Source organism: Streptomyces sp. BK340 (genome assembly GCF_007827595.1).
Classification (GTDB): Bacteria; Actinomycetota; Actinomycetes; order Streptomycetales; family Streptomycetaceae; genus Streptomyces.
This window is the reverse complement of the sequence record NZ_VISR01000034.1, coordinates 55,891-108,639: the sequence shown is the minus strand read 5'-3', so window position 1 is coordinate 108,639 and position 52,749 is coordinate 55,891. Positions and strand designations below refer to the sequence as shown.

Here is a 52,749-nt window from a genome sequence, read left to right as displayed (position 1 = left end):
TCCGTGTGGTGCGTTCCTAGACAGCTCCACCACACCGGAGGTCTTCGCCATGATCAAGACCCAGTGTCAACAACGCTCGTGATCAATACACCTAGTCCTCGCTCGGCGCCGCCGGGAGCTTGTTCTGGATGAGGTCCATGACCGAGGAGTCGGTCAGCGTGGTGACGTCACCCAGCTGGCGGTTCTCGGCCACGTCCCGCAGGAGCCGGCGCATGATCTTGCCGGAGCGGGTCTTCGGCAGCTCGACCACCGGCAGGATCCGCTTCGGCTTGGCGATCGGACCGAGGGTGGCGCCGACGTGGTCGCGCAGATCACCGATCAGCTTGTCGTCCTCGGACGCCGTACCGCGCAGGATGACGAAGGCCACGATGGCCTGGCCGGTGGTCTCGTCGACGGCACCGACGACGGCCGCCTCGGCGACCGACGGGTGCGAGACGAGTGCCGACTCCACCTCGGTGGTGGAGATGTTGTGCCCGGACACCAGCATGACGTCGTCCACCCGGCCCAGCAGCCAGATGTCGCCGTCGTCGTCCTTCTTCGCGCCGTCACCGGCGAAGTACTTGCCCTCGAAGCGCGACCAGTAGGTGTCGATGAACCGCTGGTCGTCGCCCCAGATGGTGCGCAGCATCGACGGCCACGGCTCGGTGAGGACCAGGTAGCCACCGCCGCCGTTGGGCACCTCGTTCGCCTCGTCGTCGACGACGGTCGCGGAGATGCCGGGCAGCGGGCGCTGCGCCGAACCGGGCTTGGTCTCGGTCACGCCGGGCAGCGGCGAGATCATCATCGCGCCGGTCTCGGTCTGCCACCAGGTGTCCACGACCGGCGTCCTGTCGGCGCCGATGTGCTTGCGGTACCAGACCCACGCCTCGGGGTTGATCGGCTCGCCCACGGAGCCGAGGACCCGCAGGGACGACAGGTCGAACTGGGCGGGGATGTCGTCGCCCCACTTCATGAACGTCCGGATCGCGGTCGGCGCGGTGTAGAGGATCGTGACCCGGTACTTCTCCACGATCTCCCAGAACCGGCCCTGGTGCGGGGTGTCCGGGGTGCCCTCGTACATGACCTGCGTCGCACCGTTGGCCAGCGGCCCGTAAACGATGTACGAGTGCCCGGTGACCCAGCCGACGTCCGCCGTGCACCAGAAGACGTCCGTCTCCGGCTTGAGGTCGAACACCGCGTGGTGCGTGTACGCCACCTGCGTCAGGTAGCCGCCGGAGGTGTGCAGGATGCCCTTCGGCTTCCCCGTCGTGCCGGAGGTGTACAGGATGAACAGCGGGTGCTCCGCCTCGAACGCCTCCGGTGCGTGCTCGGCGGACTGCCGCTCCACCAGCTCGTGCCACCAGACGTCCCGCTCGGCGTTCCAGGCGACGTCCTGACCGGTGCGGCGGACGACGAGCACGTGCTCCACGTTGTCCACCCGGTCGATCGCGTCGTCGACCGCCGGCTTGAGCGCGGACGGCTTGCCGCGCCGGTAGCCGCCGTCGGCGGTGATGACGACCTTGGCGTCCGCGTCCTGGATCCGGGTGGCGAGCGCGTCCGCCGAGAAGCCGCCGAAGACGACCGAGTGCGCGGCGCCGATGCGGGCGCAGGCCAGCATCGCGATCGCGGTCTCGGGGATCATCGGCATGTAGATCGCGACCCGGTCGCCCTTTCGGACGCCGAGTTCCAGCAGCGCGTTGGCGGCCTTGGAGACCTCGTCCTTCAGCTCCGCGTAGGTGATCGCGCGGCTGTCGCCGGGCTCGCCCTCGAAGTGGATGGCGACGCGGTCCCCGTGCCCGGCCTCGACGTGCCGGTCCACGCAGTTGTACGCGACGTTCAGCTCGCCGTCCTTGAACCACTTCGCGAACGGCGGGTTCGACCAGTCCAGCGTCTCCGACGGTACCTTGGCCCAGGTCAGCCTGCGGGCCTGCTCGGCCCAGAAGCCGAGCCTGTCAGCCTTGGCCTGCTCGTACGCCTCTGCCGTGACGTTGGCGTGCGCGGCCAGGTCAGCCGGCGGCGCGAAGCGTCGCTCCTCCTTCAAGAGGTTGGCCAGGCTTTCGTTGCTCACGACATCTCCCTTTCCCAGGGTGTCCGTTGTGTCCCAGACCACAGCTCATCAGACGCGGGGGTCCGATGACAAGGGTCGACGGCCAAATTGGTTTAGACCTGTCTGGGCCGCCGGTCACACCGGACTGCGCAGCTCCGCCGCCGCGCTCCCGTCGTCTTTCACGTCCTCGAACACCTTGCCGGTTCTGCCGAGCAGATACGCCTGCGCCTCGCCCACGTGGAAGTACATCCCGTGCAGCTCCAGCGCACCGCCCGCCAGGGCTCGCGCGACCGAGTCGTGCGCCCGCAGATGATCCAGTTGCTGGACCACATTGGTCAGGCACAGCTGCTCCACCGTGTCGGCGGGCGCCCGCCCGGCCAGCCGGGGCCCGGCGCGGCGGTCGCCGGCCAGCCGCGCCAGGCTCGGCAGCCCGTGTCTGAGCCACCGCTTCAGCGGGGTCTGCGGCCCACCGGGCTCGGCGGTCAGCAGCGCCTGCATCGCTCCGCACCCGGAGTGCCCGCACACCGTGATCGACCGGACCCCGAGCACCTCCACCGCGTACTCGATCGCGGCGGCCACCGAGTCGTCCCCGTGCTCCTCGCCCGGCGGTGGCACCAGGTTGCCCACGTTGCGGACGACGAACAGGTCGCCGGGACCACTGGAGGTGATCATCGACGTGACGAGCCGGGAGTCGGCGCAGGTGAGAAAGAGCTGCGCGGGCCGCTGCCCCTCCCGTGCCAGCCGTGCCAGCTCCGCCCGCACCAGCGGGGCGGTGTTGCGCTGGAACGAGCTGATGCCGCGGGCCAGTTCACGGGCTGCCGGGGCGGCGGGGGCCGAGGGAGGCCCGGCGAAGCAGTCCCGGTGGTTGCGCCAGGGTGTCCAGGGCCGGCACCGGCACAGGGCGGGCGGGGCCGGGTCGGCGGTCGTCACTCCGCTGCGCCGGCCCGCCAGCTCGGCGGAACCGCCTCGCGCGGTGTGGGCGCTCCGCCAGTCCTGCAGTGACTCGTACGCCGCGTGGTCCATGAACGACCCGTCCAACTCCACGACGGCGTAGGCGCCTTGGGGTACGAGGTGCAGGGCTCTGCTGAGCCGGGGCACCGCGAGGAACGTCAGCTGGCCTCGTACATGTAGGTGATGGACTCCTTCCTTCTCCTCATACGTGATTCGGGTGTGGGTGAGGCGGTGCAGGGCGAGGGCGACCGCCACGGCGACCCCGAGGGCCACGCCCTCCAGGACACCCAGGAACACCACGCCGAGTGTGGTGGCGGCGTACACCGGCACTTCGCGGTGCCGGGTCACCGTGCGGATGTGGTGCAGGGACACCATCTGGATGCCGACGGCCATCACCAGGGCGGCGAGCGAGGCGAGCGGGATCTGCTCCAGGAGCGGGACCATCAGCAGCGCGGCGACTACTACGAAAACGCCGTGCAGCATCGTGGAGTTCCGGCTCACGGCACCTGATCTCACATTCGCCGAACTGCGTACGGCCACCCCCGCGACAGGCAGTCCGCCGAGCGCCCCGGAGACGATGTTGGCGGCGCCCTGGCCGAGGAGCTCGCGGTCGAGGTCCGAGCGCCCGACACGGGTCCGGGCCCCGGACCGGGCGGCGACCAGCTTGTCCACGGCGACCGCGCCGAGCAGTGACTGCACGCTGCACACCAGGGTGGTGGTGAGTACGGCGGCGGCGATGCCGAGCACCGGGCCCTCGGGCAGCCCGGCCAGGGCGTGGCTGCTCCAGGACGGCAGGTCGACCCGGGGCAGGGTCAGCCCGGTCAGCGTGGCGGTGGCGGTGGCCCCGGCGACGGCGACCAGGGCGGCCGGGACCCTGCGCAGCAGACGGCCGGCGCGGCCCGGGACGCGCGGCCAGGCCAGCAGCAGGGTCAGGGTCAGCACGCTCATCGACACGGCGGCCGGATGCAGGCCGGCCAACTGGGCAGGCAGGTCACGCAGGTTGGCGAGGACGGAACTGTCGGGGCTGCCGCCCAGGACGATGTGCAGCTGGGCCACGGCGATGGTGACGCCGATGCCGGCGAGCATGCCGTGCACCACGGCGGGGCTCACGGCGAGTGCCCCGCGGGCCACGCGCAGGCAGCCGAGGCCCAGTTGGGCGAGCCCGGCCAGGACGGTGATGCCGCAGGTGGCTTGCCAGCCGTAGCGGTGGATCAGGTCGGCGGTGACCACCGTGAGCCCGGCGGCGGGCCCGCTGACCTGCAACGGGCTGCCGCCGAGCCGGCCGGCGACGAGTCCGCCGACGGCGGCGGCGACCAGGCCGGCCTGGAGCGGGGCGCCGGTGGCGAGGGCGATACCGAGAGACAGGGGAAGGGCGATCAGGAACACCGCGACAGACGCGGACAGATCGGTGCCTTCGACGAGGAAGCGGCGGCGCGGGGCCGGCGGGGGGCTGTGCGGCGGGTGGGGGTGGTGAGTGCGATGGGGTGCGCTGGCTGGCATGGTCCCGTCTCCTCCGGGCGGCGCGGCCGCGGACTGGGGGTGCCCGCGGGGTCGGGGCAGGGTCGCGGCCATGGGGTCACGGCGTGCAGCGGCGGGATGAATTCAGTGCTTGGTAAATGAACCGTAATGCGAAGTAAAGGACTTGCATAACTTTTCGGAGCAAATGGCGCATCGCTTCACTCCAGCGAGTGAAGCGAGCATTTCATCGGCTTGTCGTACTAATTCCTTCTCGGCCTCGTGCGACCTTGGCGGCGCTGTCGGCATAAACCGACACATCACCACAAAACGCCCTCGCCAGCGTTTGCCTGAGAGAAGGAAGAAGGTGGGCGGAACATGGCCGCCAACCAGAGGATCGCCGCCGGCGCCATGGTCGCCGCGGCGTGCGCCGCCTCGCTCGCCGGTTGCGCGAGTTCCAGCGGCTCGAAGGAAGGGTCGTCCGGCCCGCAGAAAGGAGTGCCGGCGCCCAACAGCGTGCTGCGTCTGATCGGCGACGGGTCGACCGCGTTCACCGGTGCGCAACCGCACCTGCCCAGCCCCGAGCGGCTGAAGCCCGGTGAAAAGCCCCCGCAGTTCGTGGTGTTCTCCTGGGACGGAGCGGGGGAGGACAGCCAGAAGCTGTTCTCCCACTTCCGCAAGGTCGCCAAGGAGAACCACGCGACGATGACGTACTTCCTCAGCGGTGTGTACATGCTTCCGGAGGAGAAGCGCGACCTCTACCGGCCGCCCCAGCACTCGCCGGGCAGCTCGGAGATCGGCTTCAACGACGAGCAGGGCATCGCCGACACCCTCAAGCAGGTGCGGCTGGCCTGGCTGGAGGGCAACGAGATCGGAACCCACTTCAACGGCCACTTCTGCGGCCCCGACGGCGGGGTCGGCGAGTGGTCGGTGAAGGAGTGGAAGAGTGAGATCGCCCAGGCCAAGGAGTTCGTGAAGAACTGGAAGACCAACACCGCGATGAAGAACGCGGCCCCGCTTCCCTTCGACTACGAAAAGGAGCTGATCGGCGCTCGAACCCCCTGCCTGGAGGGGCAGAAGAACTTCACGAAGGCGGCCCGCCAGCTGGGCTTCCGCTACGACTCCAGCGGAGTCAACGACCAGGTCTGGCCCAAGAAGAAGCAGGGCCTGTGGGACGTGTCGATGCAGCTGGTCCCCTTCCCGGGGCACAGCTATGAGCAACTGACCATGGACTACAACTTCATGGTCAACCAGTCCGGCACACAGACCCAGGGCGACCCCGACATGTACGACTACTGGGGCGACCAGATGCGCGACGGCCTGCTCAAGGGCTTCTACCGGGCCTACGACGGCAACCGCGCGCCCCTGATCATCGGCAACCACTTCGAGTCCTGGAACGGCGGCACCTACATGCGGGCCGTCGACGAGGTCGTGAAGGAGGTGTGCAACAAGTCCGAGGTGCGCTGCGTCTCCTTCCACCAGCTCGTCGACTGGCTGGACGCCCAGGATCCGCAGACGCTGGCGAAGCTGCGCACCCTGGAGGTGGGCCAGGCGCCCCGGCAGGGCTGGGCGTCCTTCCTCTCCGGTCACCAGGCTCCGGCGCCGAAGGGAGTCCCCGGGGCGCCGGCGGTCAAGCAGTAGGCGTCAGACAGGAGTTGCCACGCCCTCGCCGAGCACGAACCCGGGGTCGACCTGCGCCGCCAGGTCGACCCCGGTGCGCTCGTTGCCCCACGACTCGGCGTTCCTCAGGTGGAAGTGCACCATCTGGCGCGTGTAGCGCTCCCAGTCGCGCAGCTCGTACGTGGCGTCGGCGGCTGTCCGGAGGGTCTGCAGGGCGCGGGAGTTGGCCTCCTCCAGCAGGTCGAACCGGGGCGGGCGGCCCTTCTCCATGGCGCGCACCCAGTCGGAGTGTCCGACCGTCACGAGCAGGTCGTCCCCGACCTCCGCACGCAGGAAGTCGACGTCGTCCGGTGCCTGGATCTTGTTGCCCACGACCTTCAGGGCGACGCCGAAGTCACGGGCGTACTCCTTGTACTGACGGTAGACGGAGACCCCCTTCCGGGTCGGCTCGGCGACGAGGAACGTCATGTCGAAGCGGGTGAACATGCCGGACGCGAAGGAGTCCGAGCCGGCGGTCATGTCGACCACGACGTACTCGTCGGGGCCGTCGACGAGGTGGTTCAGGAACAGCTCCACCGCTCCCGTCTTGGAGTGGTAGCAGGCGACCCCCAGGTCGGCGTCCGTGAAGGGGCCGGTGACCATCAAACGGGCGGCGCCGCCGTCGAGTTCCACCGGACGCGCGCAGGCGTCGTACACCGGGTTCGGCTCCCGCACCCGGACCAGCCGTGAGCCCTCGCCGGGCGGGGTCGTCTTGATCATCGTCGCGACGGAGGCGATGCGCGGGTTGGAGCCGCGCAGATGCTCCTTGATCAGCGACAGCCGTTCGCCCATGGCGGGCAGCGCGGCGGCCTCCGCCTCGTCGAGGCCGAGCGCGGGGCCGAGGTGCTGGTTGATGTCCGCGTCGATGGCGACCACCGGGGCGCCGGCGGCCACGAGGTGGCGGATGAAGAGGGAGGAGAGCGTGGTCTTGCCGCTGCCGCCCTTTCCGACGAAAGCAATTTTCATGTTCACCAAAGGTAGTCAGGTGATAGCTGTATGTGTCAGTCGGAGTGAAGAAGACCACTCCTTCGTGGGGTGGGTGGCTGGGGTGCGTAGTGTCGTACTCATGAGTACGACAGGCGCGACCGCCGATCCGCTCGGAGCCCTGGGCTCGCTGCCCGGCGTGGCCGAGTCCGTGGAGTCCGTGCGCAAGGCCGTGGACCGGGTCTACGGGCACCGGGTCATGCGGCGCCGCAGCAACGAGATCACTTCCGAGGCCGCGCTGCGCGGTGCCCGCGGTTCGGCGGCGCTGTCCGGCGCCGACTGGGCCCTGGAGGAGGTGCGGCGGCGTACCGACTTCAGCGTCGACGCCGAGGCGCGCGTCATGGGTGCGTCGCTGCGGCTGACGGCCGAGGCGGGCCAGCTGCTGTCCATCTGGCGGCAGTCGCCCCTCAGGGTGCTGGCCCGGCTGCACCTGGTGGCCGCCGCGGACAAGGGTGACGAGGTCGGACGGCCGCGCCAGGCGGGCGAGCCGGTCGACGAGCCGCTGATCGAGCTGCCGCTGCCGGACGCCCGGGAGGTGTCCGGACGCCTGGAGGGGCTGGCGGACCTGATCATCGCGGGGACCTCCGCGCCCGCGCTGGTGACGGCCGCCGTGGTGCACGGCGAACTGCTCGCGCTGCGGCCCTTCACCTCGCACAACGGCCTGGTGGCGCGCGCGGCCGAGCGGATCGTCCTGATCGGCAGCGGCCTCGACCCGAAGGCGGTCTGCCCGGCCGAGGTGGGCCACGCCGAACTCGGCCGCGCCTCCTACCTCGCCGCGCTGGACGGGTACGTCTCCGGTACCCCCGAGGGCGTGGCTGCCTGGATCGCCCACTGCGGCCGGGCGGTCGAACTGGGCGTGCGCGAGTCCACCGCGGTGTGCGAGGCGCTGCAGCGCGGGGCGGCCTGAGAAGTCCTCCCGGACAAGAGTTGCGGCGGTACGAGTTCTCGTACCGCCGCTGGCATGTTCACCGGGTTACCAAGCGTCCTCGATATGTCGCCCATCAGGTCGGGAGCTTTGCCCGTCACCTGGTGCGGCTGGCCCGTAATCGACGGGTCGACGTCGCGTGGGTGCCCAATGCCCATACGCGGTCCGTGGGGCCAAGTGCGTAGTGGTAGGTGATCCTCTCGGATGTCCTTTGGTCACGCGGGCCGTTGAGTCCTTTGTACTGCAGCCCCGAAGCAAGCGGAACCCCTGCCTGCACTTCTTTACTTTAGGGTTCAAACGGGGGTGAATCGGTCAGGATGTGACGCCGCGGCGTCGGCTGGCGTACCAGACGAGGCCCGCAGTGGCGGCCGCCGCTCCTATGGCCGCCGCCGCGACCAGGGCCGGGCGGGGCGGGACGGAGAACGCGGGCAGCCGCTGCTTGAGCCGGACCGGCCGGCGGAACTCCAGGACCGGCCATCCGCGCGCGACGGCCTCGCGGCGCAGCGCGCGGTCCGGGTTCACGGCGTGCGCGTGCCCGACCGCCCGGAGCATCGGCAGATCGGTCACCGAGTCGCTGTAGGCGTAGCAGCGGTCGAGGTCGTACCCCTCGGACGCGGCCAGTTCCCTGATCGCCTCGGCCTTGGTCGGACCGTAGGCGTAGTACTCCACCTCGCCGGTGAAACAGCCGTCGTCGCCGACGACCATGCGCGTGGCCACCACCCGGTCGGCGCCGAGCAGCTCGCCGATCGGCTCGACCACCTCGGCGCCGGAGGTGGACACGATGACGACGTCGCGGCCGGCCGTGTGGTGCTCCTCGATGAGGGAGGCGGCCTCGTCGTAGATGATCGGATCGATCAGGTCGTGCAGAGTCTCGGCGACGATCTCCCGCACCTGCTGGACGTTCCAGCCTCGGCACAGGGAGGCCATGTACTCGCGCATACGCTCCATCTGGTCGTGGTCGAGACCGCCGATCAGGAAGACGAACTGGGCGTATGCGGTACGCAGTGCGGCCCTGCGGTTGATCAGGCCGCCCTGGTAGAACGACTTGCTGAACGTGAGCGTGCTCGACTTCGCAATGACCGTCTTGTCCAGGTCAAAGAAGGCTGCTGCGCGGGGCAAGGAGTGGTTTTCCACGCCCCTGAGCATAGGCGCCCACCATTCGGCGTAAGGTGGGGCGCGTGGGTTTGCCTGAGAGGGCTCTCGGGTACACCATGGAAGTCACGGATCGTTCGCGACCGTGCTAACCCGGTCCGGCTCCTCCCCCCCCCGAGTCGGCCGTGGAGACGACCCCCACTCTCCCCCCCGGTGGGGGTCGTCGCATGTCCGGGTGGGTTTTCTTCTCTCTTCAACGGTCGCGAGGCCGGTAGTGGGCGGCATGGGCCGCCCCTTCGCCATGCCCAGACTTCGTTACTCATGGTAATCGCAGCGCTGCTCTGTGGAAGTCGCACAGGGGTCACCGGTATGAGTGACGGCGATATTCACAACCGCTGAGTTGTCCACGGTTTTTGACCAAGATCCACACGATTTCCCGGTTCGTTGCACCGTGATTCCTGCGCGCTCCGAGCGCGGCGAGTTCATGGCCGGTTCTGATTGCCCGGGCGCGTATGGCCGGTTCCTATCGGCCGTTCATATGGAGGCCGGTTGCCGGTTCTTCACATCTTTGGGAATCGCGAGGCCGCAGAGGCTGCGCGGAAGACACAGCGAAGGGGGACCACACGTGACCGGAACCGTCACCCACGACCCGCCGCCCGCCACCGGAGGCCGGCCGGGACGGCCGCTCATCGTCACCGAGGACGCCGAACTGCTCGACGACCTGCTGCGTCTGTGCGCGGCCGCGGGCGCCACACCGGAGGTCCACCCCGGCGTGCCGGACCACGGCGGTGGCTGGGAAGCGGCCCCGCTCGTCCTGGTAGGCGACGACGCCGCCCGCCGGGTGCGCGGGACAGCGCGCCGGCGCGGTGTGGTGCTGGTCGGCCGCGACCAGGACGACTCCGGGGTGTGGAAAAGGGCCGTCCAGATCGGCGCCGACCACGTCCTGATGCTGCCCGACGGCGAGCAGTGGCTCGTCGACCGGATCGCCGACGTCGCCGAGGGCGTCGGCCGCCCGGCCCTCACCGTCGGGGTCATCGGCGGCCGGGGCGGGGCCGGCGCCTCCACGCTCGCCTGCGCGCTCGCCGTCACCTCCGCGCGCGAGGGACTGCGCACGCTCCTCGTGGACGCCGACCCGCTGGGTGGCGGACTCGACGTACTCCTCGGCGGTGAGAGCGCCGAGGGACTGCGCTGGCCGGCCTTCGCCGCCTCGCGCGGCCGGGTCGGCGGCGGTGCCCTGGAGGAGTCGTTGCCCGAGCTGCACTCCCTGCGGGTGCTCAGCTGGGACCGCGGCGACTGCGTCGCGATCCCGCCCCAGGCCGTGCGCGCGGTGCTCGCAGCCGCCCGGCGGCGTGGCGGTACGGTCGTGGTCGACCTCCCGCGCCGGCTGGACGACGGCGTCGCCGAAGCCCTCGCCCAACTCGACCTGGCACTCCTGGTCGTCCCGGCCGAACTGCGCTCGATCGCGGCCGCGGGCCGGGTGGCCTCGGCGGTCGGCATGGTCGTCCGGGACCTGCGGTTGGCGGTCCGCGGGCCGTACGCCCCCGGCCTGGACGACCGCGAGGTGGCCCGGCTGCTCGGTCTGCCCCTGGCCGGCGAGGTACCCGTCGAACCGGCCCTGCTGCGCCCTCAGGGTGCCGCGAAACCTCCCGGTGCGACCGGACGCGGCCCCCTGGCCCGCTTCTGCGCCACCTTCTGGGAGCAGGCACTGGTCGAGGCGGGAGGCGCGCGATGACGCTTCCCGGGCTGGACCGGGCCGACGGCGCGGCCCTGCTCGACGGAGTCCGCCGACGGCTGGCGGAGAGCGGCGCCGACCCCACCCCCGCGCGCGTGGCCCAGGCACTGCGCGAACAGGGCCGTGTGCTGGGCGATGCCGAAGTCCTCGGCGCAGCCGAGCAGTTACGGTCCGAGCTCGTCGGTACCGGCCCACTGGAGCCGCTGCTCGCCGACCCGAGCGTCACCGACGTCCTGGTGTCCGCCCCGGACCGGGTGTGGGTGGACCGCGGCGGCGGTCTGGAGCGGGCCCCGGTGACCTTCCCCGACGCGGCGGCGGTACGACGCCTCGCGCAGCGGCTGGCCGCCGTGGCCGGACGCCGGCTGGACGACGCGCGGCCCTGGGCGGACGCCCGGCTGCCCGACGGGACCCGGCTCCACGCGGTGCTGCCGCCGGTGGCCGTCGGCTGCACGTGTCTGTCCCTGCGGGTGGTGCGCCCCCGGGCGTTCACCCTCGAGGAACTGACCGAGGCGGGCACCGTCCCGCCCGGCGGGGACCGGATCCTGCGGGCGCTGCTGGCGGCCCGGTTGTCCTTCCTCGTCAGCGGCGGCACCGGCAGCGGCAAGACGACCCTGCTGAGCGCCCTGCTCGGCCTCGTCGGGCCCGGCGAACGGATCGTGCTCGCCGAGGACTCGGCCGAGCTGAGACCGGAACACCCGCACGTCGTACGGCTGGAGACCCGGCCGGCGAACCAGGAGGGCGCCGGCCTGGTCACTCTGGAGGACCTCGTCCGGCAGGCGCTGCGGATGCGGCCCGACCGGCTGGTCGTGGGCGAGGTGCGCGGCCCCGAGGTGGTCCACCTGCTGGCCGCGCTCAACACCGGCCACGAGGGCGGCTGCGGCACCGTGCACGCCAACACGGCCACCGACGTACCGGCCCGCCTGGAGGCGCTCGGGACGGCGGCCGGGCTCGACCGGGCCGCACTGCACAGCCAGTTGGCGGCCGCGCTGTCCGTGGTGCTCCACCTCGTACGGGACCGGTCCGGGCGGCGCCGGATCGCCGAGGTGCACGTGCTGGAGCGGGATGCCTCGGGGCTGGTGCGGACGGTGCCGGCGCTGCGGTGGGGCGAGCGGGCCTTCGTCCGGGAGCGCGGCTGGGAACGCCTGCGGGAGCTGCTGCGCGGTGAGTTCGGGAGCGAGAGGAGCGACGGAAGTGAGCACTGAGACGGCCATGAGCGCGGCTGCGGCCTGCGTCGGGACGGCGGCCTGGCTGCTGGGCGGGCGGCACTACGGGGTGCGGCGGGCGCGGCTGCTGCTGGCCGGCGGCGGAACGGTGGCGACCGGGCCGCCCACCTGGGAGCAGGCCGCGGCCGAACTGCGGCGGCTGCACGGGAGGTTGGGTGCCGAGTGGTGGTCGCTCGCGGCCGGGCTGCTGCTCGCCGTGCTGGGTTCCTCGGTGATTCCGGCCGTCGCGGGGGCGGCCGGGGTGCCGGTGCTGCGCCGGATGCGGCTGGCCCGAGCGGCCGGGCGGGCCCGGGAAGGGTGCGCGGATGCGGTGATCGGCCTGTGCGGGACGCTCGCCGGCGAGGTGCGCGCGGGACGGCAACCCGCCGAGGCACTGCTGCGGGCCGCGCGGGACTCCGGCGGGCTGGGGGACGCACAGGCGGCCGTCGTCGCGGCGGCGCGGTTCGGCGGGGACGTGCCGGGCGCGCTGGCCCTCGCGGCCCGCCGGCCGGGCGCCGAAGGGCTGCTGGGGCTCGCCGCCTGCTGGCGGGTGGCCGTGGACCAGGGCGCCGGACTCGCCGCCGGCCTCGACCGGCTGGACGCGGCCCTGCGCGCCGAACGGGACCAGCGGGCCGACCTGCGTGCCCAGTTGGCGGGCGCCCGGGCGACGGCACTGCTGCTCGCCGCACTGCCCGCCCTCGGACTGCTCCTCGGCTCGGCCATGGGCGCCGACCCGCTGCGGGTGCTGCTGCACAGCGGGGCCGGGCTGGGCTGCCTGGTGGCCGGGGCGGTGTTCGAAGGGGCCGGGATCTGGTGGGCGGGGCGGATCGTGCGGGGAGCTGAGGCGGTATGAGCGGGGACGTCGTCCACAGGCTGGGGACGGCGACGGCAGCCCTGCTGGCCCTCGGCTGGGCGGTCCGGCGGCTGGACTTGACACGGCGCAGGCGCCGGGCGCGGCGCCGGGCGGCCGAACTGCTGGCCCTGGAGACGGCCGAGTCGGGACCGTCCTTCGAGGTCGGCGCGGCGGTACGGCGGTGGCTGCCGCTGGCCGGAGCGGTGTGCGGTGCGTGGGTGCTGGTCGGCGGGGTCACCGGTGGGGTCGTGGGGCTCGGCGTCGCCGCGGGACTGTGGCGATGGCGGCGCCGGCAGCCGCGGAACAGCCCGGCGGAGGAGGCCGACACGGGTCTGGCCGCCCGCCAACTCCCGCTCGCCGCCGATCTGCTGGCGGCCTGCATCGCGGCCGGCGCCGGTCCGGTGATCGCGGCCCAGGCGGTGGGGGAGGCTCTCGGCGGACCTGTCGGGGACGCACTGGCGCGGGGGGCTGCGGAGGTGCGGCTGGGCGGCGAACCGGCCGAGGCCTGGCGGCGGTTGGCCGCGCTGCCCGGCGCCGGCTCGCTGGCCCGGCTGCTGGGGCGGGCCGACGAGTCGGGGCTGCCCGCGGCGGCGCCTGTCGCCCGCCTCGCCTCGGACGCGCGCGGTGAGTGGGCTCGCGATGCCACGGCCCGGGCGCGCCGGGCCGCCGTCATGGTCTCCGCGCCGGTGGGGCTGTGCTTCCTGCCCGCGTTCATCGCCATCGGCGTGCTGCCCGTGGTGATCGGGCTGGCCGGCGGAGTGGTGGGAGGAGGTGGGCAATGACGGGCGGCGCAGGTCGCGGGTGAGTCGGACATCGGACAACAGAGCTGGAACGAAGGGAGTTCGAGGTGCGGAACCTCAAGATGCGGGACAGGGCCGTGCGACTGTGGCTACGTCTGCGGGAGCGGTGCCGCGGGGACGCGGGAATGGTGACCTCCGAGTATGCGATGGGGATCGTCGCGGCGGTGGGGTTCGCCTTGCTGCTCTACGAGGTCGTCACCAGCGGCCAGGTCAAGGCGGAGCTGCAGGCCATCGTGAAGCGAGCCCTCAGTGCGCGGATGTGAGCGAGGGGCGGACCGGGGGTTCGTGACCGCGGAGTCGGCCATGGTGCTGTCGGTGCTGGTGGCGTTCACCATGGCGCTGGTCTGGGCGTTGCTCGTGGTGGCGGCGCAGATCCAGTGCGTGGACGCCGCCCGCACGGGCGCCCGGGCCGCCGCCCGGCAGGACCCGCCCGGCGCGGTCGTGGAGGTGACCCAGGAGGCGGCCCCGCGTGGGGCACGGGTGACGGTCGGCCGGGAGGGCGACCAGATCCACGTGACGGTGGTGGCCGAACCGCCACTGCTGACCGGCTTGCCGTTCGAGGTACGGGAGGAGGCCGTGGCGGCGGCGGAGGACGCGGTCGGAACGGGACCGGCCGCGGCTGCGGGGGCTGGGGAGGTGGGGCCATGAAGGGCGGGCCCGGGCTCGGGGCCGGCCCCGGATCCGCGGCCCTCCCCGGTCTCGGGGACCGGGGAGGCGGGGGCGTCAGGCGCCATCCTGGCCGCGGGGACCGGAGCGGCGGGAGCATGAAGCGCCAGCCCGGCCGCGGGGACCCAAGGGGTGGAGCCGGGACGCGCCGGCCCCGCGACGGCCGTGTGGACCCCGGTGGTGGCGAGGATCGCCGTCCCGGCCGTGAGGACCTCGGAGGCAGGGGCCGCAAGCGCGGCCGGCGGGGCCTCCGGGGCTCGGACCGGGGGTCCGCCACCATCTGGAGCCTCGGGGCGATCGCCGTGCTCTGTGCGGTCTTCGGAGCCGTGCTGGCCCTCGGGCAGGCCGTTGTCGTGCGGCACCGGGCGGCCGGCGGTGCGGATCTGGCGGCGCTCGCGGCAGCCGACCACTGGGCCGATGGCGGTGCGGAGGCCTGTGCCCGGGCGGAGCGGGTGGCGGCCGCGCAGGGAGCCCGGCTGGTGCGGTGCGCGATCGTGGGCGAGACCTCGGACGTGACGGCGGCGTCGGGACGGGGGCCGTTCGCGGCAGAGGTCAGGGCCAGAGCAGGGCCGGCGGGGCCGGTGCCGCCGGGACCCTTGCCGTCCGCCGTGCCGGGCGAGGCGGCCGCCCCGGACGCCGCATCCCTCAGCCCTCGTCCGGCTTCTCCTGCGGCGCCCCCCGCAACAGCACCGTGAGGAGCCGTACGGCCCCCCTCTTGTGCAGCGGATCGTTCCCGTTGCCGCACTTGGGGGACTGGATGCAGGACGGGCAGCCGGAGTCGCACTCGCAGGAGGCGATGGCCTCCCGGGTGGCGGCGAGCCAGTCGCGGGCGGTGCGGAAGGCGCGCTCGGCGAAGCCCGCTCCGCCGGGGTGGCCGTCGTAGACGAAGACCGTGGGCAGGAGCGTGTCGGGGTGGAGCGGCACCGACACGCCGCCGATGTCCCAGCGGTCGCAGGTCGCGAAGAGGGGCAGCAGGCCGATCGAGGCGTGCTCGGCGGCGTGCAGGGAGCCGCCGAGGATCTCCGGGCCGATCCGGGCCTCGTCCAGCTGGTCCTCGGTGACCGTCCACCACACCGCGCGTGTGCGCAGCGTACGAGGAGGGAGGTCGAGTTTCGTCTCGCCCAGCACTTCGCCCGTGATGAGTCGTCTGCGCAGGAAGGAGACCACCTGGTTGGTGACTTCGACGGAGCCGTAGCAGAGGCGGCCGGAGCCCCAGGGCACCTCGATGTCCGTCTCCAGGACGGAGACGGACGTGGTGTCGCGGGCGACCGTCGAGTACGGCGGGTCGGCCTGCTCGACCAGGGCGACCGAGGCCTCCAGGTCGAGGGAGCGGACGAGGTAGGTGCGCCCCTGGTGCAGATGCACGGCACCCTCGTGGACCGAGGAGTGGGCGGCGCCCGCGTCCACCGTGCCGAGCAGGCGTCCCGTGCCCTCCTCCACGACCTGTACCGGCCGCCCGCCCGCGCCCCGGATGTCGGTCAGGTCGGCGGCCCGCTCCCGGCGCGTCCAGTGCCAGGCCTTCGTCCGCCGGCGCAGCAGCTTCGCGGCCTCCAGCTGCGGCAGCAGCTCTTCGCACGCGGGGCCGAAGAGGTCCAGGTCCTCCTCGGTCAGCGGGATCTCCGCGGCGGCGGCGCACAGGTGCGGGGCGAGGACGTAGGGATTGTCGGGGTCGAGGACCGTGGATTCGACCGGTTGGTCGAACAGGGCCTCGGGGTGGTGGACGAGGAAGGTGTCCAGCGGGTCGTCGCGGGCCACCAGCACCGCCAGGGCGCCCTGCCCGGAGCGGCCCGCGCGGCCCGCCTGCTGCCACAGGGAGGCGCGCGTGCCCGGGTACCCGGCGATCACCACCGCGTCCAGGCCCGAGACGTCCACGCCCAGCTCCAGGGCCGTCGTGGCGGCCAGGCCGAGGAGTTCCCCGGAGTGCAGGGCGCGTTCCAGGGCACGGCGCTCCTCGGGGAGGTAGCCGCCGCGGTAGGCCGCGACACGCCGGACCAGGGAACGGTCCACCTCGGCGAGCCGCTCCTGGGCGATCACCGAGATCAGCTCGGCGCCGCGCCGGGAGCGTACGAAGGCGACCGAGCGCACGCCCTGCACGGTGAGGTCGGTCAGCAGGTCGGCGGTCTCGGCGGTGGCGGTACGCCGGACGGGCGCACCCTTCTCGCCGTGCAGCTCGGTGAGCGGGGGCTCCCACAGGGCGAAGACGAGCTCGCCGCGCGGGGAGGCGTCGTCGGCGACCTCGACCACCGGCAGGCCGGTCAGCCGGCGGGCGGCGACGGCGGGTTCGGCGGCGGTCGCGGAGGCCAGCAGGAAGACGGGCGAGGAGCCGTAGCGGGCGCACAGGCGGCGCAGTCGGCGCAGCACCTGGGCGACGTGCGAACCGAACACGCCCCGGTAGGTGTGGCACTCGTCGACGACGACGTACCTGAGCGACTTCAGGAAGGAGGACCAGCGGGGGTGGGACGGCAATATGCCCCGGTGCAGCATGTCGGGGTTGGTCAGGACGTAGTTGGCGTACTGACGGACCCACTCGCGTTCCTCGAACGGCGTGTCGCCGTCGTACACGGCCGGGCGTACCGCGGTGCCCAGCGGTTGTGAAAGTTCCTTCACCGACCGGCACTGGTCCGCCGCGAGCGCCTTGGTGGGCGCGAGGTACAGGGCGGTGGCGCCACGGCCGTTGGGGGCCTCCGAGCCGTCCAGGAGCGCGGTCAGGACGGGCACGAGGTAGGCGAGGGACTTGCCGGAGGCGGTACCGGTGGCGACGACCACCGAATCGCCGTCCAGGGCGTGCTCGGCGGCCAGCGCCTGGTGGGCCCAGGGGTGCGCGATGCCGCCCGCCTGAACGGCCGCGATCACTTCCGGGCGAATTCGATCAGGCCAGACGGCATGGCGACCCGCGCGCGGGGGCAAGTGCTCCGTATGAGTGATGCGCGCGGAGCGGCTCGGCCCGGAGGCGAGCCGGTCCAGAACGGTGCCCGGAGACGGGCGGGACGCCGGGTCCGCCAGGGGTCGATCGGGTCGGTGATTCTTGGCCATCGGCACCGAGTGTGTCACTGGCGTAGCGGACAATGGAGCCAAGGCGTCGTGCACGCCTGCCAGTAAGTGATTGAATGCCATCGCGGCTGGCGTTGCGCCCCGGGGGCCGCAAGCCGAGGTGTCCCGAGGGGCGACCGCTCGATAGCAAGGTGCTGGAGGATCCGTGGACCTGTCCCTGTCGACCCGTACCGTCGGCGATCGTACGGTCGTCGAGGTCGGTGGCGAAATCGATGTATACACCGCGCCCAAGCTGCGCGAGCAGCTGGTCGAGCTGGTCAACGACGGGAATTTCCACCTCGTCGTCGACATGGAGGGCGTGGACTTCCTCGACTCCACCGGGCTCGGCGTACTGGTTGGCGGCCTGAAGCGGGTGCGTGCCCATGAGGGCTCGCTGCGCCTGGTCTGCAACCAGGAGCGCATTCTGAAGATCTTCCGCATCACCGGCCTCACCAAGGTGTTCCCGATCCACACCTCGGTCGAGGAAGCGGTGGCGGCCACCGACTGACAGCGGGCCGATCGCCGGGTCCGGACCGTCCATCGGTCCGGGCGCCGGTCGGTCCCGCCCTGGGCCGGTGTGTCCGGGGCCCAAGAAGTTCATCAGGGGGTGTGGGCTCTCGGCGCCCCGCCCCCGGATCGCACGCCCGTAGTCGTGAGGGGGATGCATGGCCACCGTCGAACTCCGCTTCAGCGCGCTGCCCGAGCACGTCCGTACCGCCCGGCTGGTGGCGGCTGCGGTGGCGCGCAGGGCCGGAGTGGACGAGGCCGTCCTGGACGAGGTCCGGCTCGCCGTCGGTGAGGCCTGCTCGCGTGCTGTCGGACTGCACCAGATCAACGCCATCACGGCACCCGTGAAGGTCGCGCTGATCGAGGAGGAGAAACAGTTCTCCATCGAGGTCGGCGACGAGGCCCCGCACGCCGCCCCCGCCGAGAGGGTGGCCGGCGGTGCCGCCGCCGACGCGGACGTGGAGGCGGAGGAGGACGAGATGGGCCTCGCCGTCATCAGCGGCCTCGTGGACGACGTGGAGGTCACCACGGGCGAGAACGGTGGGCTGATCCGCATGAGCTGGCCCACTGCCCCGCCGGCCGCGGCACTCGCCTGAACAACCCCCGCGCACAGCGCATCGAAGGGCCCTGCTGAGCAGGGCCCTTCGTGTTGCTTCCAGCACCGTTTCCGGTGACCCTGGAATTCGTGAATGAATTCACGATCGATAGCCTGATAATTCGATCAAGCATCAATGTGGCCGTCAATGCCTTTGAGGCATTACCCCTTTCGGGTTCCCTGGCGCGACCTCGATCATTTGCTGAAGAGCACAAGAAGGCCAATTCCGTTTACCGCGCCCTGTTTAGATCACGGTCGGGTACCTACAATCCGTCCACATCTTGAGCTCAGCCCAAGCGTCAAGGAGGACGAATGGCGGGGCTTTCTACCCCTCATCAGTTGGGCCAACCCACAACCTTCGCAGCAGCGGTCCTGACCGACGACAACCGGATCATCGTGGCGGTGATCGCGGCCGTTGCCCTGGCCGCGCTCGTGGTCGCGGGTGTCCTGGTGCGCCAGGTGCTGGCAGCGGACGAGGGCACCGACAGCATGAAAGAGATCGCCTCGGCGGTCCAGGAGGGCGCCAAGGCGTATCTCGCCCGGCAGCTGCGCACGCTCGGCGTATTCGCCGTCGTCGTCTTCTTCCTGCTCATGCTGCTGCCCGCGGACGACTGGAATCAGCGCGCCGGCCGGTCGGTGTTCTTCCTGATCGGTGCGGTGTTCTCGGCGGCCACCGGCTATATCGGCATGTGGCTGGCCGTGCGCAGCAATGTCCGGGTCGCCGCGGCGGCACGGCAAGCGACCCCCGGCCCCGGTGAACCGCAAAAGGATCTCACCACCGTTTCACACACCGCGATGAAGATCGCATTTCGCACGGGCGGCGTCGTCGGCATGTTCACGGTGGGCCTCGGCCTGCTGGGCGCCTCCTGTGTGGTGCTGGTGTACGCGGCCGACGCGCCGAAGGTGCTCGAGGGCTTCGGCCTCGGTGCCGCCCTGATCGCCATGTTCATGCGTGTGGGCGGCGGCATCTTCACCAAGGCCGCCGACGTCGGCGCCGACCTGGTCGGCAAGGTCGAGCAGGGCATTCCGGAGGACGATCCGCGCAATGCCGCGACCATCGCCGACAACGTGGGCGACAACGTCGGCGACTGCGCCGGCATGGCGGCCGACCTGTTCGAGTCGTACGCCGTCACCCTGGTGGCCGCACTGATCCTCGGCAAGGTCGCCTTCGGCGACTCCGGTCTCGCCTTCCCGCTGCTCGTGCCCGCCATCGGCGTGGTCACGGCCATGATCGGCATCTTCGCGGTAGCCCCGCGGCGATCCGACCGCAGCGGCATGACGGCGATCAACCGCGGCTTCTTCATCTCCGCGGTGATCTCCCTCGTCCTGGTCGCGGTCGCGGTCTTCGTCTACCTGCCCGCGAAGTACTCCGACCTCGCCGGGGTCACCGACGCGGCGATCCGGGGCAAGGACGGCGACCCGCGGATCCTCGCGCTGGTCGCGGTCGCCATCGGCATCCTGCTCGCCGCGGTGATCCAGCAGCTGACCGGCTACTTCACCGAGACCAACCGGCGCCCGGTCCGGGACATCGGCAAGACCTCCCTCACGGGACCGGCCACCGTCGTCCTCTCCGGCATCTCGTTGGGTCTGGAATCGGCCGTCTACACCGCCCTGCTCATCGGGCTCGGTGTGTACGGCGCGTTCCTGCTCGGCGGTACGTCGATCATGCTGGCGCTGTTCGCGGTCGCCCTGGCCGGCACCGGTCTGCTCACCACGGTGGGCGTGATCGTCGCCATGGACACCTTCGGGCCGGTCTCCGACAACGCGCAGGGCATCGCCGAGATGTCCGGCGACGTCGAAGGCGCGGGCGCGCAGGTGCTCACCAACCTGGACGCGGTCGGCAACACGACCAAGGCCATCACCAAGGGCATCGCCATCGCCACCGCCGTCCTCGCGGCCGCGGCGCTCTTCGGGTCGTACCGGGACGCGATCACGACCAACGTGCAGGACGTCGGGGCGAAGCTCACCGGGCCGGGTGCGCCGTTGAGCCTGTCGCTGGACATCTCGCAGCCGAACAACCTGGTCGGCCTCATCGCGGGTGCCGCGGTCGTCTTCCTCTTCTCCGGACTGGCCATCAACGCCGTGTCGCGCTCGGCCGGTTCGGTGGTCTTCGAGGTGCGGCGCCAGTTCCGTGAGAAGCCCGGGATCATGGACTTCACGGAGAAGCCCGAGTACGGCAAGGTCGTCGACATCTGCACCAAGGACGCCCTGCGCGAGCTGGCCACGCCCGGTCTGCTCGCCGTCATGGCGCCGATCTTCATCGGGTTCACCCTGGGTGTCGGCGCGCTCGGTTCGTACCTCGCTGGCGCGATCGGCGCGGGCACGCTGATGGCGGTGTTCCTCGCCAACTCCGGTGGCGCCTGGGACAACGCCAAGAAGCTGGTGGAGGACGGTCATCACGGCGGCAAGGGCAGCGAAGCCCACGCGGCCACGGTGATCGGCGACACGGTCGGCGACCCCTTCAAGGACACCGCGGGGCCGGCGATCAACCCGCTGCTGAAGGTCATGAACCTGGTCTCCCTGCTCATCGCGCCCGCGGTGATCAAGTTCTCCTACGGCAGCGACAAGAACATCGGTGTGCGCATCGCGATCGCGATCCTGGCGCTCGTGGTGATCGTCGTGTCGGTGTACGTCTCCAAGCGGCGCGGCATCGCGGTCGGCGACGACGACGGTGCCGAACGGGTCTCCAACTCGGCTGATCCGGCGGTGGTTTCGTAGGCCGTCCGGAACGGGCCCGCACAACGGGCGGGCGGGTGGCGCGTGCTGACGCGCCGCCCGCCCGCTTCGTGTGTGGGCCCGCCCACGTCGTGAGCCTTCTCTCTCCTGCATAAAGAGTCACAAAAGCTGACTAGTGGGGCGTTCGGTATGTGAAGAACGCCGGTCCGCGTGTAGATTCCGGGAGCCGAGAGCCATGGAAGGGACCAATCCGGTGAACAAGAAGCTCGCGGCCGCACTGTCCGGCGGTGCGGTACTGGTAGTGGCGTTGTCGGGATGCAGCAGCAGTAACAAGGACAGCGGACCCGACCCCAAGCTGGTGGCCTGGGCCAAGACGGTGTGCGACGCGGTGCCCGCTCAGGACGCGAAGATCAGGACGGCGAACGCCTCGATAGCCAAGATCGCCACGGACAGCAACCTGCCGCCGAAGACGGCCAAGGCGACGTACGCGCAGGCCTTCCAGGACATGGCCGACGGATACAAGGCGCTCGCCGCGGCCATCAGCAGCGCCGGAGCGCCCCCCGGCGTCGACGGCGGTGCCAAGCGGCAGCAGGACGCCGCCAAGAACCTGGACGGTCTCTCCTCCTCGTACGCCGACCTGAAGAAGCAGGTCGACGGTCTCGACACCAAGGACCAGGGCAAGTTCGCCCAGGGGCTGCACGAGGTCGCCGACCAGACGAAGCAGATCGGCAAGCAGAGCAACAGCGGCACGGAGGCGCTGAAGCGGCTGGAGCAGGGCGACGTCCAGGCGGCCATCGCCAAGCAGCCCAGCTGTCAGGTCGCCGCGTCGGCGTCGGCGTCGGCCCCAGCGACGACCGGCTGACACGGCCCGCGGCCCGCGCTGAGGCGGTCCCCGGCCGCCTCGGCGGGCCACAATGGGGGGTGTGACTGACTCCGGCCTCGCCCCCCTGCCCGCCATCGACCGGCCCGTGGTCGCCGCGCGTCTGCGCGACGCCCTCCTCGCCGCCTCCTTCACCGCCGACGGGCTGCTCGATCTGCTCGGTGCCCCCGCCTACGCGGCGCTGGCCCGCAGCGAGACCGTGCCCGCCCTGCGGGCCACCCGCGGCGACACGCCGCTGGAGACGCTCGTACGGCTCTTCCTGCTCCAGCAGCCGGCACCGCACGCGCGTGTGGCGGCCGTTCTGCCGGTCGAGGAGGCCCTGGCGGGCGGGTGGCTGATGCGCGTGGGCGGCGACGAGGTGGCCGCGACCGTGGACGTACGGCCCTACGGCGGTCCCGGCGGCGAGGACTGGTTCATCGTGTCCGACCTGGGCTGTGCGGTCGGCGGCGCGGGCGGCATCGGCCGGCGCGACGAGGCCGTCGTCCTCGGTGTCGGCGGCGCCTCCACCACCCTCGCCGGCATCACCGTCCGTACGCCCGTCGCCTCCGCGCTCGACCTCGGCACCGGCTCCGGCATCCAGGCGCTGCACGCCTCCCAGCACGCCACGCGCGTGACGGCCACCGATCTCAATCCGCGCGCGCTGCACATCACCGCGCTCACGCTCGCGCTCTCCGGCGCGCCCGCCGCCGACCTGCGCGAGGGCTCGCTGTTCGAGCCGGTCCGCAACGGCGAGACGTTCGATCTGATCGTCTCCAACCCGCCGTTCGTGATCTCGCCGGGTGCCCGGCTGACGTACCGCGACGGCGGGATGGGCGGGGACGATCTGTGCCGCTCGCTCGTTCAGCAGGCGGGGGAACGGCTGAACGAGGGCGGGTTCGCGCAGTTCCTCGCCAACTGGCAGCACGTCGCGGGGGAGGACTGGCAGGACAGACTCAGGTCGTGGGTGCCGCGCGGGTGCGATGCCTGGATCGTGCAGCGAGAGGTGCAGGACATCACGCAGTACGCCGAGCTGTGGCTCAGGGACGCCGGCGACCACCGTGGTGACCCCGCGGAGTACCAGGCGCGGTACGACGCCTGGCTCGACGAGTTCGAGGCGCGCAAGGTCAAGGCGATCGGCTTCGGCTGGATCACCCTGCGCAGGACCGGGGCAGCCGAGCCCTCGGTCACCGTGGAGGAGTGGCCGCACCCGGTCGAGCAGCCGCTCGGGGAGGCGATCCGGGCGCACTTCGACCGCCTCGACTTCCTCCGGGAGTACGACGACGCGGCCCTGCTCGAAGGTCACTTCAGGCTGGTCGCCGAAGTGGTCCAGGAGCAGGTCGGGCTGCCCGGCGCCGAGGACCCGGAGCACGTGGTGCTGCGCCAGCACCGCGGGATGCGCCGCGCCACGAAGGTGGACACGGTCGGCGCGGGCTTCGCGGGCGTGTGCGACGGCTCGCTGAGCGCCGGCCGCATCCTGGACGCCATCGCCCAGCTCGTCGGCGAGGACCCGGTGCTGCTGCGCGACCGTACGCCCGCGCAGATCCGGCTGCTGGTGGAGCAGGGCTTCCTGGAGCCGGTGGTGTGAGGCGGGGTACGGCGGCCGGGCCGGGTGCGTAGTCCGGCTACCCGAGCCGTCGTACCCGCGTCCGGATCGGCGTCGTATGCCGGTGGCACGGGCCGGACGCGCCGGTGCCGGTAAAACGGCCGGAAAATTACGAGTGCCGGACCGGGCCGATCTCGTTCGAGTATGTGTTCGACGTCACGTCGACCTTCCGTTCACCTTGATGTCGCCCGCCCGTCTCCCGCGCGTGCCAACCTCCCCGCGCTGGGTAGGGGCGGACGGCAAGAAGGGGGCGGGCGGGCCATGGAGAGCGGGCCGGCGATCTTCGCGGGAGTGGTGTTCGCCCTGTTCGGGGGCGCTCTGCTGGTGTGGACCGGGACCCGGGTGCGGCGTGGTGAACCAGTCGCCCAGGGTGTGAACCAGGTCGCATCGGCCACCCTCGCCGGTGCCGCCGGAGCCATCGCGCTGGGCCTCGCCGGGTACTGCCTCACCCGCCTCTGACGTCGGCGGTCGTACTGCCGTACGAGTAACGGGAGCGTCACGCTCCGGACAGAGGGCGAGACGTCACCGGACACTCCGGGCGGCAGGAATGCCGGTAGTCGGGTTACCGTTCGAGTGGCCGTTGTGGGCTTTTCCCGTTTGACACGGGGGCGGGATGTACCGTCACACTCCGCAGCGTCACACGAGCCAGAAGTACGCCGCGACCCCGGGACCAGGGCCTGGGGAGGCCACAGCGTCGACCGGAGAGAAGAGCGAAGTTGTCCCCGACCAGCGAGACCGCACAGGGCGGCCGCCGACTCGTCATCGTCGAGTCGCCTGCCAAGGCGAAGACGATCAAGGGCTACCTCGGCCCCGGCTACGTAGTCGAAGCGAGCGTCGGGCACATCCGTGACCTTCCCAACGGCGCCGCCGAGGTGCCCGAGAAGTACACCGGCGAGGTCCGCCGCCTCGGCGTGGACGTCGAGCACGACTTCGAGCCGATCTATGTCGTCAACGCCGACAAGAAGGCCCAGGTCAAGAAGCTCAAGGACCTACTGAAGGACTCCGACGAGCTCTTCCTCGCCACCGATGAGGACCGCGAGGGCGAGGCCATCGCGTGGCACCTCATGGAGGTCCTGAAGCCCAAGGTCCCGGTCAAGCGCATGGTGTTCCACGAGATCACCAAGGACGCGATCCGCGAGGCCGTCGCCAACCCGCGCGATCTCAACCAGCGCATGGTCGACGCCCAGGAGACCCGCCGCATCCTCGACCGCCTATACGGCTACGAGGTCTCGCCGGTCCTGTGGAAGAAGGTCATGCCGCGCCTGTCGGCAGGCCGTGTGCAGTCGGTCGCGACCCGGCTCGTGGTGGAGCGCGAGCGCGAGCGCATCGCGTTCCGTTCGGCCGAGTACTGGGACCTGACGGGCACCTTCGCGACCGGCCGCGCGGGGGATCAGTCGGACCCGTCGACGCTGGTCGCCCGCCTGCAGACGGTCGACGGCAGGCGCGTCGCGCAGGGCCGTGACTTCGACTCCCTGGGACAGCTCAAGAGCGAGAACACCCTCCATCTCGACGAGGCGAACGCCCGCGCCCTCGCCGCCGCCCTGGAGAACACCCGCTTCTCCGTGCGCTCGGTCGAGTCCAAGCCGTACCGCCGCTCGCCGTACGCCCCGTTCCGCACGACGACGCTGCAGCAGGAGGCCAGCCGCAAGCTCGGCTTCGGCGCGAAGGCCACGATGCAGGTCGCGCAGAAGCTGTACGAGAACGGCTACATCACGTACATGCGTACGGACTCCACGACGCTGAGCGACACCGCGATCGCGGCCGCCCGCGCCCAGGTCACGCAGCTGTACGGCGCCGACTACCTGCCCCCGCAGCCGCGCACCTACGCCGCCAAGGTCAAGAACGCCCAGGAGGCGCACGAGGCGATCCGCCCCTCGGGTGATCGTTTCCGCACCCCGGCGGAGACCGGACTGACCGGTGACCAGTTCAAGCTCTACGAGCTGATCTGGAAGCGGACCGTCGCGTCCCAGATGAAGGACGCGGCCGGGAACAGCGTCACCGTGAAGATCGGCGGCACCGCCGCCGACGGCCGGGACGTCGAGTTCAGCGCCTCCGGCAAGACCATCACGTTCCACGGCTTCCTGAAGGCCTACGTCGAGGGTGCCGACGACCCGAACGCCGAGCTGGACGACCGCGAGCGCCGGCTGCCGCAGGTCGCCGAGGGCGACGGGCTGTCCGCCGAGGAGATCACGGTCGACGGCCACGCCACCAAGGCTCCGGCCCGCTACACCGAGGCCTCCCTGGTCAAGGAACTGGAAGAGCGCGAGATCGGCCGCCCGTCGACGTACGCGTCGATCATCGGCACGATCCTCGACCGCGGCTACGTGTTCAAGAAGGGCACGGCCCTGGTGCCGTCCTTCCTGTCCTTCGCCGTGGTCAACCTCCTGGAGAAGCACTTCGGGCGGCTCGTCGACTACGACTTCACCGCCAAGATGGAGGACGACCTCGACCGCATCGCCCGCGGCGAGGCCCAGGCCGTGCCGTGGCTGAAGCGCTTCTACTTCGGCGAGACCGCGCCCGGCAGCGGCTTCGCCGCGGGGGGCGTCGGCGGCGCAGCTGACGCGGGCAACGGCGACGGGGACCACCTCGGCGGCCTCAAGGAACTGGTGACCGACCTGGGCGCGATCGACGCCCGCGAGGTCTCCTCGTTCCCGGTGGGCAACGACATCGTGCTGCGCGTCGGCCGCTACGGCCCGTACATCGAGCGCGGCGAGAAGGACACCGAGCAGCACCAGCGCGCCGACATCCCGGACGACCTGGCGCCGGACGAGCTGACCGTCGAGCTGGCCGAGGAACTGCTGGCCAAGCCGAGCGGCGACTTCGAGCTGGGCGCCCACCCGGAGACCGGGAACATGATCGTCGCCAAGGACGGCCGCTACGGCCCGTACGTCACGGAGATCCTCCCCGAGGGCACCCCGAAGACCGGCAAGAACGCGGTCAAGCCGCGCACCGCCTCCCTCTTCAAGTCCATGGCGCTGGACACGGTGACCCTGCAGGACGCGCTCCAGCTGATGTCGCTGCCGCGCGTGGTCGGCACCGACGCCGACGGCGTGGAGATCACCGCGCAGAACGGACGCTACGGCCCGTACCTGAAGAAGGGCACGGACTCGCGCTCGCTGCAGTCCGAGGAGCAGCTCTTCACGATCACGCTGGAGGAGGCGCAGGCGATCTACGCCCAGCCGAAGCAGCGGGGCCGCGCGGCCGCCAAGCCGCCGCTGAAGGAGCTGGGCGAGGACCCGGTCTCCGCCAAGCCGGTCGTGGTCAAGGACGGCCGCTTCGGCCCGTACGTCACCGACGGCGAGACCAACGCGACCCTGCGCTCCGGCGACAGTGTGGAAACGATCACTCCGGAGCGCGGCTTCGAGCTGCTCGCCGAGAAGCGGGCGAAGGGCCCCGCCAAGAAGACGGCGAAGAAGGCCACGGCCAAGAAGGCCGCTCCGGCGAAGAAGACCGCCACCGCCGCCAAGAAGACGGCGGCGAAGAAGACGACCGCGGCCGCGAAGAAGACCACGGCGAAGAAGACCACGGCGAAGAAGACCACGGCGAAGAAGACGACGGCCAAGAAGGCGACGGCTTCGAAGGCGACCGCCTCCGGCGCGGAGGACTGACGCTCCGTCGGAACGGCGCCCGTCGCGCCGTTCCGGCTTCGCGAAACGAACGCCCCGGCATCACTTTGGTGTCGGGGCGTACGCACGCCCGGACAGCCTGGGTGTGCTGTCGGTGACTGCCGATAGGCTGAACGCATGACGCGAGCCGAGCAGCCAACGGCCCCCACCACCGAACCGGACGACGCCCTCGTCGCGGACTCCCGCGAGCGCGCCGTCCGCTCCCTGCTGCGCCGACCGGAGCTTCGGCGCCTGTGGAGCGCGCAGCTCGTGAGTGGTGTCGGCGACGCCCTCGCACTGTTCGTGCTGGTCCTTCTCGTCCTCCAGGCGGCCGTCCTCGAGGGCTCCTTCGGCGGCGGCTACCGAGGCGTGGCGTTCGCAGTGGCGACCGTCTTCGCGGCGCGCATCCTCGCCGCGCTGCTCTTCGGCGCGGTGCTGCTCGGCCCGCTGACCACGCTCACCTCCCAGGACGGCCCGCTCGACCGCCGCTGGACGATGGCCGGCGCCGACGGTGTGCGGGCCGCGCTGCTGATCGTCGCGCCCCTGTGGATCGACTGGACCCCGGACAACGCACTCGCCGTCCTGCTGGTCACCGCCTTCGTCACCGGCGTCGCCGAGCGGCTGTGGACGGTGTGCCGGGAGAGCGCGGCGCCCGCCCTGCTGCCCGCCCCGCCCCCGGAGGGGGCGACGGTGCGGCCGCTGCCGGACCACCTGGACGCCCTGCGCCGCCTCGCGCTGCGCACCAGCTTCCTGGCGGTCCCGCTGGCCGCCGCCGCCCTGGTGGTCGCCGGCCTGCTGAACAACCTGCTGGGCACCGTGGTGGCCTGGTTCGACGAGCACCAGGCGGCCCTCGGGTCGTACGTGGCTGCCGGACTCTTCGCCGCGTCCCTGTCCGTGGTCACCTTCCTGCAGCTGCCGGGCACGCGTACCCCGCGCCCGCGCTCCCCGCTGGAGGGCCTGCGCCGTCCGCGCACCGGCACGGGCATCGACAAGGGCCGCACGGGCGCCATCCCGCTGCTCGTCCCCGCCTGCGCCGCCGTGGCCGGAGCCATCGCCGCCGCGGTCGCGGTGTGCGTGCTGCACGCCAAGGACCTGGGCGGCGGCCCGGTCCTGTACGGCCTGCAGGTGCTGGGTCTGACCGGCGGTGTCGCCGTCGGCATCCGGACGGCGCCCTCGGTGCTGCCCTCGCTCTCGCGCCGCCGGCTCCTCGCCCTCGCGATCGCGTTCACCGGCATCGCCCTGCTGGCCGCCGGGCTCGTCCCGGACGTCACCACCGTGCTGCTGATCGTCACGCTGGCCGGCGTCACCGCGGGCGTGGCCGCGAACACCGGGCACGCCCTGCTCGACCAGGAGACCGAGGAGTACCGCAGGGCCCGCACCACCGAGCACCTGCACGCGGTCGTGCGCGTCTTCATAGCGCTCGGAGCCCTGATCGCCCCCCTGGTCGCCGCGCTGATCGGCCCGCACCGGCTGGAGAACGGCAGGTTCGTCTTCGCGCACGGCGGTGCCGCCTTCACGCTGATGCTGGTCGGCGCGCTGTTGCTGCCGGTGGCCGCGCTGGTGCTCGCCAAGGTCGACGACCGCTCCGGTGTCCCGCTGCGCCAGGACCTGAAGGACGCGCTGCTCGGCGGCGACGACCCCGTCCAGGCCCCGGCGGCGAACGGCTTCTTCATCGCTCTGGAGGGCGGCGACGGCGCCGGCAAGTCCACCCAGGCCGAGGCCCTCGCGGAGTGGATCCGCGCCAAGGGCCACGAGGTCGTCCTCACCCGCGAGCCGGGCGCCACCCCCGTGGGCAAGCGGCTGCGCTCGATCCTGCTGGACGTGTCCTCGGCGGGCCTGTCGCACCGCGCGGAGGCACTGCTGTACGCCGCAGACCGGGCCGAGCACGTCGACACCGTCGTACGGCCCGCCCTGGAGCGCGGCGCCGTCGTCATCTCGGACCGGTACATCGACTCGTCCGTGGCCTACCAGGGCGCGGGCCGCGACCTGTCGCCGACCGAGATCGCCCGCATCAACCGCTGGGCGACCGACGGGCTCGTCCCGCACCTCACCGTCCTGCTGGACGTCGCGCCGGAGGCCGCCCGCGAGCGGTTCACCGAGGCGCCCGACCGGCTGGAGTCGGAGCCCGCCGAGTTCCACGCGCGCGTGCGGTCCGGTTTCCTCACGCTCGCCGCCTCCGACCCGGGCCGCTACCTGGTCGTGGACGCCGCGCAGGAGCCCGAGGCCGTCACCACCGTGATCCGGCACCGGCTCGACACCGTGCTGCCGCTCTCCGAGGCCGAGGTCAAGGCCCAGGAGGAGGCGCGGAAGAAGGCCGAGGAGGAGGCGCGCCGCAAGGCCGAGGAAGAGGCCGCGCGCAAGGCCGAGGAGGAGCGCCTGGAGCGCGAGCGCGAGGAGCAGCTCGCCAAGCTGCGCGCCGAGGAGGAGGAGCGCAAGCGCCGCGAGCTGGAGGAGGCGCAGCGCCGCGAGGCCGAACGGCAGGCGGAGGAGGCCCGGCAGCGGGCCGAGGAGGCACGGCGCCGGGCGGAGGAGGAGCGACAGCGGCTCCTCGCCGAGGAGAAGGCCCGCGCCGAGGAGGAGGCCCGCCGCAGGGCCGAGGAGGAGCGGCGCCGCAAGCAGGCCGAGGAGGAAGCCCGGCTGCGCGCCGAGGAAGAGGCCCGGCAGGCCCGGCTGCGTGCCGAGGAGGAAGCGCGCCGCCTGGAGAAGCAGCGCAAGGCCGAGGAGGCCCTGCTGCGCGCGGAGCAGGCCCGACGGCAGGCGGCCGAGGCCGCGGCCGCGGCCGACGTGGCCGCTCTCAAGCCCAGTACCCCGCAGCCCGCGGTGCCGGGCATGACCCCGGACGCGGCGACCGTGCCGACGCCGGTCGTGTCGCCGGGCACGGACGAGACGACGGTGCTGCGGCCGGTGCGCGAGGAGCGGGCCGGAGAGGCCCGCAAGCGCGGCGCAGGCCCCGACTCCGAGGTGACGGCCGAGCTGCCGCAGCCGCCGGCCGCGTCCGCGGCCGCCGACGAGACCGCGGTGCTGCCGCCGGTGACGCCCGGTGCGGCGGACGAGACGGCCGTACTGCCGCCGGTGTCCGTCGACGAGACGGCCGTGCTGCCGCCGGTGACCCCCGGCGCCGCCGACGAGACCGCCGTACTGCCGCCCGTGCGGGGCGGCGCCCCGGCGGACCGGATGCCACCCGGCTTCTTCCGGGACGAGCGGCCGGGCGCGGCCCCCGACGGCTCCGAGAGCCGTACGCGCGAGATGCCGCAGCTCGACGCCGACGGCACGCCGCGCCGCCGGCCGCGCTCGGACTGGGCCGAGGAGACCCCGCTGGACGACCTGCCGTCCCTGGCGGACGAGCTGCTGGGGTCGTACGACGAGCAGGAGCACGGGGAGCCGGGCGAGGACCAGGGCCGCCGCGGCCGGGGTCGCGGTCGCCGCGGCTGAGCGAGGACATCGGGCGGCGCCCGTCGGAGCGTGTTTCGGGCGCACTGACGGGCGTCGCCGTCGTTGTCAGTGCCCACCCGCACAATGGATGGCGGAACGCGGAATGTGACGGAAGGGCGGCGTGACCCATGACCGTGTGGGACGACATCGTCGGGCAGGAGAAGGTGAGCGCGGTGCTCGACGCCGCGGCCCGGGACGCCGACGCCCTGGTCACGGCCGCCGCGGCGGACCAGCCGCCGCCGGAGGCGTCGAAGATGACTCACGCCTGGCTGTTCACGGGCCCGCCCGGAGCGGGCCGGAACCAGACGGCGCGGGCCTTCGCGGCCGCCCTGCAGTGCGTGAGCCCCGACCGCGCCCTCGGCGGATCACCCGGCTGCGGATTCTGCGACGGCTGCCACACCGCGCTGCTCGGCACCCACGCGGACGTCACCACGGTCGCCGCCGTGGGCGCGGAGATCCTGGTGAAGGACATGCGGGACACGGTCCGCAAGTCGTTCACCTCCCCAGCGAACGGCCGCTGGCAGATCATCCTGGTCGAGGACGCCGAGCGGCTGAACGAGAAGTCGGCCAACGCCGTCCTCAAGGCCGTCGAGGAGCCCGCCCCGCGGACGGTCTGGCTGCTGTGCGCCCCCTCGATCGAGGACGTCCTGCCCACGATCCGCTCCCGCTGCCGCCACCTGAACCTGCGGACGCCGTCGGTGGAGGCGGTCGCCGACATGCTCGTCCGCCGTGACGGCATCCAACCCGAGGTCGCCGCGGCCGCCGCCCGCGCCACCCAGGGCCATGTCGACCGGGCCCGCCGGCTGGCCACCGACCCGGCGGCCCGTGAGCGCCGCGCCGCCGTGCTGAGGCTCCCGCTGCGGCTGGACGAGGTGGGTGCCTGTCTCAAGGCGGCCCAGGAGCTGGTCGACGCGGCCGCCGAGGACGCCAAGCAGCTCGCCGAGGAGATGGACGGCAAGGAGACCGAGGAGCTGAAGGCGGCGCTCGGCGCGGTCCAGGGCGGCCGGCTGCCGCGCGGCACGGCGGGCGTGATGAAGGACCTCGAGGACATGCAGAAGCGCCGCAGAACCCGCACCCAGCGCGACAGCCTGGACGTGGCCCTCGGCGACCTCACCGGCTTCTACCGCGACGTCCTCGCCCTCCAGCTCGGCTCACGCGTCGCCATCGCCAACGGCGACGCCGAGGACGCCCTGGAGCGGCTGGCCCGCGGCAGCACCCCGGAGGCCACGCTGCGCCGTATCGAGTCGATCGCCGCCTGCCGCGAGGCGCTGGACCGCAACGTGGCTCCGCTGCTGGCGGTGGAGGCGATGACGATGGCACTGCGGGCGGGGTGAGCCGGGCGTACGGTGGTTGACGGACCGCGTCCCCCGTACGAGGCCACACTATGAACGCACCGCACCCATCCCGTCGCTCAGCGTTACGCTCGTCCGATGCACACCTGGCCCTCCCCCCGCCGGAAGCACGCCACCCGGACCGGACCCCGGACCCGAAACCGGACCCGCCGGGCGAGCGCGCGCCTCTCGGGCAGCCTGCTCGTGTCCGCCGCGCTGCTCGTCTCCGCCTGCTCCGCCGGCAGTTCGACCGCGTCGTCCGGCCGTGCGGCGGAGGCGGCGCTGGCCGCACTGCCGCGGTCCACCCCGTCGGCGCTGTCGTCGTACTACAACCAGCACCTGAACTGGCGCAGCTGTGGTGCCCCCGGCTTCCAGTGCGCCACGATGGTGGCGCCGCTGGACTACGCCAAGCCCGGCTCGGGTGACATCCGGCTCGCCGTCGCCCGCAAGAAGGCCACCGGCAAGGAGCGGCCGCTCGGCTCGCTGCTGGTCAACCCCGGCGGCCCGGGCGGCTCCGCGATCGACTACCTCCAGCAGTACGCGGGCATCGGCTACCCCGCCGAGATCCGCGCGCGCTACGACATGGTCGCGATGGATCCCAGGGGCGTCGCCCGCAGCGAGCCCGTCGAATGCCTCGACGGGCGCCGGATGGACGCCTACACGCAGACGGACAACACGCCCGACGACCAGCGGGAGACGAACGCGCTGGTCAGCGAGTACAGGACGTTCGCCGACAGCTGCGGGGCGCACTCGGCGAAGCTGCTGCGGCACGTGTCCACCGTCGAGGCGGCGCGGGACATGGACATCCTGCGGGCGGTGCTCGGCGACCCCAAGCTGAACTATGTGGGAGCGTCGTACGGCACCTTCCTCGGAGCGACGTACGCCGGGCTGTTCCCGGACCGGGTGGGCCGCCTGGTGCTGGACGGGGCGATGGACCCCTCCCTGGACGCCCGGAAGCTCAACCTGGACCAGACGGCGGGCTTCGAGACGGCGTTCCAGGCGTTCGCCAAGGACTGCGTACGCCAGCCCGACTGCCCGCTCGGCGGCAAGGGCACGACACCCGCCCAGGTCGGCGACCATCTCCAGGCCTTCTTCCGCAAGCTGGACGCCCACCCCATCCCGGCGGACGACGCGGGCCACCGCAAGCTCGGCGAGCCACTGGCCACCACCGGCGTGATCGCGGCGATGTACGACGAGGGGACCTGGGGGCAGCTGCGTGACGCGCTGACCTCGGCGATGCAGAAGAACGACGGCGCGGGCCTGCTCGCCCTCTCCGACAGCTACTACGAACGCGACGCGAACGGCCACTACAGCAACCTGATGATGGCCAACTCCGCCGTGAACTGCCTCGACCTGCCGCCCGCCTTCACCACCCCCGAGCAAGTGGAGAAGGCCGTCCCGCAGTTCGAGAAGGCGTCCCCCGTCTTCGGCGAGAGCCTGGCCTGGGCCTCCCTGAACTGCGCGTACTGGCCGGTGAGGGCCACGGGCGAACCGCACCGCATCGAGGCGAAGGGCGCGGCCCCCATCGTCGTGGTCGGCACCACCCGCGACCCGGCCACGCCCTACCCCTGGGCCCGCTCCCTGGCCGGCCAGCTCTCCTCGGGCCGCCTGCTGACCTACGTCGGTGACGGCCACACCGCCTACGGCCGCGGCAGCTCCTGCATCGACTCGGCGATCGACACCTACCTCCTCCACGGCACCCCGCCGCCCGCAGGAAAGCGCTGCTCATAGACCCTCTGGCCCGCCCCGGACGCCGGCGCTCCGGGGCGTGTGCGAAGCACCTCCGGAAACTGTGTAGACTTACCGACGTTGCTGATCGCACCATAAGTGCGGGCAACGCGCCGCTTTAGCTCAGATGGCCAGAGCAACGCACTCGTAATGCGTAGGTCTCGGGTTCGAATCCCGAAAGCGGCTCCATGGGAACCCCAGGTCAGATGCTTCTGACCTGGGGTTCTGTCGTTCAGCGCATACGCCGGCGGCGCGGGCTGTCGGCATGGGCCACGCGGCCTGGAATGGGTGACTGCGCCATGGCCTCAGCTGCTGTGCCGCGGCTGTGGGACGGCGGGGCCCTCGCGAGGAGGGAGGCAGGTCGGAGACCGCTCGCCGCGCGGTCTGTTACGGAGCGAGTTGGAGGCCGGACCGGCTGTCCCGTGCCCCTGGATCTTGACCGTTTGCCATCGGATGCCATCGGACTTCGACGGACGCGAGTTTGTGTCATCGGAGTTTGATCGCCGCAGGTCAGCGACTCAGCGCACCTTCGGTACGCGCCGGGGGCGTGGTAAAGCCGTGGCGCGCTGGAGGTGCTTCTGTCTGCCCTGACGGCCATCTGCGCGGGTGCAGCCTGTCGTCACCGTTCCGTCACAAGTAGTCGCCGCCCGGAACCACGCTGCTCTCCCGCCCCGTCTGCACTCACGTACCACGACCACGCGTACCGCGGGGCAACAACCGACGACCGAAACCCGCGGACGAAACGACTCAGGGGGACCACAGCATGCGGCACAGCAACGGCATTCGCAGGGCGGCTCTGGCGACGACGGCGGTCACGGCCGTCGCGGCGGCGGTGACCGGCATCCTGCCCGGCACCGCCATGGCGGCGAGCACCACCACCTCCACCCCGCCGCCCGCCTGCCCGGCCTCCGCCCTCCAGGTCAGCGCCTGGCAGGCCGCCCACCGGCCCGTCGGGACCGGGACCGGGGCGGCGGTCGTGCAGTTCACCAACGTCTCCAAGAGGACGTGCGTCCTGAAGGGCCATCCGACGACGGTCGCGGGCGCCGGCAACGGCTCCCCCACCCACAACACCCCGCTCAAGATCACCACCACCGGCAGGGCGGCCACCGTGACGGTCCGGCCGCACGGCAAGGCGTGGGTGAAGCTGACCTTCGTCCAGGTCCAGGGGGAGGGCGACGGCTACTGCGTCTCGGGCAAGACCCCGAAGGCGTTTCCGACGATGGTCATCGGGCTGCCGCGCTCCGGGAAGCACCAGGTCGCCCTGAACGACGGGTGGTGGGCCGAGTGCGACAACAAGGTGACCGTCACCCCGGTCTCGGCGGTCAAGCCTTCCTGACCCCACCGTCCCCACAAATCGAGCAGCCTGCACGACGATCGCAACGCGCTGGTTCCCGGGCGGTCCGCTTCCGTCCGTGGCCGTCCGACATGGAGGCTGACCAGGTGCGCAAGGCCTGCAGTGGATGTCCATGGACGCCCCCGGAGCAAGATCGCACAACTCGTAATGTGTAGGTCTCGGGTTCGAATCCCGAAAGCGGCTCCATGAGAACCCCAGGTCAGATGCTTCTGACCTGGGGTTCTGCCGTTGGGTGGTCCAGAGAGATCCCCCTGACGGGCTGGTTCGGATCTCTGGGGCGAGGCCTGTGAGGGCGGCGGATTCGGGAGTGTGTTCGGCGCCCTGCTGGCTAGTCTTCAGGCGTGACGACCGAGTTGACCCTGCTGCCCCGAGTCTCCTGTCGAGGACAGGAGATCACGGCGCCTCGGCTGCGTGGACTGCTGGCCCTGCTCGCCGGGGAGCTGCGTACCGGGTGCAGTACGGGCCGGCTGGTCGAGGGGCTGTGGGCGGAGGAGCTGCCCGAGCGGCCGGGCAAGGCGGTGCAGATACTGGTGTCGCGGCTCCGGGCACAGTTCGGGGCCGGACTGATCGTGAGCACACCGACGGGGTACCGGCTCGCGCTGGACGAGGCGCAGGTCGACAGCTCGGCGCTGCTGTCGTACGAGGCCGCGAGCGCCGGGTGCGCGCGAGCGGGGGACCATGAGGGTGCCCTGGCGCGGGCCGAGCAGGGGCTGGCGCTGTGGGACGGCAGCCTGGGTGCCGGGGAGGCCGAGGAACGGCACGATCCGGTGACGGCGCTGCGTGCCGACCGGGTCCTGGCGTTCCGTTCGCTGGTCCGGTACCGGGCGCTCGCGCTGGCGCGGCTGGGGCGCGGGGAGGAGGCCGCGGCGCCGCTCGCCGAACTGGTCCGCGAACTGCCGCGCGACGAGGAGGTGCTGGCGGAGCTGCTGCGCTGCGAGGCGGCCACGGCGGGCCGGGCCGCGGCGCTGACCCGGTACGACGCCTACCGGCGCGGGCTGCGCGACGAGCTGGGCACGGATCCGGGGTCCCGGCTCAGGTCCGTGTACCAGGAGCTGCTGCGTGCGGACACCCCGTCCGTCCGCCACGGCGTGCCGCACGAGCCGAACCCCCTGCTGGGGCGGGACGCCGACGTCGTCGCCGTCGCCGGGCTGCTGCGCGACGCGCGGGTGGTCACCGTCGTGGGCCCCGGCGGGCTGGGCAAGACGCGGCTCTCGTACGCGGTGAGCCGGGCGGCCGCGCAGCCCTTGGTGCACTTCGTCGCCCTGGCGGGTGTCACCGCCGACGAGGACGTGGCCGACGAGGTGGCCTCGGCGGTCGGCACCGGGGACGTCCGGCAGTTCGCCGGCGGCGGGGACGTGGTGAGCGGCATCGTCGCCGCGCTGGGGTCCGGCCCCGCCCTGCTGGTGCTGGACAACTGCGAGCACGTACTCGCCGGTGCGGCCGGTCTCGTCCAGGCGCTGGTGGCGCGGTCGAAGGAGCTGCGGGTGCTGGCGACCAGCCGGGCACCACTCGGGCTGACCTCGGAGTCCGTGTACGCGCTGCCCGAGTTGTCCCCCGCGACCTCGGTGGAACTCTTCGAGCAGCGGGCGCGGGCCGCCCGGCCCGGCGTCGAGCTGCCCGCCGACCGGGTGGCCGAGATCTGCCGTCATCTGGACGGGCTGCCGCTGGCCGTGGAACTCGCCGCGGCCCGGGTGCGGGTGCTCTCCGTGGCCGACATCGCCCGCCGCCTGCAGGACCGTTTCGCGCTGCTGCGCGGCGGCGCCCGGGACGCACCCGAACGGCATCGCACGCTGCGGGCCGTGGTCGAGTGGAGCTGGAACCTGCTGGAGAGCGACGGCCGGGCGGCGCTGCGCGCGCTGTCGGTCTTCCCCGGGGGCTTCACCGTGGACGCGGCGGAGTACGTGCTCGGCGAGACCGGGGGCGCGCTGGACCTGCTGGAGCAGCTGGCCGGCCAGTCCCTCGTCAAGGTGGGTGACAGCCCGTCCGGGGTGCGCTTCCACATGCTGGAGACGCTGCGGGAGTTCAGCGCCGCCCGGCGGGAGGAGGCGGGGGAGGGCGAGGCGGTGACCGGCCGGTTCCTGCGCTGGGCCCGGGACTTCGGACGGGTGCACCACGACGCGTTGTTCGGCGGTGACGCGCTGGCCGCCTTCGGCCGCGTCCGTGCCGAGCAGGACAATCTCGTCCTGGCGCTGCGGCACGCCCTGGCCCGCGCCGACGCGCCGGCCGTCGCCGCCGTGACCGCCGCGCTGGCCTGCGTGTGGTCCGCCGGCAACAACTACGCCCGGCTCACCGCCCTCGCCGCCGAGACCGGCGGGCCGCTGTCCCATTTCCGCCCGGGGCCGCAGGACCCCGAGGACCTGGAGGCGGCCCGGAGCGCGGCGGTGGTGTGCGCGGCCGGGCTCTTCATGGGCCACGGCCCGCACGCCGTGCGCCAGCTCGCCACCCTGCGCCGTCTGCCGCCCGCCCCGGCGGACACCGTGCCGCGGGCACTGGCCGTCGTGCTGGGCGCCGTCCCGGACATACATCCGCCGCGGTACGCGCGGCTGCAGGAGTTGTGCGACGCCGACGAGCCCATGCTGGCGGGCATCGCGGCGGGCGTCGCCAGCTATGTGTGGGAGTCCACGTACGAGACGGAGCGGGCGCTCGAGTGCGCCCGCCGGATGCTCACCGCGGTGGAGCCGCTCGGCAATCCGTTCCTGATGCTGCTCAGCCATGGGCGGATCAGCGAGTTGTGCCTCAAGACGGAGCGCGGCGCGGAGGCGTACGGCCATCTGCGGGCGGCGGAGGCGCTCGGTGAGGTCGGGGACTGGTCCGACGCGATCGGCGTCCGCTACGGGCTGGTGTCCGCCTGCCTGCAGCGCGGGGAGGTCGACGAGGCGGAGTACTGGCTGGGCCTCGCGTCCCCGGACCGGCAGCCGGAGCACGCCCAGGCCGTCACTCCCGAGGGGCTGCAGGCGCGGGCGGAGATCGCACTGGCCCGGGGGCTGACCGAGGTCGGCCTCGGGCTGTGGCGACAGGCCGCGGAGGGGCTACGGGAGAGCAGCCTGCTGGTGGCCGGTGATCCCTTCCTGGATTCGTGGGCGCTCCAGGTGCAGGCGGCCGCGCTCGCGGCGCACGCGCAGCACAGCCGGCTGGAGCCGGTGGCCCACCTGGCCGAGGACCTGCGGGTACGGCTGCTCGGGATGCTGTCCGGCTCGCCCGGCGCCGGGGATCTGCCGGAGCTGTCGGTGTACGGCACGGTGCTGCTGGCGCTCGGCTTCGCCGGGCTGGCCCGCGACGACACGGCGGCGGTACGGCTGATGGCGCTGGCGGAGCGGATGCCGGTGATGCGGGACCTGCCCACCCTGTCCTCGGCGCGGTCCCGGCAGGCGGCCGAGAACGCCGACAGGGCGGCCTACGCCGAGGCGAGATCGGCGTACGCCACCCTGGGCCAGGAGGAGTTGCGGGCCACGGCACTGCGCGAACTCAACTCCGCGGCTCGCGGTTGAACTGGGCCCTGGACCACAGGTAGCCCAGCACGGTCAGCGCCAGACACCAGCCGACCGCCAGCACCGCGTTCTTCGTGCCGATCTCGCTGCCGAGCAGCAGTCCGCGCAGGGTCTCGATGGCCGGGGAGAAAGGCTGGTACTCGGCGAACCAGCGGAACCCGCCGGGCATGGCGTCCACCGGCACGAACGCGCTGGACAGCAGCGGCAGCATCGTCAGCGGCATGCCGAGGTTGCTGGCCCCCTCGGCGTTCGGGCTGGCCAGGCCGATGCCGACCGCGATCCAGGTCAGGGCGAGGCTGACCAGGGCCATCAGGCCGGCCGCCGCGATCCACTCCAGCGGCGTCGCGTCGGGCCGGAAGCCCATGGCCACCCCGATGCCCAGGATCAGCGCCAGGGCCAGCATCGTCTGGATCACGGTGCCGATCACATGACCGGTCAGCACGGAGGCACGGGAGATCGCCATGGTCCGGAACCGGGCGATGATGCCCTCGGTCATGTCGGTGGCGACGGACACGGCGGTGCCGAGCGAGGTCATGCCCACGGTCATGAGGAGGATGCCGGGGACGATGTAGGCGATGTACTCGGAACGGTCCGCGTGGCCGCCGGCCATGCCCGCGCTCATCACGTCGCCGAAGACGTAGACGAAGAGCAGCAACAGCATGACCGGGGTGAGCAGCAGGTTCAGGGTGAGCGACGGGTAGCGGCGGGCGTGCAGGAGGCTGCGCCGGAGCATCGTGAGGTTGTCGCGGAACGCGTGGGCGGGGGCGCTCATCGGACGGTCTCCTTGTCGGTGGTGGTGGGGTCGGTGGTGGGGTCGGACGTGCCGGTCAGGGCGAAGAAGACGTCGTCCAGGTCGGGGGTGTGGACGGTCAGTTCGTCGGCCTCGATGCCGGCGGCGTCGAGCCAGTCGAGGATGGCGCGCAGTTCGCGTTGGCTGCCGTCGCTGGGGATCTGCAGGGCGAGGGACTCGTCGTCGCGGGAGGCCTCGCGCAGGGCGGTCGCGGCCCGTTCGTAGGCGGTGGGGTCGCTGAAGCGGAGCCGGACGTGTCCGCCGGGGACCAGGCGCTTGAGTTCCTCGGCGCTGCCCTGGGCGACGATCTTGCCGTTGTTGAGCACCGCGATGCGGTCGGCGAGTTCGTCGGCCTCGTCGAGGTACTGGGTGGTGAGGAAGACGGTGACGCCGTCGGAGACGAGTTCCCGGATGATCTGCCACATGGTGTGGCGGGAGCGTGGGTCGAGGCCGGTGGTGGGTTCGTCGAGGAAGATGATCCGTGGGCTGCCGACCAGGGTCATGGCGATGTCGAGGCGGCGTTTCATGCCGCCGGAGTAGGTGGAGGCGGGCTTCTTCGCCGCCTCGGTGAGGTCGAAGCGTTCCAGGAGTTCGGCGGTGACCTGTCGTCCCTCGCGCTTGGAGAGGTGGTGCAGGTCGGCCATCAGGAGCATGTTCTCCTCGCCGGTGATCAGGCCGTCGACGGCGGAGAACTGGCCGGTGACGCCGATCGCGGCGCGTACTGCCTGGGCCTGGGCGGTGAGGTCGTGCCCGGCGATCCGGGCCTGACCGCCGTCGGCGGAGATGAGGGTGGAGAGGATCTTGACGGCGGTGGTCTTGCCGGCGCCGTTCGGGCCGAGCAGCGAGAAGATCGTGCCGGCCGGCACCTGGATGTCGATGCCGTCCAGGACGGTCCTGTCTCCGAAGGACTTGCGCAACCCGGTGGCTGCGATGGCGAGTTCGTGGTCTGTCGTCGGCATGCCGCAGAGCTTGCGGCCGCGGCGGTTCAGCGTGGTTTCAGCGCGGTTTCAACCGCGCGGGACGGGCCCCGTGCCGGGTAGCCGGGCGCGCGCCGCGGCGCACGATGAGCTGCCCTGCTCGGTACCACCGGGCTGCCGGCGGTGTGGCGGGAGTGCCCCGAGCGGGACGCCGGGTGTCTGCCGGATGCTTCATCCCTTTTGCCGCCGAATGGCTGGATACTGCGAGGCATGTCGCATCCCGGGACACTCATCCTGATCACGGCCGTCGCGGTGCTGGCGCCGCTGCTCGCGTACGGCAGCGGCCGCTGGATCCCCGTCCCGCTGGTCGTCCTCGAGATCGTGCTCGGCATCGCCGTCGGCCCCGACGTCCTCGGCTGGGCCCGGCACGACCGCGCGATCGACGTCCTGTCGAACCTCGGTCTGGCCGTGCTGATCTTCCTCGCCGGGTACGAGATCGACTTCGCGGCCGTCCGCGGCACCGTCCTGAACCGCTCGATCGCCGCCTGGGTCATCTCCCTGGCGGCCGGCCTGGGTGTCGCGTTCGCGCTCACCGGCGGTGAGACCACGAAGAGTTTCGTCATCGGCACCGCGCTCACCAGTACCGCGCTGGGCACGGTCCGGCCGGTCCTGCGCGACTCGGGGGATCTGCGCGGTCGCTTCGGGACGGTCGTCCTCGCCTTCGGTGCGGCCGGTGAGCTCGGTCCCGTCATCGCCATGGCCCCGCTGCTCAGCGGACGCGGGCCGGCCATGGCCACCGTGGTCCTGGTGGCGCTCGCGGCCGTGACCGCGGCGGGCATGTGGTGGGCACTGCGGCCCCGCCCGCCCCGGTTCTCCCGGCCGGTCGCCCGGACCCCGGACGGCGGCAGCCGGTTCGCCGTCGGGTACGTCGTGCTGCTGCTCGCCTCGGTGCTCGGTCTGGCCGGTGCGTTCGGTCCGGACATCCTGCTCGGCGCCTTCGCCGCCGGCGTCGTCACCCGCCTGATCCTGCACACCGCCGGCCCTGAGCGCAGCGTCCGAGTGCTCAGCAGGATCGGGGCGATGGGGTTCGGCTTCCTGGTCCCGCTCCTCTTCATCGTCACGGGCATCGACTTCGACCTCGACGCGCTGCTGCACGGAGGCGGTTCCCTCGTTCTGCTGCCGGCCTTCCTGCTGCTCTTCCTCCTGGTCCGCGGCCTGCCGCTCTATCTGCTCGCCCCGCCCGACCTGACCCGCCGGGACGGTGCCGCCCTGCTCCTGCACGGCTCCACGTGCCTTCCCCTCGTCGTCGCCGTCACCACCGTCGGCCTCGCCGACCGGTCCATCGCCCCGGGCGAGGCAGCCGCCCTCGTCGGCGCCGCCATGCTCTCCGTCCCGGTCTTTCCGCTCCTCGCTCTCCGGATCCGCGCGGGCCGTGGCGAGAGGGCCGGGCGGCCGTCGGGAGTTGTCGGGAGCGCGCAGTCGTGGTGAGCCGGGGGAGGGGGCACGGGGGAGGGGCACGGCTCAAGTTCCCGCGACGCAGGGAAAGGTGCTCACAAAACCGGAGCAAAGGGGCGGCAAAGTGAATCTGCGTCAGGTGAACCGGCGCATCTGAGGCAACATCTTGGTGAACGGCGAGCGCCCCGCGGTCAGGACGCCGGTGCCGCCGTAGGCCGGATGGGGTGAGGGACGTGGTGGAGCCGAGGATCGCCGTCGCGGTGGTGACCATGGGCAACCGGCCCGCCGAAGTCGACGCCCTGCTGGAGTCCGTGGCCAAACAGGACGTCGCGCCCGCCCGCATCGTGATCGTCGGCAACGGCTGCCGGCTGCCCGAGTTCGCCGAGCGGCTGTCCCTGCCGGGCGAGGTCACCACCATCGACGTCGAGGAGAACCTCGGCTGCCCGGGCGGCCGCAACGTCGCCCTGGCCCGGCTGCGGGAGTACGGCGACGTCGACGCCGTGGTGGAACTGGACGACGACGGACTGCTCGTCGACCCCGACGTGCTGCGCCGGGTGCGCGAGCTGTACGCGGCCGACCCGCGTCTCGGCGTCATCGGCTTCCGCATCGCCGACGAGCACGGTGAGACGCAGCAGCGGCACGTGCCCCGGGTGGGCAAGTCCGACCCCCTGCGCGGCGGTTACGTCACCGGCTTCCTCGGCGGCGGGCACGCCTTCCGCATGGCGATGCTGGCCGAGACCGGTGACTGGCCCGCCGAGTTCTTCTTCGCGCACGAGGAGACCGACCTCGCCTGGCGGGCCGCCGACGCCGGCTGGAAGATCCTCTACGCCCCCGAACTGCTGCTGCAGCACCCCAAGACCTCGCCGGCGCGGCACGCCATCTACTACCGCGTCAACGCCCGCAACCGGGTCTGGCTCGTCCGGCGCCGGCTGCCGCTGCCGCTCATCCCGCTGCACCTGGGGGCATGGCTGCTGCTCACCCTCGCCCGCACCCGCTCCCCGGCCGGACTGCGTGCCTGGTTCGGCGGGTTCGCCGAGGGGCTGCGGGAGTCGCCCGGCGAGCGGCGGCCGATGCGCTGGCGGACGGTGTGGCGGCTCACCCGGCTCGGGCGCCCGCCCGTCATCTGAGCGGAGGGCGGCCCCGGCGCGGCGAAGGCGCGGGGACCCGAAAGAGAGAACGCGAGGACCCGAAAGCGAGAAGGGGACGGGACAGGTCCCCGGTCGTTCACCTCCGCCGACCGGGGACCCTTGAGTCCCCGGATCAGGCCTGCGGCGACACTCCCCCGAGTTACGCGACTTGCCGCGCGCGCCGTCGGGCCGGATCCGATGGAAAGATCACATCAGGGCGCGCCAACGGATCGCTAACATGTGGCCAACGGTTCGTCCGCAGGTCGAGGTTCGGCTGGCCGGAAGTAGCCGGGCGGCAGGGCTAGTAGGCAGGAACCCTAACGGATTCCGGCCCCGGCCAACAGATGGTGGCTGGCGGAAAATCGTTGTGAATGGGGCGGATTTCCGCCAAGGACCGGCGGGCGCACGCCCGCCGCGCAGCATGGTCGTACGGGACCGCGCGGGAAGGCAGTGGAGCGGGATGCGGCGGTGCGAGCTGCGCTTCGGACTGCTGGGACCGCCCGTACTGTACGACCGACAGCCGCACGAAATCTCGTACGACGCCTCCGGCGGTGCCCTCGGCACCACGGAGACCCCCGTTGCCCCGGAGACTCCCGACACCCCGGACAACCTCGTCCGTGCCATCGGCAGCCCCAAGGTCCGCGCCCTCCTCGCCGCGCTGCTGCTGGAGGCCGGCCGGGTCGTCTCGGTCGAGTCGCTGAAGGACGCCCTGTGGGGCGGGGCGCCCCCCGTCTCCGCGCAGGCCTCCCTGCACAACCACGTCACCCGGCTGCGCCGGCTGCTGGACGACCCCGAGCGGCTGCGGGCCGTGGCGCCCGGCTATCTGCTGCGCGTGGACGAGGGCGAGTTGGACGTGCACGTCTTCGACGCCCGGGTCGCCGAGGCGCGCGCCGCGCACGCCCGGCGGGACTGGGCCGGTGTGGTGCGCCCCTGCACGGCCGCGCTCGCGCTCTGGCGCGGCACCCCGCTGAGCGGACTCCCCGCCGATCTCGGCGGCTACGCGCTCGTGCAGCGCCTGGAGGAGGCGCGGCTGTTCCTGCTGGAATGGCGGTACGACGCGGAAATCGCGCTCGGTGGAGCCCGGTTGGCCGCAATCGTCCCCGAGCTGGCGGCCCTGGTCGCCGAGCATCCGCTGCGCGAGGCGTACCACCGTCAGCTGATGCTCGCCCTGCACCGCACCGGCCGCCAGGCCGAGGCCCTGGCCGTCCACCGTGACCTGCGCGCCCGCCTGGTGGAGGAACTCGGCATCGAACCGGGCCCATCGGTCCGCGAGGCCCATGTGGAGGTCCTGCGGGGCGCCCCGGCGCCGGAGGCAGGGGAGATAAGCGCCCGGGTCCCCGCCCAGCGCGTCTACACCCCTGCGCCCGCCGACGGCGGGGAACCCCCGCAGGGCTCACCCGCGCCCGACGACGAGAGCGGTACGGGCCGTACGGGCGGGAACCCGGCCCCGGCCGAAGGCCGGCTTTCCACCCACGCGCCCGCACCGGCCCAACTCCCCGCGCCCCCGGCGAACTTCACCGGCCGGGCTCCCGAGACCGAGGCGCTGCACCACACCCTCGCCACCCGGCGGAGCCGGCTCGCCGTGATCAGCGGCATGGCCGGGGTGGGCAAGAGCGCCCTCGCCCTGCACGTGGCCCACGAGCTGAGGGAACGTTTCCCTGACGGTCAGCTGTACGTGAACCTGCACGGCGCGACCCCCGGCATGGCCCCGCTCACCTCGTCCCAGGCGCTCACCGCCCTGCTCCGCGATCTCGGGGCCGATCCCCGCAGCATCCCCGAACACCCGGACGCCGCAGCCGCGTTGCTCCGCTCCCTGCTCGCCCCGGCCCGCATCCTGCTGTTGCTCGACGACGCGGCGAGCGCGGCCCAGGTGCGGCCCCTGCTCCCGGCCGGGCCCGGCTGCGCCGTGATCATCACCAGCCGCTCGCCGCTGACCGCCCTGGACGGTGCCCGGTGCTTCCCGCTCGGCCCGCTGACCGGCGAGGACAGCGCGGCACTGCTGCGCGCGGTGAGCGGACGCGAGGGGCTCGACGCGAGCCACGCCCTGGTCGAGCTGACCGGCAGGCTGCCGCTCGCGCTGCGGGTCGTCGCCGCCCGGCTGGCCGCCCGCCGGGCCCTCACCCCGGACGTGCTGGCCGGTCAACTGGCCGCCACGGAAGGCCGCCTGCACCACCTGGAGTACGACGACCTGAGCGTCCGCCGGTCCCTGGCGGTCGCCCATGACGCGCTCGCCGCCGCCGAACGCGAGGCCGACCGGGACGCGGCCCTGGCCCTGCGCCGCATCGGCGCGCTCGACCTGCCCACCTACGGCGCCCCGCTGGTCGCCCGCCTCACCGGCACCGACGCGCGCCGCGCCGAGGCGGCCCTGGACCGGCTGGTCGACGTGGCCCTGCTGGAGGAGACGGAGTACGGCCGCTACGCCCCGCACGACCTGGTCCGTGACTTCGCCCGCGAACTGGCCGGGCAGAGCGCCGAGCCGGCCACCGGCGCCGATCCGGACCTGACCGCCCTGCGCTGGTACGCGGCCGCCGCCGAGCGGGCCCTCGTCGCCATCGTGGAGCCCGGTCTCGACCAGGACGACCGTCTGCGGCCCACCTCCGCCCAGCCGCCGGAGCACGCGGCGGACGTGGCGGACCTGGGCACCTTCGAGTCCGCCGAGCGGGCGTTCGCCTGGGGCGACGTGGAGCTGGAGAACATCGTGGCGCTGGTCGAGCGCAACGCCGGCCCGGGCGGCGCGTGCCGGGACGCCCATCTGTCCACGCTCGTCCGGTTGTTCTTCCCCTATGTGCAGCGCAGCGGCCGGGTCGCCGAGATGGAGGTGCTGGGGCGGGCCGCGCTCGGCGCGGCGCGCCGGCTCGGCGACGAGGCGGCCGAGGCGTACGCCCTGGGCGACCTCGCGGGCCTGCACTTCCTGACCGGCCGGCAGAACGACGCCCTCGCCCTCACCGACCAGGCCCTCGTGATCTGGCGGCGGCTGGGCACGGTGTCCTGGATCCGGCGCTGTCTGAACAACCGCGGGCTGCTGCTGGAGGGGCTCGGCCGGTTCGAGGAGTCCGGCGAGGCGCTGCGGCAGAGCCTCGCCCACTCCCGGCAGCTGAACGACCCCTACGGCGAGGCCGTCACCCACAGCCACCTCGGCAACCTCTACGAGCACACCGACCCGCGGGCCGCCATCGAGCAGCACCGGCGCTCGCTGGCGATCGGGGACGAGATCGGCGCGGTCATCGTGCAGCACTCCGCGCACTGCAACATCGGCTACGCCCACCTCACCCTCGGCGAACCGGCCGCTGCCGCCGGGCACTTCCAGGAGAGCCTGCGCATCCTCGGCGGGCACGGCGACTGGCACGGCGAGTCGCAGACCCGGCTCGGCCTGGTCCGCGCGCTGCGCCGGCTGGGCGAGGCCGAGCGGGCCACGCAGGAGTGCACCGAGCTGCTGCGCCGGGCCGACGCCCGCGCCGACCGCTACATGGGCGGCCTCGCCCGCCACCAGCACGGGCTGCTGCTGCGCGAGCTGGGCCGGCGGCCGGAGGCCTACGACGCCTGGCGCGCGGCCCTCGTGGCCCTGGACGGCACCGACGAGCAGACGGTGCTGGAGGAGCTGCGCGAGCTGCTGGCCGAGGCCTCGGCCCCGTGAGCGGCCCTCACTTGGCGTCGGCGTAGCACTCCACCACCGCCGTCGTGAACGGGAAGCACACCGGGGTCTCGCCGAAGGTCAGCCGTCCGGCGAGGTCGGCGGCGTCGCGGATGGCCCGGGCGACGGTGTCGGCCTCCTCGGCGGGGCAGTGCACGATCACCTCGTCGTGCTGGAAGAAGACCAGCTCGGCCGCCAGGCCGGCGCAGGACCGGCGCAGCGCGGCGAGCAGCAGCAGGGCCCAGTCGGCGGCGCTGCCCTGCACCACGAAGTTGCGCGCGAAGCGGCCCCGCGCGCGGGAGTTGGTGGAGGCGTAACCGGGGACCCACGGCTGCCCGTCGGCGGTGTCCTCGCCGATCGGGATGCCCGCCTCCTCCTCCGCGTCCTCGCCCTGCCGGGCGGCGGGCGGACAGGTCCGGCCCAGCCAGGTGCGCACGAGCCGGCCCTCCTCGCCGGCCCGCGCGGCCTCGTCGACGTAGGCCACCGCCTTGGGGAACCGGCGGCGCAGCGCGGCGAGGTTCTTCAGACCGTCGCCCGAGGTCTGGCCGTAGACCGCGCCGAGCACGGCGAGCTTGGCCTGGTCGCGGTCGCCGGAGAAGGCGCGATCGGAGACGGACTGGTAGAGGTCGCTCTCGCGGCCGGCGACCTCCATCAGGCCGGGGTCGCGGGAGATCGCCGCGAGCACGCGCGGCTCCATCTGGTCGGCGTCGGCCACGACCAGCCGCCAGCCGGGGTCGGCGACCACGGCCCGCCGGATCACCTTGGGGATCTGCAGCGCGCCCCCGCCGTTGGTCACCCAGCGCCCGGTGACCGTGCCGCCGGCGAGGAACTCGGGCCGGAATCGGCCGTCGCGGACCCAGTCCTGCAGCCAGGACCAGCCGTGGGCGACCCGGATGCGGTACAGCTTCTTGTACTCCAGCAGCGGCTTCACCGCCGGGTGGTCGAGGGATTCGATCTCCCAGCGGCGGGTGGACTTCACCTTGATCCCGGCCTGGGCGAAGGCCTTGACGACGTCGGCGGGCAGGTCGGGCCGGACCCGGCGGCCGAAGGCGGCGGACACCTCGTCGGCCAGCTCGGCCAGGCGGCGCGGCTCACCGCCGCCCGCGTACCGCTCGCCCAGCAGGTCGTGCAGCAGCTCGCGGTGGACCTCGGCGCTCCAGGGGAGGCCGGTGTGGTTCATCTCGGCCGCCACCAGCATCCCGGCCGACTCGGCGGCGGTCAGCAGCCGCATCCGGTCGGGTTGGGCGGTCTTCTCGTGCCGCCGCTGCTGGTCGGCGTAGACCGCGAGGAGGTCCGCCAGCGGCAGCCGGGTGCCGCTCGGCTCGAACAGCGGCGACTGGGCACCCGGTTCGGCCGGGCGCAGCGGCGGGTCGGGCGGTACGGGGCCGCCGCGGAGGCGGGCCAGGGCGGCGGCGGCCGAGCGCGGCTCGCCGTGCCGGCCCTCGTGGCCCAGCAGAAGTGTCTCGGCGTCCTCGATGTCGTAGCACCGCTCCACTCGCACCCCCGTGGCGAGCAGACGCGGATAGACCTCGGGGGTCGACCGCCACACCCAGCGCGTCACCTCCGGGCGGCTCCGCACCGCCCCGGCGAGATCGCTCTCCCGCCGCACCGGACCGACGGGCAGCCCGTCCGGGCCGAGGGGGGCGACGTCAACGCCACCGTCCTCGGCCGGTGCGAGAGCCCACCGGTCGGTCATGACTGCGAGTGTGGCAGGCGGCACTGACAATGGGTCTGACCTGCGCGTTCGCGTCTCGGGTCCAGGTTTTCCCGGACCGCTGTTCCGGACCCTGGTCAGTCCGTCGGTCCGTCGCTCGCGGCCTCCTCCGCGTCCGAGGCCGCCTTCTTCTGCTCCAGCAGCAGCGCCAGCACCCTGCCGACGTACTCCTCGGTCCCCGCCTTGGTGATGCCGAGCCCGCTGAGGACGCCCGTGCCGTTCTCGTGCTCCAGCAGGGCCAGCAGGAGGTGCTCGGTGCCGATGTAGTCGTGGCCGAGCCGGAGGGCCTCGCGGAAGGTGAGTTCGAGGACCTTCTTGGCCTCCGGGCCGTAGGGGACGAGGTCGGGGACCTCCTCGGCGGCCGGCGGGAGCGCGGCGGTCGCGGCCCGGCGTACGGAGTCCAGCAGGACGCCCTGCGCGGTGACCGCCTTCGCGGCCAGACCCTCCGGCTCGGCCAGCAGCCCGAGGACCAGGTGCTCGGGGCGGCCCTCGGTGCTGCGCGCGGCCAGCGCCTCGTTGTGCGAGGCCATGACCACGTTCCGCGCGCGCGGGGTGTAGCGGCTGAAGCCCTGGCTGGGGTCGAGGTCGGTGGACTCCTTCGGCACGAACCGCTTCTGCGCCGCCTGCCGGGTCACGCCCATGCTCCTGCCGATGTCGGTCCAGGAGGCCCCCGAGCGGCGGGCCTGGTCGACGAAGTGGCCGATCAGGTGGTCGGCCACGTCATCGAGGTGGTCGGCGGCGATCACCGCGTCCTGGAGCTGGTCGAGAGGTTCGGTGTGGACCTTCTTGATCGCCTCGATGAGGTCGTCGAGGCGCACGGATGCCGTGATGTTCGGATGGGTCGCCATGTGTCAACCGTAGGTTGTCACTCTCTAGCCGTCAACCGGTGGTTGACAGTTCGGGCGTCCTGTCCGGGCCGGCTGCTCGGGCGCGGCCGCCAGGCGCACCGCCGGCCCCGCGAACACCGTTCCGCTGAAGCCAGGTCCACCATGGGGTTCGTGCTGGGCGCGTTCCGCGTGCGTGGGTGGCCGAATTTCGTGCAGTGAGACCCCGCAGTCCAGGCGGTCGCGCACGGAAGGCTGTCCACAGGGTGTGGACAGCCTCGGCCCGCTGTCCGCGGCTCATGGCACGATCGACAGCGTGACCAGCACCTCCAGCACCGTCGAGCGGGCCTTCCGGGCCGCCCTGTACGACGACACCGACGCCGGACTCGACACGGGCGCCTCCCTGCTCGCCGCCGACCCCGCGGCCGACGCCGAACTCGTGCGGCGCGGCGAGGAGTTCGTCGCCACGGCCTGGCAGCGCGGCTGGCAGCCCGCCGACGTCGTACGGCTCGTACGGCGCGACCTGGAGGACGGCCACGTCCGCCTGGCCGCGGAGCTGATCCGGGCCCAGGCCGGGCGGGACCGCCCGCGCGGGCGCCGCTGGGCAGCCCAGCTGGAGGCCCTGCCACAGGACCCCGCGCGCGGCGGCGACCGTTTCTCGCACGCCACCGCCGTCCTCCAGCTGTACCGCCTGCTGCTGCGGCTGCCCGCCCTGGAGCCTCTCGAGGAGCCCCGCCGCGAGCACGGACCCGCCGCCGCCCGCATGCTCACCCGGATCCGCGCCCTGCTCGCCAAGGCCGAGGCCACCGGGTATCCGGAGGAGGCCGAGGCGCTCAGCGCCAAGGCGCAGGAGCTGATGGCCCGGCACAGCGTCGACGAGGCGCTGCTCGCCGCCGCCGCCCCCGCGCCGGACGTGCCCGGCGCCTGCCGCATCGGCGTCGAGCCGCCGTACGAGCAGGCCAAGGCGATGCTGCTGGACGCGGTCGCCACCGCCAACCACTGCCGCGCGGTGTGGAACGAGCCGCTGGGCTTCTCCACGGTCGTCGGCTTCGAGGCGGACCTGGAGGCGGTCGAACTGCTTCACACCTCGCTGCTGGTGCAGGCCACGCACGCGATGACCAAGGCGGAGGCCGCCCAGCGGGCCGGGGGCCGAAGGCGCACCAAGACCTTCCGGCAGTCCTTCCTCGCGGCCTACGCCCACCGTGTCGGCGACCGTCTCGCGGCCGTGGCCGAGACCCAGGTGACCCAGGACCTGCTGCCCGTCCTCGCCACCCGCGAGGTGGCCGTCACCGACCGGCTGGAGCGCATGTTCCCCGAGACCACCACGACCCGGCTGCGCGGCGTGACCGACGCGGCCGGCTGGACGGAGGGCGCGCGAGCGGCGGACGAGGCCCAGGTCAGGGCCCGCCCCAGGCTGCCGTGAGGGTCAGTCGCCGACCTGCTGGAAGGCGCTGACGGAGGCGTTCGGGGTCCCCTGGGTGCCCTTGGCGGCGACGGGCCCGTACGACCAGGGGAAGCTCCGGGTGGTGCTGGAGCCGGGCAGGGAGATCAGCACGGTCTTCGCCCCGACGCTGCTCTTGTCGCCCGCCTTGCCGCGCACATAGGAGATGGTGAAGCTCGCCGAGTCGCCCTTGGCGAGCTTCAGCTTCTGGGCCTTCGCCCCCTGCTGCACGGGCACGTCGACCGCGGTGTCGCCCGTCTTCAGCCGGGCGCCGGGGAACTTGTCGAGGGTGCAGGGCGCGCTCTGGTTGGTGATGCTGACGGGCACCTCGCCCGTGTCACCGGCGGCCGGGGCGACGCTGGCCGACCCGATCTGCACGGACACCCCGCCGATCTCGCAGGCGGAGCTGCTCTTTCCGTTCTTGCCGCCACCGCCGTCGTTGCAGGCGGTCAGCAGGAGGGCGGCGGCGAGGGCGGTGACGGTGAGCGGAATGGCGCGCATGAGCAGATCCCCATCGAGGTCGTGACGGTCTCCCCGCATCATGGCCCCTGCGCCCGGGACGCGATCACGCACCCCGGGCGAATTCACCGCTTCAGGGGCCCCGTCACTGCTTCACGGGTGCCGTCGGCAGCCCGGACGGCAGCTTGCCGCCCTCGGCCTTGGTGTAGGTCTCCTGGCCCAGCTTGCCCGACCAGGTCACCTTCATCGCGTCCGCCCGCACCGAGTCGACCATTCCGGTGACCCGGTCCTTGCTGCCGCCGGTGCAGGTCAGATGGATCATCTGCATGCCCGCCTCGGTGCCCGCGGCACCGCTGCACACGGTTCCGCCGGTCACGAACAGCCCGGCCTGCTTCCCGGTGATCACCAGGGCCACGATGCTGCCCTTGCTGGTGGTGATCCAGCTGCCCTGGAGCTTGTCGGAGGAGCCCGTCACGGCGCCCGTGCCCGTGGACGTCGGGGTCGCGCTCGGGGTGGGCGAGGAGTCGTCCTTGGAGCCGCCCCCGCTGCACCCGGTCAGCGCGAGCACGCCCACCAGCCCCGCGGCCGCGGCTGCGGTCCGCACCCTTGCAGTCGCCGTAGTCACGTCAAGCTCCCCAAGCTCTGGCGGGCCGGCCGCACCGGGGCCGTCGGCCCGTCGCGGTCGGTGCCCCCCGGACCGGAGGGACCGCAGCAAGTTACCAGCCGTTATCAGGAGGGCTTCCGGACACCGGGCAGGAATCCGTCGTGAGGCCATGTTTGACAATGGGATTCATTTTCATTAATATGCCGGCATGACACGCAACGAACTCCGCCCGGTCGTCAGGCTCCGGTCGACGGCCGGTACCGGGCACACCTATGTGACCCGCAAGAACCGCCGCAACGACCCGGACCGCATGACGCTGCGCAAGTACGACCCGGTCGCCGGCCGGCACGTCGAGTTCCGGGAGGAGCGCTGAGGCGGCCCCGCTGACAGGTAGGCAATTCCCTACGGTTGACGCGTAGGGAATTGCCTACCTATTCTTGCGGGCATGACCGTCACGCACGCCTCGTTCGTCACGCTGCCCGTCACCGACCAGGACCGCGCCCTGCGCTTCTACCGGGACCTCCTCGGCTTCGAGGTGACAGCCGACCTCCAGATGCCGCCGGGTCGCTGGCTCCAGGTCGCGCCGAAGGGTGCGCAGACCGTCTTCACGCTCTCCGGGCCCGGCATGGGGGATTTCGAGCCCGGTTCGGCCCGGGGGATCATGTTGGTGACGACCGATGTCGACGCCGACTGCGCACGGCTCGCCGAGGCGGGTACCGAGGTGCAGGGCCCCGACGAGTACCCCTGGGGACGGATGGCCTCCTTCCGGGATCCGGACGGCAACGGTCTGATGCTGCTCACGGAGGTTCACCAGTAGAAAGGCCGGCGATGACCGCAGCCGGAAGCCGGGAGGCCGTCGACGATCGCGTCTTCGCCGCGCTCGCCAACGCCACCCGCAGGGAAGTGCTCCGGCTGCTGCGCGAGCGCGGGCCGCAGCCCGTGCAGGCCCTGGCCGGCCACTTCGACATGCGCCGCCCGAGCCTCTCGGAACACCTCAGGGTGCTCCGGGAGGCCGGCCTCGTCTCCGAGCAGCGCTCGGGCCGGCAACGGATCTACCGCCTGGAGGCGGCCCCGCTCGCCGAGGTGCAGGACTGGCTCCACCCGTACGAGCGGTTCTGGCGGGAGCGGCTGAAGGGCCTCGGCGATCTGCTCGACCGCATGCCGGACGATGACCGCCCATGAACACCGCACCCGGCGACGCCGACGACCTCACCACGATCCGCGTCGACCAGTT

The 52,749-nt window shown here is 72.5% G+C and carries 40 protein-coding genes and 1 tRNA gene (1 of these 41 only partly in view); 30 read left to right on the top strand and 11 right to left on the bottom strand.

What is annotated here, in order from left to right; translation table 11 throughout:
- Nucleotides 1–91: 91 nt before the first annotated feature.
- Nucleotides 92–2,047 (bottom strand): acetate--CoA ligase, encoded by a 1,956-nt coding sequence (gene acs / locus FB157_RS40620; protein WP_145885887.1) that lies wholly within the window; start codon nucleotides 2,045–2,047, stop codon nucleotides 92–94.
- A 114-nt stretch (nucleotides 2,048–2,161) separates the two neighbouring features.
- Nucleotides 2,162–4,477 carry a SulP family inorganic anion transporter gene (locus FB157_RS40615; RefSeq protein WP_145885885.1) on the bottom strand — a complete coding sequence of 772 codons (2,316 nt, stop codon included), beginning with the start codon at nucleotides 4,475–4,477 and terminating at the stop codon, nucleotides 2,162–2,164.
- 333 nt (nucleotides 4,478–4,810) lie between these two features.
- On the opposite strand from FB157_RS40615, the gene FB157_RS40610 reads away from it, so the two are divergent.
- On the top strand, nucleotides 4,811–6,073 hold the full coding sequence (locus FB157_RS40610) for a hypothetical protein (RefSeq protein WP_145885883.1): 1,263 nt from the start codon (nucleotides 4,811–4,813) through the stop codon (nucleotides 6,071–6,073).
- Between the two features lie 3 nt (nucleotides 6,074–6,076).
- Here FB157_RS40610 and FB157_RS40605 read toward each other — a convergent pair whose 3' ends face one another.
- A complete protein-coding gene (locus FB157_RS40605; protein WP_186581904.1) occupies nucleotides 6,077–7,057 on the bottom strand; it encodes an ATP-binding protein in 981 nt (326 codons plus the stop codon).
- 100 nt (nucleotides 7,058–7,157) lie between these two features.
- Here FB157_RS40605 and FB157_RS40600 point away from each other — a divergent pair, with 100 nt between their 5' ends.
- On the top strand, nucleotides 7,158–7,982 hold the full coding sequence (locus tag FB157_RS40600; protein WP_145885879.1) for a Fic family protein: 825 nt from the start codon (nucleotides 7,158–7,160) through the stop codon (nucleotides 7,980–7,982).
- 330 nt (nucleotides 7,983–8,312) lie between these two features.
- On the opposite strand, the gene FB157_RS40595 is transcribed toward FB157_RS40600, so the two are convergent.
- Nucleotides 8,313–9,146: an HAD family phosphatase gene (locus tag FB157_RS40595; protein WP_145885878.1), complete on the bottom strand. Its 834-nt coding sequence runs from the start codon at nucleotides 9,144–9,146 to the stop codon at nucleotides 8,313–8,315.
- 571 nt (nucleotides 9,147–9,717) lie between these two features.
- Here FB157_RS40595 and ssd point away from each other — a divergent pair.
- The 7 genes from ssd (at nucleotide 9,718) to FB157_RS40560 (ending at nucleotide 15,040) form a co-directional block, all read left to right on the top strand.
- Nucleotides 9,718–10,824, top strand: coding sequence for a septum site-determining protein Ssd (gene ssd / locus FB157_RS40590; protein WP_145885876.1), 1,107 nt, complete (start codon nucleotides 9,718–9,720; stop codon nucleotides 10,822–10,824).
- Nucleotides 10,821–12,026: a TadA family conjugal transfer-associated ATPase gene (locus FB157_RS40585; protein ID WP_145885873.1), complete on the top strand. Its 1,206-nt coding sequence runs from the start codon at nucleotides 10,821–10,823 to the stop codon at nucleotides 12,024–12,026. Before ssd ends, FB157_RS40585 begins: the two co-directional genes overlap by 4 nt.
- Nucleotides 12,027–12,033: 7 nt before the next feature.
- Nucleotides 12,034–12,879 carry a type II secretion system F family protein gene (locus tag FB157_RS40580; RefSeq protein ID WP_186581907.1) on the top strand — a complete coding sequence of 282 codons (846 nt, stop codon included), beginning with the start codon at nucleotides 12,034–12,036 and terminating at the stop codon, nucleotides 12,877–12,879.
- Nucleotides 12,876–13,661 (top strand): type II secretion system F family protein, encoded by a 786-nt coding sequence (locus FB157_RS40575; protein WP_145885870.1) that lies wholly within the window; start codon nucleotides 12,876–12,878, stop codon nucleotides 13,659–13,661. The genes FB157_RS40580 and FB157_RS40575 overlap by 4 nt, the downstream gene beginning before the upstream one ends.
- An 80-nt stretch (nucleotides 13,662–13,741) precedes the next feature.
- A complete protein-coding gene (locus tag FB157_RS40570) occupies nucleotides 13,742–13,942 on the top strand; it encodes a DUF4244 domain-containing protein (protein ID WP_145885911.1) in 201 nt (66 codons plus the stop codon).
- 22 nt (nucleotides 13,943–13,964) lie between these two features.
- Nucleotides 13,965–14,327, top strand: a complete 363-nt coding sequence (locus FB157_RS40565; RefSeq protein ID WP_261386854.1) for a TadE family type IV pilus minor pilin — start codon at nucleotides 13,965–13,967, stop codon at nucleotides 14,325–14,327.
- Nucleotides 14,324–15,040 carry an Rv3654c family TadE-like protein gene (locus tag FB157_RS40560; RefSeq protein WP_398948046.1) on the top strand — a complete coding sequence of 239 codons (717 nt, stop codon included), beginning with the start codon at nucleotides 14,324–14,326 and terminating at the stop codon, nucleotides 15,038–15,040. Before FB157_RS40565 ends, FB157_RS40560 begins: the two co-directional genes overlap by 4 nt.
- Here the strand turns inward: FB157_RS40560 and FB157_RS40555 are convergent.
- Nucleotides 14,991–17,459 (bottom strand): DEAD/DEAH box helicase, encoded by a 2,469-nt coding sequence (locus FB157_RS40555; RefSeq protein ID WP_186581903.1) that lies wholly within the window; start codon nucleotides 17,457–17,459, stop codon nucleotides 14,991–14,993. The genes FB157_RS40560 and FB157_RS40555 overlap by 50 nt on opposite strands.
- Nucleotides 17,460–17,541: 82 nt before the next feature.
- Between FB157_RS40555 and bldG the strand changes: the two genes are divergently transcribed.
- The 13 genes from bldG to FB157_RS40490 all read left to right on the top strand — a co-directional run bounded on the left by bldG (nucleotide 17,542) and on the right by FB157_RS40490 (nucleotide 38,553).
- Nucleotides 17,542–17,883, top strand: a complete 342-nt coding sequence (gene bldG, locus FB157_RS40550) for an anti-sigma factor antagonist BldG (protein WP_010986038.1) — start codon at nucleotides 17,542–17,544, stop codon at nucleotides 17,881–17,883.
- A gap of 157 nt (nucleotides 17,884–18,040) precedes the next feature.
- Nucleotides 18,041–18,478 (top strand): ATP-binding protein, encoded by a 438-nt coding sequence (locus FB157_RS40545; protein ID WP_145885864.1) that lies wholly within the window; start codon nucleotides 18,041–18,043, stop codon nucleotides 18,476–18,478.
- 311 nt (nucleotides 18,479–18,789) lie between these two features.
- Nucleotides 18,790–21,195: a sodium-translocating pyrophosphatase gene (locus tag FB157_RS40540; RefSeq protein WP_145885862.1), complete on the top strand. Its 2,406-nt coding sequence runs from the start codon at nucleotides 18,790–18,792 to the stop codon at nucleotides 21,193–21,195.
- Between the two features lie 193 nt (nucleotides 21,196–21,388).
- Complete coding sequence (locus FB157_RS40535) at nucleotides 21,389–22,015, top strand: small secreted protein (RefSeq protein WP_186581902.1); 627 nt, start codon at nucleotides 21,389–21,391, stop codon at nucleotides 22,013–22,015.
- A gap of 52 nt (nucleotides 22,016–22,067) precedes the next feature.
- On the top strand, nucleotides 22,068–23,597 hold the full coding sequence (locus FB157_RS40530) for a class I SAM-dependent methyltransferase (RefSeq protein ID WP_186581901.1): 1,530 nt from the start codon (nucleotides 22,068–22,070) through the stop codon (nucleotides 23,595–23,597).
- A gap of 279 nt (nucleotides 23,598–23,876) precedes the next feature.
- A complete protein-coding gene (locus tag FB157_RS40525; protein WP_145885858.1) occupies nucleotides 23,877–24,074 on the top strand; it encodes a hypothetical protein in 198 nt (65 codons plus the stop codon).
- Nucleotides 24,075–24,331: 257 nt separating this feature from the next.
- Nucleotides 24,332–27,223 (top strand): type I DNA topoisomerase, encoded by a 2,892-nt coding sequence (gene topA / locus FB157_RS40520; protein ID WP_145885856.1) that lies wholly within the window; start codon nucleotides 24,332–24,334, stop codon nucleotides 27,221–27,223.
- A 135-nt stretch (nucleotides 27,224–27,358) separates the two neighbouring features.
- Entirely contained in the window at nucleotides 27,359–30,652 is a 3,294-nt protein-coding gene (gene tmk / locus FB157_RS40515; protein ID WP_145885854.1) for a dTMP kinase, read from the top strand.
- 128 nt (nucleotides 30,653–30,780) lie between these two features.
- The gene (locus FB157_RS40510) at nucleotides 30,781–31,986 is read left to right on the top strand and encodes a DNA polymerase III subunit delta' (protein WP_145885852.1); all 1,206 of its coding nucleotides are present in this window, start codon (nucleotides 30,781–30,783) and stop codon (nucleotides 31,984–31,986) included.
- A 96-nt stretch (nucleotides 31,987–32,082) separates the two neighbouring features.
- Entirely contained in the window at nucleotides 32,083–33,714 is a 1,632-nt protein-coding gene (locus FB157_RS40505; protein WP_145885850.1) for an alpha/beta hydrolase, read from the top strand.
- A gap of 109 nt (nucleotides 33,715–33,823) precedes the next feature.
- A tRNA-Thr gene (locus FB157_RS40500) sits at nucleotides 33,824–33,900 on the top strand.
- A gap of 574 nt (nucleotides 33,901–34,474) precedes the next feature.
- Complete coding sequence (locus FB157_RS40495; RefSeq protein ID WP_145885848.1) at nucleotides 34,475–35,047, top strand: DUF4232 domain-containing protein; 573 nt, start codon at nucleotides 34,475–34,477, stop codon at nucleotides 35,045–35,047.
- A gap of 359 nt (nucleotides 35,048–35,406) precedes the next feature.
- Complete coding sequence (locus FB157_RS40490; protein WP_145885846.1) at nucleotides 35,407–38,553, top strand: BTAD domain-containing putative transcriptional regulator; 3,147 nt, start codon at nucleotides 35,407–35,409, stop codon at nucleotides 38,551–38,553.
- On the opposite strand, the gene FB157_RS40485 is transcribed toward FB157_RS40490, so the two are convergent.
- Both FB157_RS40485 and FB157_RS40480 read right to left on the bottom strand, forming a co-directional pair.
- Nucleotides 38,531–39,325 (bottom strand): ABC transporter permease, encoded by a 795-nt coding sequence (locus FB157_RS40485; protein ID WP_145885844.1) that lies wholly within the window; start codon nucleotides 39,323–39,325, stop codon nucleotides 38,531–38,533. The two genes, FB157_RS40490 and FB157_RS40485, sit on opposite strands and share 23 nt — an antisense overlap.
- The gene (locus FB157_RS40480) at nucleotides 39,322–40,302 is read right to left on the bottom strand and encodes an ATP-binding cassette domain-containing protein (protein WP_145885842.1); all 981 of its coding nucleotides are present in this window, start codon (nucleotides 40,300–40,302) and stop codon (nucleotides 39,322–39,324) included. Before FB157_RS40480 ends, FB157_RS40485 begins: the two co-directional genes overlap by 4 nt.
- Before the next feature lie 228 nt (nucleotides 40,303–40,530).
- Here FB157_RS40480 and FB157_RS40475 point away from each other — a divergent pair, with 228 nt between their 5' ends.
- The 3 genes from FB157_RS40475 to FB157_RS40465 all read left to right on the top strand — a co-directional run bounded on the left by FB157_RS40475 (nucleotide 40,531) and on the right by FB157_RS40465 (nucleotide 46,476).
- The gene (locus tag FB157_RS40475) at nucleotides 40,531–41,748 is read left to right on the top strand and encodes a cation:proton antiporter (protein WP_145885840.1); all 1,218 of its coding nucleotides are present in this window, start codon (nucleotides 40,531–40,533) and stop codon (nucleotides 41,746–41,748) included.
- A gap of 200 nt (nucleotides 41,749–41,948) precedes the next feature.
- Entirely contained in the window at nucleotides 41,949–42,842 is an 894-nt protein-coding gene (locus tag FB157_RS40470) for a glycosyltransferase family 2 protein (RefSeq protein ID WP_145885838.1), read from the top strand.
- Nucleotides 42,843–43,302: 460 nt separating this feature from the next.
- The gene (locus tag FB157_RS40465) at nucleotides 43,303–46,476 is read left to right on the top strand and encodes a BTAD domain-containing putative transcriptional regulator (protein WP_145885836.1); all 3,174 of its coding nucleotides are present in this window, start codon (nucleotides 43,303–43,305) and stop codon (nucleotides 46,474–46,476) included.
- Nucleotides 46,477–46,483: 7 nt separating this feature from the next.
- Here FB157_RS40465 and FB157_RS40460 read toward each other — a convergent pair whose 3' ends face one another.
- The gene (locus FB157_RS40460) at nucleotides 46,484–48,169 is read right to left on the bottom strand and encodes a bifunctional 3'-5' exonuclease/DNA polymerase (protein WP_145885834.1); all 1,686 of its coding nucleotides are present in this window, start codon (nucleotides 48,167–48,169) and stop codon (nucleotides 46,484–46,486) included.
- Between the two features lie 95 nt (nucleotides 48,170–48,264).
- Nucleotides 48,265–49,035, bottom strand: coding sequence for a Clp protease N-terminal domain-containing protein (locus tag FB157_RS40455; protein WP_145885832.1), 771 nt, complete (start codon nucleotides 49,033–49,035; stop codon nucleotides 48,265–48,267).
- A gap of 292 nt (nucleotides 49,036–49,327) precedes the next feature.
- On the opposite strand from FB157_RS40455, the gene FB157_RS40450 reads away from it, so the two are divergent.
- Complete coding sequence (locus tag FB157_RS40450; protein WP_186581900.1) at nucleotides 49,328–50,434, top strand: DUF2786 domain-containing protein; 1,107 nt, start codon at nucleotides 49,328–49,330, stop codon at nucleotides 50,432–50,434.
- 3 nt (nucleotides 50,435–50,437) lie between these two features.
- Here the strand turns inward: FB157_RS40450 and FB157_RS40445 are convergent, their stop codons facing one another.
- Both FB157_RS40445 and FB157_RS40440 read right to left on the bottom strand, forming a co-directional pair.
- A complete protein-coding gene (locus tag FB157_RS40445; RefSeq protein WP_145885830.1) occupies nucleotides 50,438–50,953 on the bottom strand; it encodes a DUF4232 domain-containing protein in 516 nt (171 codons plus the stop codon).
- Nucleotides 50,954–51,056: 103 nt separating this feature from the next.
- Nucleotides 51,057–51,536: a hypothetical protein gene (locus FB157_RS40440; RefSeq protein WP_261386852.1), complete on the bottom strand. Its 480-nt coding sequence runs from the start codon at nucleotides 51,534–51,536 to the stop codon at nucleotides 51,057–51,059.
- Nucleotides 51,537–51,723: 187 nt separating this feature from the next.
- On the opposite strand from FB157_RS40440, the gene rpmG reads away from it, so the two are divergent.
- From rpmG to FB157_RS40420, 4 genes are all read left to right on the top strand, one after another.
- Nucleotides 51,724–51,888: a 50S ribosomal protein L33 gene (gene rpmG, locus FB157_RS40435; protein ID WP_145885829.1), complete on the top strand. Its 165-nt coding sequence runs from the start codon at nucleotides 51,724–51,726 to the stop codon at nucleotides 51,886–51,888.
- 72 nt (nucleotides 51,889–51,960) lie between these two features.
- Entirely contained in the window at nucleotides 51,961–52,332 is a 372-nt protein-coding gene (locus tag FB157_RS40430) for a VOC family protein (RefSeq protein ID WP_145885828.1), read from the top strand.
- 11 nt (nucleotides 52,333–52,343) lie between these two features.
- Nucleotides 52,344–52,697, top strand: coding sequence for a helix-turn-helix transcriptional regulator (locus FB157_RS40425; RefSeq protein ID WP_145885827.1), 354 nt, complete (start codon nucleotides 52,344–52,346; stop codon nucleotides 52,695–52,697).
- Nucleotides 52,694–52,749 carry the start of an SRPBCC domain-containing protein gene (locus FB157_RS40420; RefSeq protein WP_145885826.1) on the top strand. It continues 415 nt past the right edge of the window, so 56 of the gene's 471 nt are visible here — the first part of the coding sequence; it begins with the start codon at nucleotides 52,694–52,696; its stop codon lies off the right edge, out of view. The genes FB157_RS40425 and FB157_RS40420 overlap by 4 nt, the downstream gene beginning before the upstream one ends.

Coding starts and splice junctions, on each gene's coding strand:
- FB157_RS40615 (WP_145885885.1), bottom strand. CDS start 4,477: ATGCCAGCCAGCGCACCCCATCGCACTCACCACCCCCACCCGCCGCAC.
- FB157_RS40610 (WP_145885883.1), top strand. CDS start 4,811: ATGGCCGCCAACCAGAGGATCGCCGCCGGCGCCATGGTCGCCGCGGCG.
- FB157_RS40605 (WP_186581904.1), bottom strand. CDS start 7,057: ATGAAAATTGCTTTCGTCGGAAAGGGCGGCAGCGGCAAGACCACGCTC.
- FB157_RS40600 (WP_145885879.1), top strand. CDS start 7,158: ATGAGTACGACAGGCGCGACCGCCGATCCGCTCGGAGCCCTGGGCTCG.
- FB157_RS40595 (WP_145885878.1), bottom strand. CDS start 9,146: ATGCTCAGGGGCGTGGAAAACCACTCCTTGCCCCGCGCAGCAGCCTTC.
- FB157_RS40585 (WP_145885873.1), top strand. CDS start 10,821: ATGACGCTTCCCGGGCTGGACCGGGCCGACGGCGCGGCCCTGCTCGAC.
- FB157_RS40580 (WP_186581907.1), top strand. CDS start 12,034: ATGAGCGCGGCTGCGGCCTGCGTCGGGACGGCGGCCTGGCTGCTGGGC.
- FB157_RS40575 (WP_145885870.1), top strand. CDS start 12,876: ATGAGCGGGGACGTCGTCCACAGGCTGGGGACGGCGACGGCAGCCCTG.
- FB157_RS40570 (WP_145885911.1), top strand. CDS start 13,742: ATGCGGGACAGGGCCGTGCGACTGTGGCTACGTCTGCGGGAGCGGTGC.
- FB157_RS40560 (WP_398948046.1), top strand. CDS start 14,324: ATGAAGGGCGGGCCCGGGCTCGGGGCCGGCCCCGGATCCGCGGCCCTC.
- FB157_RS40555 (WP_186581903.1), bottom strand. CDS start 17,459: ATGGCATTCAATCACTTACTGGCAGGCGTGCACGACGCCTTGGCTCCA.
- FB157_RS40545 (WP_145885864.1), top strand. CDS start 18,041: ATGGCCACCGTCGAACTCCGCTTCAGCGCGCTGCCCGAGCACGTCCGT.
- FB157_RS40540 (WP_145885862.1), top strand. CDS start 18,790: ATGGCGGGGCTTTCTACCCCTCATCAGTTGGGCCAACCCACAACCTTC.
- FB157_RS40535 (WP_186581902.1), top strand. CDS start 21,389: ATGGAAGGGACCAATCCGGTGAACAAGAAGCTCGCGGCCGCACTGTCC.
- FB157_RS40530 (WP_186581901.1), top strand. CDS start 22,068: ATGGGGGGTGTGACTGACTCCGGCCTCGCCCCCCTGCCCGCCATCGAC.
- FB157_RS40525 (WP_145885858.1), top strand. CDS start 23,877: ATGGAGAGCGGGCCGGCGATCTTCGCGGGAGTGGTGTTCGCCCTGTTC.
- tmk (WP_145885854.1), top strand. CDS start 27,359: ATGACGCGAGCCGAGCAGCCAACGGCCCCCACCACCGAACCGGACGAC.
- FB157_RS40510 (WP_145885852.1), top strand. CDS start 30,781: ATGACCGTGTGGGACGACATCGTCGGGCAGGAGAAGGTGAGCGCGGTG.
- FB157_RS40505 (WP_145885850.1), top strand. CDS start 32,083: ATGCACACCTGGCCCTCCCCCCGCCGGAAGCACGCCACCCGGACCGGA.
- FB157_RS40495 (WP_145885848.1), top strand. CDS start 34,475: ATGCGGCACAGCAACGGCATTCGCAGGGCGGCTCTGGCGACGACGGCG.
- FB157_RS40485 (WP_145885844.1), bottom strand. CDS start 39,325: ATGAGCGCCCCCGCCCACGCGTTCCGCGACAACCTCACGATGCTCCGG.
- FB157_RS40480 (WP_145885842.1), bottom strand. CDS start 40,302: ATGCCGACGACAGACCACGAACTCGCCATCGCAGCCACCGGGTTGCGC.
- FB157_RS40475 (WP_145885840.1), top strand. CDS start 40,531: ATGTCGCATCCCGGGACACTCATCCTGATCACGGCCGTCGCGGTGCTG.
- FB157_RS40465 (WP_145885836.1), top strand. CDS start 43,303: ATGCGGCGGTGCGAGCTGCGCTTCGGACTGCTGGGACCGCCCGTACTG.
- FB157_RS40460 (WP_145885834.1), bottom strand. CDS start 48,169: ATGACCGACCGGTGGGCTCTCGCACCGGCCGAGGACGGTGGCGTTGAC.
- FB157_RS40455 (WP_145885832.1), bottom strand. CDS start 49,035: ATGGCGACCCATCCGAACATCACGGCATCCGTGCGCCTCGACGACCTC.
- FB157_RS40445 (WP_145885830.1), bottom strand. CDS start 50,953: ATGCGCGCCATTCCGCTCACCGTCACCGCCCTCGCCGCCGCCCTCCTG.
- rpmG (WP_145885829.1), top strand. CDS start 51,724: ATGACACGCAACGAACTCCGCCCGGTCGTCAGGCTCCGGTCGACGGCC.
- FB157_RS40430 (WP_145885828.1), top strand. CDS start 51,961: ATGACCGTCACGCACGCCTCGTTCGTCACGCTGCCCGTCACCGACCAG.
- FB157_RS40425 (WP_145885827.1), top strand. CDS start 52,344: ATGACCGCAGCCGGAAGCCGGGAGGCCGTCGACGATCGCGTCTTCGCC.